This window comes from Brachybacterium squillarum M-6-3 (assembly GCF_000225825.1).
GTDB lineage: Bacteria > Actinomycetota > Actinomycetes > Actinomycetales > Dermabacteraceae > Brachybacterium > Brachybacterium squillarum.
On sequence record NZ_AGBX01000001.1, the window covers coordinates 55,706 to 111,296 of the forward strand.

Consider the following 55,591-nt stretch of genomic DNA (forward strand, 5'->3'; position numbering starts at 1 on the left):
GGCCACGGAGGCGAAGTTCTTGGCGGCGCCGCGCACCATCGAGGGGCCGCCGATGTCGATCTTCTCGATGATCTCGGCGGCGCTGCCGCCGGCGGCGACGGTGTCGGCGAAGGGGTAGAGGTTCACCACCACCAGGTCGAAGGGGGCGATGTCGTGCTGCGCGAGCTGACTGCGGTGGTCCTCGAGCCGCTGGTCGGCGAGGATCCCGCCGTGGATGCGGGGGTGGAGGGTCTTCACCCGGCCGTCGAGCATCTCCGGGAAGCCGGTGACCTCCTCGACGGGGGTGACGGGCACCCCGGCCTCGCGCACGGTGGCGGCGGTGGAGCCGGTGGAGACGATCTCGGCGCCGGCGTCGTGGAGGGCCCGGGCCAGCTCCACCACCCCGGTCTTGTCGAAGACGGAGAGCAGGGCACGGCGGAGGGGGCGGCGGGTGTCGGTCACGGAGGGGCTCCTCGGGTCTCGGGGCGGCGGACGGACCCGGTGGTCACCGGATCCCCGCGGCGGGCACCCAGGCGGTCGATACCCCCACGCTGCTCACTCCCCGGTGATCACCCACCCGCGCCAGTCGTGTGCCCCCATCGTAGCGGGCGCACCGCGACGACCGTGCGGCTCAGCCGAGGCAGCGGCGGCGGACGACCTCGACCAGCAGCGGCTGCTCGACCTGCTTGATGCGGGCGTGCAGGGTCTCCTCGGTGTCGTCCTCGGCGACCGCCACGGCCGCCTGGGCGAGGATCCGGCCCGTGTCCACGCCGGCGTCGACGTCGATCACGGTGGCACCGGTGATCTTCACCCCGTGGGCGAGGGCGTCGCGCACGCCGTGGGCGCCGGGGAAGGAGGGCAGTAGCGCGGGGTGGGTGTTCAGGATGCGCCCGCCGTAGGTCTCGAGCAGGGGCGCGCCGAGCAGCTTCATGAAGCCGGCCAGCACCACCAGCTCCGGGTCGTGGGCGGCGACGGCCGCGGCCAGGGCGCGGTCCCAGGTCTCCCGGTCGGGGTGGTCGCGCAGGCGCACGATCTCGGTGGGGATGCCCTCGGCGCGGGCGAAGCCGAGCCCCGCGGCGTCCCGGTCGGCGATCACCGCGGCCACGTGGAAGGGGGCGCGGGGCTCGCGGGCGGCCGCGAGCAGGGCCTGCAGGGTGGAGCCGGTGCCGGAGATGAGGACGACGAGGGGGGTGGTCACCGGATCAGGCTAGCGCGGCCAGGACGCGGTCCGCCTCGTCGCCCGGGGCCCGCGGGGCCGGGCACAATGGTGCCGATGAGCGAGAACCCGCGGTCCCGATCCGGCGAGCACGGCCCCGTGCCGGCGGTGTCCCCGCGTCTGCTGGGCGCCCTGACCGTGCTGATGCTGGCCTCCTGGCTGCTGTCGATGGCCCCGCTGCCCTACTCCCTGTTCTCGGGGCTGACGGCACTGGGCGCCCTGGGGGTTCTGGTGCCGGTGGTGCTGCAGGCCTTCCGCCGCGGTCGCCGCGGGATGGCCGTGTTCGCGGCGGTGATCGGGGTGCCCGCCACCCTGATGATCGTCACCGGCGCGGTGGTCTCGCTGCTGTTCTACGGACCGATGGCCGAGCTGCAGGAGTGCCGGGCCGCCGCGATCACCGAACGGGCGCAGGCGCAGTGCGACGCCCAGGTGCAGGAGTCCGTGGCCGGCTGGCTGGCCGGCTGATCAGCGCGGCGCGTCCCCGTCGGACGTCTGCTCCGCGGAGGCGTCCCGATCGGTATCGGAGCCGGTGCCGCGCTCGGCGCGCTCGGTGTCCTCGGCGCGCTCCACCCGCTCCCGCAGGCGTCCGGGGGCCTCGCGCAGCCAGGCCCCGGCGCCGGTGCCCAGCAGGGCCACCACCGTCGCGGTGGAACCCACGGTGATACCGAGCAGCGGCAGCACCAGGCCGGGCAGCCGCGGACCCAGCTCCATCAGCCGCCCCTCGCCGATGCCGCCGGTGGCGAGCCCCGCGATCAGCAGCATCACCAGGGACACCGCGAGCGGGTAGGCCACCCAGGCGGTGATCCGCTCCCGCGTCCCCAGCGCGGCGGTGTCCCGCACCAGGCGCACGGCACCGAGGGCGACCACGGCCACCGGCACCGCCGGCAGGCCCCAGGACCACCAGGGCAGCTCGCCCGGGGCGGGCAGGGCCGCGAGGACCGGCAGCGCCGGCAGCACCCCGGTGGTGATCGAGCCCAGCGACAGCCCGGTCGCGGTGCCGACGGAGACCGTGCCCCCCACCAGCACGCAGGTCCCCCACACGGCGAACAGCGGCAGCAGGGCCAGCTGCAGCAGGGTCAGGACGAGGCCGCCGACGACGCCCGGGCCGAGCTGTTGGTGCAGGGCGGCCTCGGCGGGCAGGTGGGTGAGCATCAGCACCAGCACCAGGGCCATCCCGGCGCCCAGCAGGCCCAGCACGGCGATCGCGGTGCTGCGGGCGACCGCGTCGGCGGGGCTCGGCAGCAGGTCCAGCACCCGCACCCCGGGCACCGTGGAGGTGCCCTCGCGGCGCAGCGACCACAGCAGGCCGGTGAGGCCGCCGACGAGGGAGACCAGCGCCGCGGAGACCACCGCGGAGATCACCACCGGGGCGACCTCGCCGCCGCGGGAGGCGGCCGCCACCAGGCCCATCCCGGCGGCATACACGCCGGCGTAGGCGCCGAGCGCCCCGCCGGCGTCGCGCAGGGCGCGTTCGCGCAGCAGGCCGTCGGGCTCGACCAGCTCCAGGGCGGTGCCGACCCGGCGCATGCCGAGCGCGGCCACCAGGGCCAGCAGCAGGGTCAGGCCGAGCGGCGGCAGGGTGGCGCTGCCGGCGATCACCCCGGTGTCCAGCACCACCCCGCCGCCGTGGCCGAGGACCAGGAGGTTCAGGGCGATGAGGATCGCGTCCAGCACGCTCGCGGAGGACTCGGTGCCGGCCACCTGGGCGGTGAGGGCTGGCACCACGGCGATCGCCAGCGCCGTGCCCAGGGACACGGCGGCGGCGAGGATGCCCCGCACCAGGGGGGTCGCGATGCTCTCGCCGCTGTTGCTCACCAGCTGCTCCGTCCGGGGCTCGGGGAAGGTCGGGCCGTGCGTGGCGGACCGGGCACGGCGTGGTCCATGCTCGCACCCGCGGGGGTCCGCGGCGGGGATCCGCGCCGCCGGGGAGCGGACCCGGAGGTGGATCACGGTGACGCATAATGACACGGATGTCAGACGCTCCCCTGCACCCCGAGAACCCGGAGCTGTTCGTGCGCACCGTGCGCATCGAGGAGCCCGTGGAGCTGGCCGCGCACGTCCCCGCGGCGGTCAGCGCCGCCTGGATGCGGCACGGCCGCGGCCTGGTGGCCCTGGGCCGCGCCTGGGAGGTCCGCCCGAGCGGTGCGGAGCGCTTCGCGCAGGCCTCGACGGCCTACCGGGAGCTCGCCGCCCGGGCGCGGGTGGACGACGAGGTGCGCACCGCCGCCAGCGGCCTGGTGGCCCTCGGCTCCTTCTCCTACGCCGATTCCTCCCCGCGGCGATCGACGCTGCTGGTCCCGGAGGCGGTGCTCGGCGTCGACGACGGCGAGGCGTTCCTCACGGTGATCGGCCGCGGCAGGGAGCCGGAGCTGCCCGCCTCCTGGCGCGATCTGTTCCCCTCCACCCCGCCGTCGCCCGCGCGCGCCCCGGAGCTGGAGATCGATCCGGACCACACCCCCGAGGAGTACCAGGAGCTGGTGCGCCGCGCCGTGGCGGGGATCCGCGAGGGCGAGGCCCAGAAGGTGGTGCTCTCGGAGACCACCACGGTGCGCAGCGACGCGCCGGTGGTGCGGGCCAGGCTGCTGGCGGCCCTGGCCCGCGCCTACCCCAGCACCTGGGTCTACCTGGTGGACGACGTGATCGGCGCCAGCCCCGAGATGCTCGCCCAGACCGAGGACGGGCGGCTGTTCTCCCGGGTGCTGGCCGGCACCCGCTCGGTCGCCGACGACGGGGAGCTGGACGCCGAGGACCGCCGCGCCTTCCTGGCCGATCCCAAGGAGCGCTCCGAGCACGACTTCGCCCGCGACTCGGTGACCGGGCGCCTGGACACCGTGGCCGCCGAGGTGCACGCCTCCCCCGAGCCCTTCGTGCTGCGCCTGCCGGGCGTCGAGCACCTCGCCTCGGACGTCACCGCGACCCTGCTGCCGGGCGTGACGAGCCTGGACGTGGCCGCCCGGCTGCACCCCTCGGCGGCGGTCTCCGGCACCCCGCGGGAGGCCGCGGACGCGGTGATCGCGCGGCTCGAGGCCCGGGACCGCGGGGGCTACGCCTCCCCCGTCGGCTGGATGGACGCCCGCGGCGACGGCCAGTGGGCGATCGCCCTGCGGATGGCGCACCTGCTGGACGAGCGCGAGGTGCGGCTGCAGGCCGGCGGCGGACTGGTCGCGGCCTCCGACCCGGTCTCCGAGCACGCGGAGGCGCTGGCCAAGTGCCGCCCGATGCTGAGGGCGCTGCGCGGCGCGAGCGGCTGACCGCCCTGCCGCCCGTCGCTCAGGAGGACGCGGTGGTGGGGGTGATGGAGACGGTGCGCTCGCCGTCCTCGGCCATCACGGTGAGCTCGTGCTCGCTGCCGACCTCGAGGCCGCGCACCACCCCGGTGAGGGCGGCGGCGGAGCCGACGGGGGTGTCGTCCACGGCCACGATCACGTCACCCTCGCGCAGCCCGGCCTCGGCGGCCGGGGTGCCGCCCTCCACGGAGACGACGGCGGCGCCGGCGTGGGAGACCCCGCCGGAGGACACCTCGCCGTCCTGGGTGGTGACCCCGAAGTAGGCGAGGTCGGCGGTGCCGTCCTCGGCGAGCTGCTCGCCGATCATCCAGGCCGTGGAGGCAGGGATCGCGAAGCCGAGCCCGATGCTGCCGCTGGTCTCGCTGCTGCCGGGGATCCCGGCGATCGCGGTGTTGATGCCGACGACCTCCCCGGCGGCGTTGACCAGCGGGCCGCCGGAGTTGCCGGGGTTGATCGCGGCGTCGGTCTGGATGGCGGAGGTGTACGTGTCCTCGGAGCCGTCCTCCTCCTCGCCGGCGGTGGTGACGGGCCGGTTCAGCGCGGAGACGATGCCGGTGGTGACGGTGTTCTCCAGGCCGAGCGGGGTGCCGATGGCCATCACCTCCTCGCCGACGGCGAGCGCCTCGCTGTCGCCGACGGTGGCGGGCTGCAGGTCCTCCGGCGGGTCGGTGAGGCGCACCACGGCGAGGTCGGTGGTGTCGTCGGTGCCGACCACCTCGGCGGTGAAGCTGCGGCCGTCCGAGAGGGTCACCTCGACCTCGGTGGCACCGGTGACGACGTGGTTGTTGGTGAGGATGTTCCCGGCGGCGTCCATGATCACGCCGGTGCCGGTGGAGCTGCTCATGCCGCTGACGGTCTCGATCGCGACGGAGCTCGGGGAGACCTCCGCGGCGACGGCGCTCCAGTCGGGGTCGTCGATGCTGGTGGAGGCGGTGGCGGCCTCGTCCTCGTCCTCGGCGGTGCTGCTGGACGCGCTGGAGGTGCCGCGATCGGTGATCTGGTCCACGGCGACGGCGCCGCCCAGGGCGACACTCCCGCTGAGCAGCATGCCGGCGCCGACCAGCAGGACGGTGCCGCCCCAGCCGGGTCCGCGGCGCCGGGTGGCCGCGGCGGGGGTCGGAACGGCGGCCGGGGCGGCGGCGGAGGTGTGGGTGTCCTCGGGCGGCGGACCCCAGGGCTCGGCGGGTGCCGGGCCGGCCGAGGCCGCGGACCACGGGGCGGGGTCCGGCTGCCAGGCGTTGTGCGGGGCGGGCGCGTAAGGGGCCGGCTCCGGGGCGGCGGGGGCTGCCTCGGCGGGCGCCGGACGGGAGGCCTCGTACGGCGTCGGCGCGGCGGCGTAGGGCGTGGCGGCGCCGGGAGCCGGCGTGCCCTGCCCGTACCAGTCCGCGCCCGTGGTGCCGAGAGGCTCGGTGACGGGCTCCGGGTGCGGTCCCGGGGAGGTCGGCGGGGTGGGCGCGCCCTGCGGGTCGTGCGGCTGCTGAGGGGGATGGTTCTCGCTCACGGCGTCAGTGAATCCGTTCTTCCGTCACGTTCCCGGGCAGTGCGCTGGGGGCTTCCTGGACGAGGAGCACCCTGATCCCGGCGGCGGAGGCGGGCTCCTCCAGCAGCGCGGGCAGCCGCGCGGCGGTGGTGCGTTCGGCGCTGGCACCGAGCGCGGCGGCGACCGCGGCGATGTCGGCGCCGTGGGGGGTGGTGAAGAAGCGCCGCAGCAGCGGGGCGGGGGCGGCCGCGTGCTCGAGTCCGGCGAAGATGCGGCCGCCGTCGTCGTCGACCACGACCACGTCCAGCGCGGGCTGCTCCTCCGCGGGGCCGACCAGCAGCCCGGTGAGGTCGTGCAGGGCGGTGAGGTCGCCGCACAGCAGCCGCACCCGCCGCGGACCGTCCCCCGACGCGGCCCGGGCGAGAGCCACGCCGCCGGCCATCGAGGTGGTGCCGTCGATGCCGGCGAGGCCGCGGTTGGCGATCACCCGGGCCGCGGTGGGGCCGGCGTGGCGGTCGAGGTCGCGGACCAGCGAGGAGGAGCCGAGCACGAGCACATCCCCCTCCCCCGCGGCCTCCCAGACGGCGAGCGCGGCTTGGGCCTGCCAGGGCAGATCCTCCCGGGCGGTGGCGGCCTCGGCGCCCGCCTCGCGCCAGGCGGCGAGGTGCTCCTCGCGGGCGGCCGCCCCCGCGGCGTCGGGGCCGGGGGCGGTCAGGGCGGGCACGACCAGCCGGGCGCGGCGGGCGGCGTCGGGGTAGTCGGGCTGCGGGTCCACGACGATCACCTCGACGTCCTCGGCACCCAGCAGGCCGGAGACGACGGCACGCTGCAGGGTGGGGTGGCCGTGGACGACGGCGCGACGGGGGCGCAGGGGGTGGCTCGGATCGGCCATCACGGCGGCCAGCAGCTGCGGGGCGGCGGGGACCAGGGTGTCGCCGTCGCGGGCGCCCGAGGAGGGTTCGGCCAGCAGCGGCAGGCGATGGGCGGCGGCGAGCTCGCGGGCGGCGGGGCCGGCGCCGTCCCCGGCGACGATCACCGTGCGGGCGTCCAGGGGCAGGGAGACGGGGGTGGGGGCGGGGGGCGCGACCCGGTGGGTGAGCACGATCCGCTCCCCCGTCCCCTGGTCCCGGCCGTGCTCGGCGGGCACGAGCGGGTCGCGGAAACCGAGGTTCAGGTGGACCGGGCCGGGGTGGTCCCCGCGGGCGGCGGCCACGGCGCGGGCAGCGGTGGAGACCATCGTGCGCAGCTCGGCGGGGCTCGCGGCGCCGCCCCCGGGGGCGGGGAGGTCGACGGCGAGGCGGACGGCCCCGCCGAACAGCCCGACCTGGTCGGTGGTCTGGTTGGCACCGGTGCCGCGCAGCTCGGCGGGACGGTCGGCGGTGAGCACGAGCAGCGGCACCCGGGCGTGGTGGGCCTCCATCACCGCGGCGTGCAGGTGCGCGGTGGCGGTGCCGGAGGTGGTGGCGACGGCGGCGGGTCGGGACGGGTCCCAGCGGGAGATGCCGAGGGCAGTGAAGGCGGCGGAGCGTTCGTCGATCCGCACGTGCGCGCGCAGGCCCGTCGCGACCTGTTCGTCCTCGAGCGCGTAGACCAGCGGGGCGGAGCGGGAGCCGGGGGCGAGCACGAGGTCGCCGACGCCGAGTCCGGACAGCGCCCGCAGCAGGGCCGTGGCCGCCTGCACGGCGCCCGAGCCGCGGGACGGGGGGACCGTGATGTGGGCGGGCGCGGGGAGGCTGGACGGGTCAGCGGGCATGGGGGCAGTCTGTCATTCTCGGGGCATGGAGCCCTCTCCCGCCCCCGCTGCGTCCCGGCACGGCACGGTGCGTCTGCACGGTGTGCTGCGCTGCGCCGACGCCGAGGAGGCGCGGACCGTGACCCGCCACCTGCCTCAGCATCTGACCCTCACCCGGGCCGAGCCCGGCTGCCTGTCCTTGCGGGTCGAGCCGAGCGCGGAGCCCCTGGTCTGGGAGGTCGCCGAGGAGTTCGCGGACGCCGGGGCCTTCCGCGCCCACCAGCAGCGGGTGGCGGCCTCCGCCTGGGGCCGGGCCACCGCCGACATCGCCCGGGAGTACACGGTCGACGGGCTGCCCGAGGAGGGCGAGGAGGGCTGAGCGCGCCCGCCTCAGATCAGCGCGGCCACCTCGGCCAGGCGCCACTCCCACCGTTCCTCCGTCGCATCCGGGGCGGCGTGCCGTGCAAGCATCCCGGGGCTCGGCGCGGGCCGGGCGGCGGGGATCTCCCCGTCGACGGCGTGCAGCGGCTCCTCGACCAGGTCCCCGGTGAGCAGGGTCGCGGTCGCGAGGCCGCAGGCGTGCGGCAGCTGCGGCAGGGCGGCGGCCAGGGCCAGCCCGGCCGACAGCCCCACGCTGGTCTCGAGCGCCGAGGAGACCACCACGGGCAGGCCCGCCTGCTCGGCCAGCTCCAGGCAGCGGGCCACCCCGCCGAGCGGCTGCACCTTCATCACCAGCACGTCGGCGGCCTCGGCGCGGGCCACCCGCAGCGGGTCCTCGGCGCGGCGCACGGACTCGTCGGCGGCGATCGGCACGTCCAGCTCGCGGCGCAGGGCGGCGAGGTCCTCGATCGCGGCGCAGGGCTGCTCGGCGTACTCCAGGCCCCCGGCGGCGCGGTCCAGCAGCGGCAGTGCGGCGCGGGCCTGCTCGAGGTCCCAGGCGGCGTTGGCGTCGATGCGGATGCGGGCCTCGGGACCGAGGGCGTCGCGCACCGCCTCCAGCCGGTCGGCGTCCTCGGCGAGGGTGGAGGCCGGATCGGCCACCTTCACCTTCGCGGTCCGCGCGCCGCCCACCCGGGCCAGGCGGTGGGCGAGGGCGGGCGGCACCACGGGGATGGTGGCGTTGACGGGGACGGTGCCGCGCACGGGGTCGGGCCGCCCAGTGGTGGCGTCGGCGAGCGCGGCCCACAGCCAGGCGGCGGACTCGGCGGCGTCGTAGTCCAGGAAGGGGGAGAACTCCGCCCAGCCGGCGGGGCCGCGCAGCACCACGCCCTCCCGCTCGGTGATGCCGCGGAAGCGGGTGGTCATGGGGATCGCGAAGGCGTGGGCCTCCTCGATGCCGCGGTCGCGGAGGGTATCGGGGATGCGCATGGCCCCGAGGCTATCGAGGCGGCCCCGGACCTGCGGCATCGCGACATGCGGCGAGGCGGCCGCCCTCGGGGGGAGAGCTCCCGGGGGTGACCGCCTCGCGCGGGCCTCTCAGCCCAGATCCACCTCGGCGGTGTCCCCGAACCACATCGGGGTCATCTCGAGGGTGGTGACCTCCGCGCCCTCGGGCACGTCGTACAGGAGCACCCCGGTGTAGGTGTTGCCGGGGTTGACGCTCTCGATGATCAGCGGCTCGTCGAGGTACCAGTCGTCATCGGAGGTGGAGTACTCGGTGCCGGCGTCGTCGGTGAGCACGAAGTCCTCGGACCAGACCGAGACCTCCTCGTCACCCTGGTTGCTGACGGAGACGTGCACGAGGATGTACTCGCCCTGCGCCTCGGCCCCGAAGTACTCGTCGCCGATCGAGTCGACGCCGCGCTCGACCTCGGTGACGGTCAGCTCCACGCCGTCGACCGCGACGGGCTCGCCGATGCCGGCCGCCGCCGGGACCTCCTTGGCGGGAGGTTCTTCCGCAGTCGTCTCCTCCGCCGGGGCGTCCTCGGTGGTCTCCGCCGCCGCGGCCTCCTCCTCGGCGGGGGTCTCCTCCGACACGGCCGCCTCGTCCTCGACGGCCTCGGTGGTCTCCTCGACGGAGCTCGAGGAGGTGGTGGTGACGTCGGAGGTGGCGACGCTGACGCCGAGGTTCAGCAGGCCACCGCCCACGATCACGACGGCGCTGATGATCCAGGCCATGACCTTGTAGCGGTCGCGATCGGCCAGGGGTCGGCCGTAGCGGTCGTGGGAGGCGCCGGCGAGGTGCAGGATCAGGTCGACCAGCGCCCAGATGCCGCAGCCGCCGAGGGTGAACAGCTTGCCGAGGCCCAGGCCCACCTGGCCCAGGTATAAGCGGTCGATGCCGAGTCCGCCGAGGAACAGCGAGAGCAGCCAGGTGACGAGGAAGGACTTCGGCGGGATCGGCTGCCCGGTGCGCGGGTCGATCGGGCCGGGCACCGCGACACCGGCCGGGGCAGCCGGGGACCAGGCCGGGGCTCCGGGCGCGAGGGAGGGGCTGGGCTGCGCGGGGGGCGTCTGCTGGCCGTACGGGCTGGGCTGACCGTAGGGGCTGGGCTGACCGTAGGGGCTGGGCTGACCGTAGGGGCTGGGCTGACCGTAGGGGCTCTGCGGGGCGTAGGCGCCGCCCTGCGGGGCCGACGTGCCGGCGGGGCTCCCGTCTCCGTTCGAGGAAGCGGGCGGGGGCCAGGAGCCGGTGGGCTGCTGCCCGGCGGGTGACGTCGGCTCGCTGCCCTCGGGGGCGGGGCCGTACGGGGAGGTGGGTCCGGTGGACACGCGGTCTCCTCGGGGTCGGGCGTCGCGGGGGAAGCGCGTCGGGGGACGGGGAGGGGCTGCGGCGATGACGCCGCGGGACGGTCTCGGCGGCGGTGAACCGCGATGCCGCAGGTCAGCGACACTCCCACCATTGTTATGGAAACTTTGATGATTTCTGGCCGAGTGACCCGATCGTGACCGAGGGTGAGACACGCCGCACCGGGATAGCCCCGCTCCCCCGCAGCAGGCGTCACGCACCCCCCCGCACCATGCGCCGCGCGCCCCGGCTCTCCGGTTCTCCGGCGGCCCGCGAAAATCGGGCGCTCAGTGCGGGGTCCCTCCTCCAGGACGCTGTGACCCCTCGTCAGGCGCCCGATCTTCGCAGCGCCCGACAGGAATCATGGGTGGGGGACTGGCAGCTGGGCAGGAGCGGGGCACGGGACAGGGGCGGGACGGTCGAAAACAGGTGCGGGGCCAGGCCGACCGGGGCAGGATCCCGGTATGGACCCGGCTCCCCACGCACCGTCACCAGCACCCGCACCGTCACCGTCTCCTGCACCTGCACCTGCACCTGCACCTGCACCTGCACCTGCACCTGCGAGCGATCCCCCGTTTCCTCACTCCCCCTCCCCCGCCCCACTGCACCTGCGCCCGGTGCGTGAGGGGGATGCGGCGGCCGTGGCCGAGGCCTTCGCCTCCGCGGAGGACATGGGCCGCCAGGGGGACGTGCGCGACCTGCCTTCGGGGGAGCGCTATGTGACGTGGCTGCGCCAAGAGCCCCGGGAGGCGACCGCCGTCACCGATGCCGCGGACCGGATGATCGGCCTGGTGGGGATCACGATCGATCCGGCCAACCGATCCGGCTGGTTCTTCTCCTGGCTGCACGCGGCGTACCGGGGACAGGGACTCATGGCGCGGGCGGCGGGCTTCGTGCACGAGGGGACGGAGCGGGGGAAGTTCCTCATCGCCGGGCGCCGGGTGGACGTGCTCACCTGCGGCCGCCTGCGGAGCGATCCCCCTCCGCGCTGAGAACCGGCTCCGTGTGCACCAGCAACGCCCTATGAGCGGTCCTGGTGCACCGGGAGCCCGTTCTCAGCGCACGCCGCCGGGGAGAGAGGGACAGGGGCAGGCGGGAGACAGGGCGGAGCGTGGCAGCAGGGAATGGGACGAGGCGTGGCAGCGGGAAGTAGGACAGGGGCCGGGCCGGCCGGGGATACGCTGAGCGACATGACCGATGCCGCCGCTCCCCTGCCCGATCCGGTCTCCGAGACCTTCGACCCCCGACGCTGGCGGGACGTCCCGCCCGTCGAGCACGGGGGCCCGGCCTTCACCGACATCACCTACCACCGGGCCGTGGACCGCGGCGACGACCAGGCACGCGACCTGCCCTGCGTGCGCATCGCCTTCGACCGGCCCGAGGTGCGCAACGCCTTCCGCCCCCGCACCGTGGACGAGCTGTACCGCGCCCTCGACCACGCCCGTCTGGACCCCTCGGTGGGCGTCATCCTGCTGACCGGCAACGGCCCCTCCCCCAAGGATGGCGGCCGTGCCTTCTGCTCCGGCGGTGACCAGCGCATCCGCGGCCGCTCGGGCTACGAGTACGCCGAGCAGGAGGAGCTGGGCGACACCGCCGCAGTGCGCGCCCGCTCGGCCGGCCGACTGCACATCCTCGAGGTCCAGCGCCTCATCCGCACCACGGGCAAGGTGGTGATCGCCGTGGTCAACGGCTGGGCCGCCGGCGGCGGGCACTCCCTGCACGTGGTCGCGGACCTCTCGATCGCCTCCCGCGAGCACGCCCGCTTCAAGCAGACCGACGCGGACGTCGGCTCCTTCGACGGCGGCTTCGGCTCCGCCTACCTCGCCAAGCAGGTGGGCCAGAAGCGCGCCCGGGAGATCTTCTTCCTGGCCGAGGAGTACTCCGCGCAGGAGGCCTACGACTGGGGCGGCGTGAACCGGGTGGTGGACCACGCCGAGCTGGAGGACACCGCACTGGCGATGGCCGCGACCGTCGCCGGGAAGTCCCCGCAGGCGATCCGGATGCTGAAGTTCGCCTTCAACCTGGCCGACGACGGCCTGATGGGACAGCAGGTCTTCGCCGGCGAGGCCACCCGCCTGGCGTACATGACCGACGAGGCCGCCGAGGGCCGCGACGCCTTCCTGGACAAGCGCGCCCCCGACTGGTCCGCCTTCCCCCACCCGCAGGGCTGATGACCTCCCTGAGCGTGCCGACCGGGCCGTGGCTGCGGCCGCCCCCCTTCGACGGCTCGGCCGCGTCGATGGCCGCCCACGCGGCGGCGATCGGCGCCGTGATGGCGGGCGAGGGCCGGCTCTGGCTCGGGCCCGGGGACCCGCCCGCCTCCCTGCCCGCCGGGGCGGAGGACACGGTGCTGGTGGTGCCGACCTCCGGCTCCACGGGGGAGGCGAAGTCCGTCGCCCACCCGCTGCGCACGCTGCTGACCTCACAGGACGCCACCGCAGCCCTGTTCGAGGCCGAGGGGATCCCTGCTCAAGGGCACGGCCTCTGGCTGCCGCTGCTGCCGCCCACCCACATCGCCGGGGTGCAGGTGCTGGCCCGCGCCCACCGCACCGCCCAGGTGCACGGCCTGGACGCCCCGGCCCTGCCGGCGGAGCTGCCGGCGCTGGACGCCCACTTCGACGCGGCCCGCTTCGTGGCGCTCGCCGAGCCGGCCCTGGCCGCCGCGGAGGCCGCGGGTCTGCCGGCCTTCACCTCCCTGGTGCCCACCCAGCTCGGACGCCTGCTCAGCGGGGCCACCGCCGATCACGCCCGGGCCCGCGGCCTGCTGCGGCGCTTCGCCGCGATCCTGGTGGGTGGCGCCGCCACCCCGCGGGAGACCCTCGCCGCGGCCCGCGCGCGCCGCATCCCGGTGCGCACCACCTACGGCTCCTCGGAGACCGCGGGCGGCTGCGTCTACGACGGGGTGCCGCTGCCCAGGGTGCGCCTGCAGCTGACGGATCCCGCCGCGGCCGAGGACGGCTCCCGGGAGGGCCGCCTGCAGGTCGCCTCCCCCACCCTCGCCACGGGCCTGCTCGGCCCGGACGGCTCCCTCGACAGCTCCCCCTTCGCCGCCGTCGACGGGGAGCGGGTGCTGGTCACCAGCGACCTCGCCCGGATCGACGCCGACGGGACCCTGACCGTGCTGGGCCGGGCCGACGACGTCATCGTCACCGGCGGCCTCAAGGTGCTCCCGCAGGACGTGGAGCGGGCCGTGGAGGCCTCCCTGGTGCTGCGGGACCTGGTGACCGGCTGCATCGTCGTCGGCGTGGCGGACCCTGAGTGGGGGCAGCGGGTGGAGGCCCTGGTGACGCTCGGCCCCGGTGCCCGCCCCGAGGAGGCCACGGCCCTGCTGCGGTCCGCCCTGCGGATCACGGACCTGCCCGCCGCGGCGCTCCCCCGCCGGGTGCACGTGGTCGAGCAGCTGCCGCTGCGGGGCATCGGCAAGCCGGACCGGGCCGCCGCCCGGGACCTCGCCGCCGCCCGCTGAGCCCGCACCCTTCCCGCACCGCTCGCCCCCTCGCCCGCTTCCTCCGCACCCGCCCGGCTCCGGGGCCGACACGAGGGACGCCTCACGTGGCTGCCCGGCGGGTCGCCGCGGGCGCCGACGTATCCTCGATCAGGCCGCGCGCGCGGCCTGCCTCGACCGCCCCGACTTCCCCTCCCGAGGAGCACGATGGCCAGCCTCTCCCAGTGGGTGCAGGGCGCCCGCCCCCGCACCCTGCCCGCAGCCGTCGCCCCGGTGGCCGCCGGCACCGGTGCCGCGGTGCAGCAGCTCGCCCTCGACGGCGCGGTGCCCGCCTCCGTGGTGCTGCCGCGGGCCCTGCTGGCCCTGGCCGTGGCGCTGTGCCTGCAGATCGGCGTGAACTACGCCAACGACTACTCCGACGGCATCCGCGGCACCGACGACGACCGGGTGGGGCCCTTCCGCCTCACCGGTTCCCGCGCCGCCGCCCCGCGGGCCGTCAAGCGCGCCGCCGTGGGCAGCCTGGCCCTGGGCGGCCTGTTCGGGCTGATCCTCATCGCGGCGGCCGGCATGTGGTGGGCGCTGGTGATCGGCGCGGCCGCGATCGCCGCGGCCTGGTTCTACACCGGTGGGAAGAGGCCCTACGGCTATCTGGGTCTCGGGGAGCTGTTCGTCTTCGTGTTCTTCGGGCTGGTGGCCGTCAACGGCTCCGCCTACGCGATCGCCCAGCGGCCCGGCATCGTGCCGCTGCTGGTCTCGATCGCGATCGGCCTGCTGGCGGTCGCGATCATGCTGACCAACAACCTGCGGGACATCCCCACGGACCGTCTGGCCGGGAAGCGCACCCTGGCGGTGCGGCTCGGCGACCGCGGCACCCGGATCCTGTTCGCCGTGTGCCTGCTGGCGCCCTTCGCGCTGCTGATCCCGGTGATCGCCCACCACTGGCCGGCGGCGATCGCGCTGCTGGCGCTGCCGGCGGCGCTGCGCCCGGTGCGCACGGTGCTGGGCGGAGCCACCGGCCGTGGCCTGATCCCGGTGCTGGGGGCGACGGGGAAGCTGGAGCTGCTCTACGCCGTGCTGCTGATGGTGGGTCTGGTCCTCTGACCGGTCCGCGGGGCGCTCAGCGGCGCTCGCCCTCGGGCTGCTCCGCGGCGAGGGTCTCCGCCTCCACCTCGTCATCCTCGGGGTCCTGCCCTGCCTGCTCCTCGTCCTGCCCTGCTTGTCCGGGCAGGCTCGCGGGGCCGCGGCGGTCCTCGGGATCGGCGACGGTGGCGGCGTCCAGCAGGGCGTCCTCCTCCTCGGCGTCCTCATCGACCACGGCGCCGCGGCGCTCACGGCGGCGCTCGTCGGCGTCCTGCCAGCTGCGGGCGGCGGCCTCCCGGGGGCGGCGCAGGAACAGGATCGACAGCAGCATCGCGATCAGCGCGGCCAGCAGGCCGGCGAGGATGAGCCCGATGCCGACGGCGCTCAGCACCCACCACAGCACCAGCCACAGGGCCAGGCGGATCACGGAGAACAGGAGCACGGAGCGCATGGGCCCAGCGTAGAGGCCGCGGATGGGAGCGGGATGCACACCCCGCGTGCAGGGGCCGCCCCTAGACTCGGGGCATGGCACGTGCTCTCCTCGCCATCGTCTCGGTCGGCCTGACCGTCTTCGCGCTGGCCGACTGCATTCAGACGCACGAGTCCCGCCTGCGGGGCCTGCCGCGGTGGGCGTGGATCGTGCTGATCGTGCTGATCCCCTGGGTGGGCCCGCTCACCTGGATGCTGATCGGCAAGGAGCGCGGGGAGGACGGCGGCACCGCGACGCGGCGCAGCCCCCGTCGGCAGGGCCCGCTGGCTCCCGACGACGACCCCGAGTTCCTGCGTCGCCTGGACGAGGACATCCGCCGCGAGCGCCGGGACCGGCGCCGCGAGCAGGGAGACGACGACGGCGGGGACGGCACCGCGGGTCGCGCCGGCACCGGCTGAGCGAGGCCCCGCGGGTTCGGAGGCTCCGTCGGCCGGCGCTGCTCCGGCTCAGAGCCCCGAGTAGGAGTGCAGGCCGTTGATGACGGTGTTGACGATCGTGTAGTTGAAGACCACGGCGGTGAAGCCGGCCAGGGCCAGCCAGGCGGCGCGGCTGCCGCGGAAGCCGCCGGTGGCGCGGGCGTGCAGGTAGGCGGCGTAGATCACCCAGATGATGAAGGTCCACACCTCCTTGGGGTCCCAGCCCCAGTAGCGGCCCCAGGCGTCGCGCGCCCAGATCGCCCCGAAGATGAGGGTGAAGGTCCAGCAGACGAAGGCCACGGAGTGGATGCGGAAGCTCAGCGCCTCGAGGCTGGTCGAGGAGGGCAGACGGTCCAGCACCCGGCCGAATCCGCCCCAGTGGGCGGGATCGGCCTCGCCCTCGGTGCGGCGGGCGGCCAGGGCGCGCTCGTGGCGGGCGGTGAGCAGCTGCATCGCGGCGACCACGGCGCCGAGGATCGACAGGGCGGTGGCGAGCACGGCGACGCCGATGTGGATGACCAGCCAGTGGGAGTTCTGCAGGCTGGGGGTGAGCTCCGCGGCGGGCACGATCCAGAAGGTCTGCGCGGCCAGCAGGAGCAGCAGCACGGGGCCGACGACGAAGGTGCCGAGCGAGCGCAGCTCGCGGCGGCGCAGCGAGAAGATCAGGAAGGCGAGCATCACCACGGCGGAGCTGGTGGTCGCGAACTCGTACATGTTGGCCCAGGGCACGCGGGCGGTGGCCACGGCCCGCAGCACCACGCCGAGGGCGTGCAGCACCACGGCGGCGGAGCTGAGCAGGAAGGCGAAGGTCTGCGGGGACATGGATCCCGGGGCGGCCGGCTGCTCGGCGGGGGCCTCGGGCTCGGGCCGCTCCCCCGCCGCGTCACCGGGGCCGGCGCCGACGGTGGCGGGCACGGCGGCCTCGGCGCGGTCCTTCGCCTCCAGCCGGGCGTCGCTGCGGCGCTGCGAGGTGGAGGCGAGGTCGGCGGCGAAGCCGAGCAGCGCGAGCACGTACAGCACGATCGCGATGACGATGGAGAGGTTGGCGACCTCGGCCAGCTGCTGATCGATCACGGGGTGTCCCTCCCGGGGGTGGTGTCCTCCGCCGCGGACGGGGGATCGTCCGTGGGGGTCGTCTGCTCATCCTGCCCCGCGGACAGCCGCGCGGCCAGGGCGTGCACGTCGTCCTCGAGGGACGGGTCGTCGCTGCGGGCCAGCCCGGCGACCTCCATCACGGCGCCGCCTCCCTCGCGGGGCAGCACCCGCACCCACACCCGGCGGCGGGGCACGAACAGCGAGGCGATCAGGCCGGCGACGGCGGTGAGGGCGCCGATCAGCACCCAGCGCTCGAAGGGGTCGTGGGCCACGTCGAAGGCGGCGTAGCGGCGCACCCCGTCGAAGCTGAGGGTGGAGCCGTCCGGCAGGGTGATCTCCTCGCCCTGGTAGAGCCGCACCAGGACGGGGGTGTCCTCGCCCTCCTCGGTGAGCGGCTCCAGCGTGGAGACGTCGACCTCGTAGGCGTTGGGCAGCTCGTCGCCGTCCAGGCCCAGGTCGCCCTGGTAGACGGTGACCACGACCTGCGGGTCCAGCAGATCGGGGTAGACGGAGTGGGGGCCGTTCTCGTCGATCTCGCCGGTGGGCAGGAAGTAGCCGACGACGGCGGTCTGTTCGGGCTGGGCGTCGGGGGCCTTCATCACCAGCTGCGAGGTGTAGCCGGTGTCGCCGAGCGGCACGGTGATCTGCGGACCCTCGGCGACGACGTTGCCCTCGGGGTCGGTGAGGGTGACCTCGGGGGCGTAGCCGTTGCCGAGCAGGTACATGGAGGCGCCCTCGACCCGCAGCGGCCTGTTGACCTCGACGGTCTGGGTGGTGGGCTCCCCGTCGGGGGTCACCACGGACACGTCGGCCTCGAAGCTGGTGGGCTGGCCGAAGTTCTGCGGGGTCTGGGTGGTGTTGTAGGTGGCCCGGAAGTCGTCCAGGGTGAGCTGGAAGGAGGGGAGGTCGGCGCTGTCGTACCAGGCGCCGGACTCGAAGGAGTCGTACTGGGTGAGCGAGTTGGAGAAGCCGCCGCCCTCGATCACGGTGATCTGGCCGCGGTAGGAGGTGAGCTGGCCGCCGGCGATGCAGACCAGCACCACCACCAGGGAGACGTGGAACAGCAGGTTGCCGGTCTCGCGCAGCAGGCCGCGCTCGGCGCTGACGGAGGCGGCGCCGCGGGCCTCCTCGCGCCGCTCGGTGCGGTAGCGGGAGCGGCGCAGGGACTTCTGCGCGGCCGCGAGCAGCTCCTCGGCGTCCGCCCCGGGCAGCTCCACCCGGGTGTGGCCGACGAAGCGGGTCAGCCTGGCGGGGGTGCGCGGGGGCTTCGAGCGCAGCTGACGGGCGTGGACCATCACCCGCGGGACGATGCAGCCGATCAGGGAGACGAACAGCAGCAGGTAGATGGCGGAGAACCAGGGGGAGCTGAAGACCTCGAAGAAGCCCAGGGTGTCCAGGATCTCGCCCCAGCGACCGTTCTCGGCGAGGTACTGCTCGGTCAGCGCGGGGTTCACGCTGCGCTGCGGGTAGAGGGAGCCGGGGACGGCGGCGACGGCCAGCAGCATGAGCAGCACCAGGGCGGTCTGCATGCTGGTGAGCTGGCGCCAGAGGAACAGCAGGGTGCCCCGCAGCCCGAGCGCGGGGACGCTCACGGGGGCCTGCTTGCTGGACCAGCGGCCGGAGGTCTCCCCCGAGGCGTCGGAGGCGACCTGGCTGTCCGGGGCCTGCTCACCCGCGGGCTCCTCGGCCGGGACGTTCTCAGCCGGAGCCTTGTCAGCGGGGCTGCGGTCCGTGCGGTTCTTGCGCGCCATCACACCACCGGGTCGAAGGTCGAGATCACGGTACCCAGATCATTCATCCAGGCGGTCCACTGGCCGGTCAGCAGCAGCACGCCGATCGCGATCAGCAGCGCCCCGGAGAGCAGGCCGATGGTGCGACGGTGCCGGGTGAGGGCCCGGGACAGGCCCAGCGCGCGCTCGAAGAGCAGGGCGAAGAGCACGAAGGGGATGCCGAGGCCGAGTGAGTAGGCCAGGGCGAGGATGCCGCCGCGCAGGGCGGCCCCGCCGCCCGCGCCGCCGTCCAGGGACAGCGCGACGATCGCGGCGTAGGTGGGTCCGATGCAGGGCGTCCAGCTGAGCCCGAAGACCAGGCCCATCACGGGAGCGCCCCACAGGCCCGGGTCGGGCTTGCGGCCCTGCAGCCGGGCGGTGCCGGACAGGGCCGGGAACACGCCCATGAACAGCAGGCCCATGGCGATGACGACCACCCCGGCGATGCGGGTGATCCACACCTGATGGGCCTGCAGCAGGTAGCCGAGGGTCCCGGCGAAGCCGCCGAGGATCATGAACACGACGGTGAAGCCTGCCACGAACAGGGCCGAGCCGAGCAGCATCCGGGTGCGGGAGCTGCGGCCCGCTCCCCCGCTGCCCCCGCGGGGCGCCTGCGCGCCGACGGTGCCTGCGGTGGCGCCCTGCCCGGCCAGGCCGGAGACGTAGCCGAGGTAACCGGGCACGACGGGCAGCACGCAGGGCGAGAGGAAGGCGACCAGGCCCGCGGCCGCCGCGACGGCCACCGCGAGCAGCAGGGAGCCGGAGAGCGCGGTGGCGGAGAAGGCGGAGCCGAGGTCGGAGAGGTTCACTGCTCCTCCAGCACCGCGTCGATCATGGCGCGCAGCACGGAGGGGTCGGCGGCACCGGAGATGCGTCCGGCCACCCGACCCTCGGGGTCGAGCACGAGGGTGGAGGGCACCGCATTGGGGGCCACCTCGCCGCGGAGGTCGTACATGATGCTGGCGTCGAGGTCGGGCAACGAGGGGTAGGTGATGCCGTACTGCTCCTCGAAGGCCTGGGCGGGCCCGACCTCGTCGCGCACGTTGACACCGATGAAGGAGACGCCGCGGTCGGCGTAGTCCTCGTGGATGGCCTGCAGCTCGGGGGCCTCCTTGCGACAGGGCGGGCAGGAGGCGTACCAGACGTTGACGATCAGCACCTCGCCGCGGGCGTCCGCGGCGGCGAAGTCCTCCCCCGCGTAGGTGGTGCCGGAGAACTCGAGGGCCTCGCCCCGGTCGGCGGGCTCGATCTCGGTGGTGACGCCGTCGCCGGAGACGTAGCCGGTCTCGTAGCGCTCGGAGGTGTCGGTGCCACCGCAGGCGGCCAGCAGGGCGGTCCCGGCGAGGGACCCGGCAGCGGCGAGCAGGCGGCGGCGGGAGGGGCCGCTCACGTGAGCTTCCCGCCGGTGGCGTCGACCGCGTCGGCGTAGAGCTCGGCGGCGGGCTCGGCGTAGTCGACCCCGGCCAGGTGGGGGCCGACGAAGCGGAAGCTGGTCACGGAGCACAGGCCGCACTGGCGGCGGCGGGGGTCGTGCACGAGGGGCTTGCCCTGGGCGCTGCGGCGGGTGAGCCAGATGGGCAGCTGGTGCAGCACGAGCACGGCCTCGTGACCTTCGGCCTCGGCGCGCGCGGCGTGCATGGCGGCGGTGACCCGCTCGACCTGCGCGGCGTAGGGCTCCCCCCAGGAGGGCTTCAGCGGGTTCACGAAGTGGCGCCAGTTGCGGGGATCGGTGAAGCGGGCCTCGCCGTGGCCCATGCGCTGGCCCTCGAAGTGGTTGGCGGACTCGATGAGCCGCTGGTCCGTCTCGACGGGCAGGTCGTGGGGTGCGGCGATGGGGGCCGCGGTCTGCTGGGCCCGCAGCAGCGGGGAGGCGCGCACGAGCGTCACGTCGCGATCGGCCAGGTGTCCCCCGGCCAGCTCGGCCATCGCCTCCCCGCGCTCGCTGAGGCGGTACCCGGGCAGGCGTCCGTAGAGGATCCGCTCGGGATTGTGCACCTCGCCGTGGCGGACGAGGTGGACGGTGGTGGTGGTCATCGGTGGGCTTCCTCCGTGGGGCTCGCAGCGGCCTCACGGTACCAACCGAACCTGCGGATCAGCCCGGGGCGGACTCGTCCTCGTGAGCAGGCGGACACCCCAGGTCGATGGGTGCGTCGGCGGGCAGCGTGCGCCCGAGGATGCGACCCAGCTCGAGGAAGTCGTCGTGGCCGACGACGTCCAGCAGCAGCTCGCGCACGGAGCGCACGTGGGTGGGGGCCGCGGCGTGCAGCAGCGCCCGCCCGGACTCGGTCAGCTGGGCCTGACGACCGCGGCCGTCCTCGGCGCAGCGCACCCGCTCCACCAGCCCGCGCCGTTCCATGCGGGAGACGGTGTGGGTGAGGCGGGAGCGGGAGTGGACCACCTTGTCGGCGAGGTCGGACATCCGGATGGCGCCTCCCTCGGTCTCGGACAGGCGCACCAGGATCTCGTACTCGGCCAGGGACAGGTCGATCTCGGGATCCTGCCCCAGCACCTCGGCGAGGCGCTCGGTCAGCAGGGTGGTCGCGTACAGGAACCGGCGCCAGGCCTCCTGCTCGTCACGGCTGAGCCACAGCTCCTCCGGGGTCGACGCCCCGGAATGCCCCGCGGTTGACAACGTGGCATGCATCACGTTCTCCTGTTCTCTCGGGAGCCCCATCTTGTCAGACCTCTCCAATCTAGTTTAGATTTCAAACATAAGCCAGCGGGTGGGTGAGCCCGACCTGCTGGGCATATCGTCACAAAGGAGAACCCCATGAGCGACCTCACTCCCGGAACGTGGACGCTGGACCCCGCCCACACCACCGTCGGCTTCACCGTCCGTCACGCCGGCATCTCGAAGGTGCGCGGCACCTTCGGCGACCTCGAGGGCACCCTCGTCGTGGGCCAGGGCGGCGATGACCTGCGATTCGAGGCCACCCTGCAGACCGCCTCGGTCTCCACCGGCAACGCCGACCGCGACGGTCACCTCAAGAGCGCCGACTTCTTCGACGCCGAGACCTTCCCCGAGATCCGCTTCGTCTCCACCGAGATCTCCGGCGACTCCCTCACCGGCGAGCTGACCATCCGCGACGTCACCAAGCCGGTCACCCTCGACTTCTCCTACGAGGGCGCCGCCACCGATCCCTTCGGCACCTACCGTGCGGGCTTCACCGGCGAGACCACCATCTCCCGTAAGGAGTTCGGGCTGACCTGGAACGCCGCCCTCGAGGCCGGCGGCGTGCTGGTCTCCGACGAGGTGAAGATCCAGATCGAGGCCGAGTTCACGGCTCCCGCCGCCGCCTGATCCCCCCGGGGAGCCCCGCTCCCCCACGCCCGGGCCGTCCGCTGTCGCAGCGGGCGGCCCGTCGCGCGTCACGTCCTGTCCTGTCGCGCGTCGTCCCGTCTCGTCCGGACCCCTGGATAGGCTCGGCCCCATGAGCAGCCCCCGCATCCCCTCCCCGCACGACCGGGACGCCCGCGTCCTGTACCTGACCCGGGAGGGCTGCCACCTGTGCGAGGAGGCGCTGCCCGTGGTGCGGGCCGAGGCCGACCGCGCCGGCACCGTGGTGGAGGTGCGCGACATCGACGCCGAGGGCGAGGGCTCGGCCCTGCAGCGCGACTGGGACCACGACGTCCCGGTGGTCATCGTCGACGGCGCCGTGCACGCCCGCTACCGGGTGGACGCCGCGGACCTGCGCGGAGCGCTCGCCCGCCGTCCGCTGTGGCGGCGCCTGCTGCGGCGCTGAGTCCCCACCGCTCACCCCGGGCCCCACAGGCCCCCGGGCAAGGAGAAGCCCCCGCCGTCCGGCGGGGGCTTCTCCGTGCGAGACCGGTGGTCTCAGGCGCTCACTTCTTGTTGCGGCGCTGGTGACGGGTCTTGCGAAGCAGCTTGCGGTGCTTCTTCTTGGACATGCGCTTGCGACGCTTCTTGACGACGGAACCCATGGGTACCTCGCGTTCTGCAGGCGCGTGCCTGCCTCGGGATCAGGATCAGGGTGCGGGGCTCGGCGCTGCCCACACGGGGTGCGGCCGGGGCCCACGCCACGGTCGACCGCCCATTTTACACGCGCGCGGGGGCGGTCCCACCCTCGGCCCGTGCGAGATCGCTCGCAGTGCGGGCCCCCCGCTCGAGCTCGGCCGCGACCTCCTGCACGACCAGGGCGTCGGCCACGTCGTGCACCCGGTCCCGCAGGATGCGGCGGGCCCGGCGGGCCCGGGCCGCCCCGGCGAGCGCGGCGAGGGTGCCGCCAGCGACGGCCAGCAGGATCCCGGCGCCGACGCCGAGGGCGACCAGCACCGTGGGCAGCGGGATCGGCACCCACAGCTCCTGGACCATCGGCATCGGCGGCGCGGGCACGCCGAAGAAGCCGAGCACCGCGTTCAGCGCCAGCCAGCCCAGGCCGACCACGGCCGCGAGCAGGGCGAGCCACTGCAGCAGGTTCCACAGGGGCCACCACCAGGAGGTGTCGCGGCCGCGAAGGTCGGCCTCGGCGACGGCCTGGTCCAGGCCGTCGGGCAGCTCGGCCTCGCGGGCGCGGGCGGCGCGGCGCACGGCGGCCCGCCAGGGGTCGCTGCCGCCGCGGGAGGCGGCATCGGCGAAGGTGCGCACGCCGCCGGAGGCGCGGGCGCGGGTGGCGGCGTCGGGCTCGGGCAGGGAGGTGCGCTCCAGGGTGTTGGCCTCCCGGCCCTGGGCGATGCCGAGGCGGCGCAGCGGGTCGGTCCGCAGGCGGGAGATCCAGCGCAGCGGGGGCCAGCCCACCCGGGTGGCGGCGCGGTGACGGTAGGAGCCGCCGACGGCGGTGACCACGGGCTCGATGCGGGCGGCGGCCTGCAGGTCCGCGTCGAGGGCGCGGATCGCGGCGGCGGGCACCCGCTCCGGCAGGTCCGCGGGGTCGGCGGCGGCGCGCAGGCGGCGGGCGGCGGCGGTGACGTCGGCCCGCTGGCGGGAGGCGGCGGCCTCCCGGGTGCGGGCGATGTCCACCAGGGCCTCGCGCAGCTCGGCGACGCCCTGGCCGGTCTCGGCGGAGGTGCCGAGCACGGGGGCGGACTCCAGGCCGTCGCGGCGGGCGAGGGCTGCCAGGGAGTCCAGCACCGGACCGCGCTCGGCCTCCCGGATCCGGTCGAGCTGGTTCAGCACCAGCACGGTGACGGCGTCGTGCCCGGCGAAGGGCCGCACGAAGTCCTGGTGCAGCACGGCGTCGGCGTACTTCTGGGGGTCGGTGACCCAGACGATCACGTCGACCATGCCGGTCATGTGCTCGGCGAGGGCCCGGTTGGCGGCCTCGCGGGAGTCGAGGTCGGGCAGGTCCAGCAGCACGATGCCGGGGGCCCCCTCCTCGCGGCGGCGGCGAGGGGCGGCGGCGGTCTCCAGGGCCGCGCCGGTGCCGTCCAGCAGGTGGCGCTGCTCGACCCCGAGCCAGTCCAGCAGGGGGTCGGCGCCGAGCTCGCCGAGCACCGCGGCGACCGGCTGGGAGGTGGTGGGCCGGCGCACCGCGGCGCGGGTGACCTCGGTGCCGACCAGGGCGTTGACCAGGGAGGACTTGCCGGAGCCGGTGGCGCCGAAGACGCCGATCACGGTGTGCTCGGCGGAGAGGGCGCGGCGGCGGTCGATGCGGTCCAGCACGTCCCGGGCGGCGGCGACGTCGACCGCGGGGGCGATGCCGTCCAGCAGCTCGGTCGCCTCGGCGAGGGCCTCGATCCGGGCGGCCAGGGGCACGGCGGAGCGGCGCCGGGGGCTCATGCCTGCTCCCGGATCCCGGCGGCGAGCCGTTCCAGGGCCTCGGCGTCGGCGCCGAGGGCGGCGGCGCCCTCGATCCCCTCGAGGGCGTCCAGGCGCGCGGTGAAGGGCTCGAGCCGGGAGTCGACCAGGGCGTCCAGCCGCGCGGTGAGCTGCTCGCGGGCGATCCGGGCCATCCGCCGCACGGCCTCGTCGCCGAAGATCGTCTCCAGCAGCTTCTGGCCGACGACGGCGGTGCCGGCGCCGACGCCGACCTCGAGGCCGGTGGGGATGAAGGCGGTGGAGGCGAAGACGACGATCATCAGCGCGACCCCGACGACGTTGACGCCGAGGGAGAGCACCCGCGCCCTGGTGCGGCGGTCGGCGCCCTCGGTGCGGACGATCTCCAGCACGTCGCCCTGCCAGGCGCGGATGGAGGCGGCGGCCTGCTCGGGGAAGTCCTCGGGCAGGCGGGAGAGGTCCGCCCCCTCGGCGAGGGCCTTGCCGGCGGGGCTCGCGCGCCAGGCTCCGTCGGCGCGCTCGGCGCCGCGGGCGGACTCGTCGACCACGACCTGCACGAGGCCGGTGCCGAGGGCCTGCTCGGCGGCGACGGCGGGGGCGGTGCGGCCGGTGAGGACCATGCCGATGCGGTCGCGGAGGCGGGAGATCATGCTCTCCACCCCGCGGAAGAAGTCGCCGGTGCCGACGACGTCCTGCCAGCGGGCCAGCACCTCGCCGCGCAGCAGGGTGCCGTCGCCGACGGCGGCCTCGATGCGCGACCTCGCCTCGGCGAAGGCGTCCTCGGCCTCGCCGCGCAGCCGGGCGACCTCGGTCTGCTGGGCCAGGCCGTGCTCGGCGACGGTGCGGGCGGAGCCGGCGAGGTCGGCGACGGCCCCGGCGAGGGTGCGGCGGGCGATGCGGGCGCGGGACTCCCCGTCGGCGGCGAGGGAGGCGAGGTGGCCACGCAGCTCGGCGACCACGGCGGCGGGCAGCAGCGGCTCCTCCCCCATCTCGGTCTCGGGGACCAGCAGCAGGCGCTGCACCTCGATGCCCTCGGCCTCGAGCATGGCGCGGAGGTCCGCGCCGAGCTCCTCGGCGACGCCGGGGCGGTCGGGGATCCGGTTCATCACCACGTCGACGGTGACCTCGCGGCGGGCGGCGGTGCGCAGCACCTCCCAGGGCACGGCGTCGGCGTAGCGGTTGGCGGTGGTGACGAACAGCCAGAGGTCGGCGGCGCGCAGCAGCTGGCGTGCGAGCTCCCGGTTTCCGGTGGCGACGGAGTCGATGTCGGGGGCGTCCAGCAGGGCCAGGCCGCGGGGGATGCCGTCCTGGGCGCGCAGCTCGAGGCTGGTGGCGGCGGCGTCGCCCTCCGCGGCGGGCCCGGACACGTCCGCGAGATCGCCCTCCGGGAGCGCGCCGGCGTCGCCGCCGCGCACGCGGGCCAGGCCCGGCAGGATCCGGGTGCCGGTGAACCAGGCCTCGTCCTCGGGGTGGTGCAGCAGCACGGGCCGGCGCGTGGTGGGACGGATCGCGCCGGAGCGGCTGACGACCTCGCCGACCAGGGCGTTGACCAGGGTGGACTTGCCGGCGCCGGTGGAGCCGCCGACCACCACCAGCAGCGGGGCGTCCAGGGACGCCAGGCGCGGGGCCACGTGGTCCTCGAGCTGGGCGAGGGCGGCATCGACGTCGGCGCGGGCCTGCTCGGCCCCGGCGACGGGCAGGGGCAGGCGCAGCTCCCGCAGGTGCTCGGCGAAGTCTGCGAGCACCGCGGTGGAGGCGGTCGGGCTGGTGGTCATGTCTCCTCCGGGCTCGGTGCGTGCCCCGTCCGTGCGGGGCCCCGCCATTCTGCCTGGTGGAGCATCCAGCGGCACGGTGACTCGAGAGTCACAATGTGGGCATCCGCGACGAAGACCCCGACGACCGGGGTGGAGAAGGTACTCATGGCCAGCGACCGAGGAACACACGACGACCCCGACGATTGGACGCCGGAGCATCGCACGGTCCGCGGGCACGCACGGTGGTTCGTGCCGCTGCTTCTCGCGCCGGTGTTCTACTACGGCTGCGCCGTGCTCCTCGTCCTGATCCCGTCCGACCGGGACGGGATCGGGGCGCTCGGCTTCTCGCTGCTGACGCTCGTGATCGCGGCCTGCGTGATTCTCGGCCCCGTGGTGTGTCTGGTCTTCGTCGTCCGGGGCCTCCGACGGATCTGGATCAGCTGGCGGCGGTCGCGAGGGCACTTCTCTCGCAGGGATCGTCAGCAGATCGCCGAAGCCCGGCAGGGGCACGAGGCGGTGGAGTACGCGATCCGGCTGCGCGAGGATCTGCTCCGGGGCCGTGGCGCTCCCATCCTCCGCCCCGCCGACCTCATGCCTGCTCACGGGGAGGTCTTCCATCTGCGGGGGGCCTGCCGGTACCAGCGCTTCTACGGGCAGGATGTCACCTACACCACCTCCTCCCCGATGGCCTACGGACGCCCTCTGTTCGTCGCGGCCGTCATGCTCACCTCGGCGGCCTCGAACTCCGCGGCGAGGTCGAGTGCCGCTGCCGCTGCCCGTGCCCAATGGCGCGAGCACCAGGTGCTCGACACGATCGTCACGGACCGGCGACTCTTCTGCCGCAGCGCGGCACGGGGCTGGTTGACCTTCGACTACGGGGGCATCACGGCCTTCCACCCCGACGCGCCCTCGCAGTCGATTGTCCTGGAGTTCGAGCGAGGCAATCCCCTCTACCTCAGCGGACCCATCGTGCCGGCGGCCACGATGATCATGGTCGGGCACCGGCTCGGTGCGGAGGGACTGCGCTCGCACGCCTCCGTCCAGCAGCTGCTGGCCTCCCGCGGGCCGGCCGCGGCGCGTCTGAACGCACTGGAGCAGGGGAGGTTCTGAGGGTTCCATCGCCGGGACCGCGCGCCGAGGGCGCGGGGATCAGTCCAGGAACGGGTCCAGACCCCACTCGGGGAAGGCGGCGCGGCGGGCGGCCTGCACGGCCCGGTCCAGGGGGTCCTCGGGGTCGTAGCCGGCGGCCCAGTCGGCCACCTCGAGGCCGCGGCCGTCGCCGTAGGTGAGGACCGTCGGGTCGGGCCACAGACCGTTGGCCTCGCGGGCGGCGGCCGCTGCCTCCAGGTAGTCCTCGGGCATGCGGGCCTCCGGGTCCAGGGGGTCCCCGGTGGCGACGGCGATGAGCTGCGCCCAGGAGCGCGGCACCACGTCGATCACGGCGTAGCCGCCCCCGCCGAGGGCCAGCCAGCGGCCCTCGCAGACCTCGTCGGCGACCTTCCGCAGGGTGGTCATCACGGCGCGGTGCGCCTCGAGGGTGACGCGGAAGTCGGCCAGGGGGTCGGCGCGGTGGGTGTCGGCGCCGTGCTGTGTGACCAGCAGGCCGGGGCCGATGGCGCGGGCCAGGGCGGGCACCACGGACCGGATCGCGCGCACCCAGCCGGCGGCGTCAGTGCGCGGCGGCAGCGGCACGTTGATGGCGCTGCCCGTCGCCCCGGCGCCGCCGGCGTCCTGCACGAAGCCGGTGCCGGGGAACAGCCGCTCCCCCGTCTCGTGCACGGAGAGGGTGATCGCGCCGGGCTCGTCCCAGAGGGCACGTTCGACGCCGTCGCCGTGGTGGACGTCGACGTCGATGTACAGCACCCGGCCGACGCCGGCGTCCAGGGCGTGGCGCAGGGCGATCGCGGCGTCGTTGTAGATGCAGAAGCCGGAGGCGGAGCCGGGCTTGGCGTGGTGCATGCCGCCGGCGACGTTCACGGCGCGGCGGGCCCGGCCGGCGAGGATCTCGTCCAGCCCGGCGAGCGTGCCGCCGACGATCCGGGCGGAGGCCTCGTGCATGCCGGGGAAGGTCGGCACGTCGTCGCCGCCGAGGCCGAAGGGCAGCAGCTCGGCGGCGGGCGGCGCGGTGTCGGGCTCGGAGGCGCGGCGCACGGCCTCGACGTAGGCGGGCTCGTGCACGCTGGTGAGCTGGGCGTCGGTGGCGATCGGAGCGCCGATCACCCGCACCCCGGGGCGCTCCAGCAGCCCGGCGGAGCGGGCCAGCTTCTCGGTGAGCTCGAGCCGCACCGGGGACATGGGGTGGTAGGGGCCGAAGTCGTAGGCCAGCAGCGCCGGGTCCCAGACCACGGCGCAGCCCGGCTCCTGATCCGGGTGCTGGGCGGCCGGGTCCTCGCCGGCGGTGCTGCCTCGCTGCATGTCCGAAGCGTACCGATCCCCGGCGTGGGTCGTAGACTGCGCCGCGGCAGCGAGCACGCGACGGAGGGGTGAGGACGTGGATCCACGCAATCCCTCGACGGCGCCCATCCACCCGGCCCTGCACCCCACCCGGTCCACGGTCTCCCGCTTCCGCCAGGTGATCCAGCACTTCGCCACGCCCACCCCCGCCCGGCTGGCACTGACCGCCTTCACGGGCCTGATCGCCCTGTTCACGGCGCTGCTGTCGCTGCCGGCGGCGAGCGCCGACGGGGAGCGCACCGCCCTCGTCGACGCCCTGTTCACCGCCGTCTCGGCGGTGTGCGTGACGGGCCTGGTCTCCGTGGACACCGGTGAGCACTGGTCCGACCTGGGCCTGGTGATCATCGCGGTCGCGATCAAGCTCGGCGGCCTCGGCATGCTGACCGTGTTCTCCCTGCTGAGCCTGTCGGTGATGCGGAAGATGAACCTGGCGCAGAAGCTGCTGACGGCCACCGAGACCCGTACCGAGAAGCTCGCCGAGGTGGGCAACGTGGTGCGCACCGTCGTCATCACCTCCTCGATCTTCGAGGTGGCGACGTTCATCCTGCTCACGCCCTACATGATCGTCACCGACCATCCGCCGGGCCGTTCGGTGTTCCTGGGCGCGTTCTATGCGATCAGCGCCTTCAACAATGCCGGCTTCATCCCCGAGGCGGAGGGTGTGGCCCAGTACGCCGGGGACCCGTTCTTCCTGATCCCGGTGGGGATCGCGGTGCTGGTGGGCTCGCTGGGCTTCCCGGTGATCCTGGTGATGGTGAAGAAGTGGAAGCACCCGGTGCGCTGGAGCGTGCACGTGAAGCTGACGCTCGTCACCACCGGGATGCTGTTCGGTCTCGCCTGGGTCGGGCTGCTGGCGATGGAGTGGGCGAACCCCGACACCCTCGGCGAGCACGGCATCGGCCGCAAGCTCCTCACCAGCTGGTTCACGGCGATCATGCCGCGCTCGGGCGGCTTCTCCACGCTGGACATCGGACTGATGACCGGCGAGTCGCGGCTGCTGATGGACGCGCTGATGTTCATCGGCGGCGGCTCCGGCTCCACCGCGGGCGGCATCCGGGTCACCACCTTCGCGCTGCTGATGCTGTCGATCTGGGCGGAGGTGCGCGGCAACCCGGACGTGGAGGTCTTCGGCCGTCGCATCCCCTCGGAGACCATCCGGCAGGCCATCGGCGTGCTGGTGATGGCCGTGTCCGTGGTGATGATCGGGACCTTCCTGATGCTGCGGATGACGGCCTTCACCCTGGACCAGTCGCTGTTCGAGGTGCTCTCCGCCTTCGGCACGGTGGGGCTCTCGACGGGCATCACCGGGACCCTGCCCACCGATGCGAAGCTCGTGATCATCGCGCTGATGTACATCGGCCGGCTGGGGCCGATGACGGTGGCGGCCTCCCTGGCGCTGCGCTCACGCACCCGGATGATCCGCTACCCCCTCGAACGTCCCATCGTCGGCTGAGCGCCGCAGACACCGACACACCACTCCCCCGACCGCCCTCCCGACCGCAGGAGCACCCCATGCCCCGTTCCCGTCAGAACAGCGACAGCGTGCTGGTGATCGGCCTCGGCCGCTTCGGCGCCTCCCTGGCCTACACCTTGGAGCGCCTGGGCACCCCGGTGCTCGCCATCGACACCAGCGCCGAACTGGTGCAGGAGAACGCCTCCCTGCTCACGCATGTGATCCAGGGCGACGCCACCCAGGCGGAGGTGCTCTCCGAGATCGACGCCGCCTCCTTCTCGGTGGCGGTGGTGGGCGTCGGTTCCTCGGTGGAGTCCAGCGTGCTGATCACCGCGAACCTGGTGGACCTGGGCGGTCCCGTGATCTGGGCGAAGGCGATCTCGGCCCCGCACGGGAAGATCCTGCGGCGGATCGGCGCCCACCACGTCACCTTCCCCGAGGCCGATGCCGGCAACCGGGTGGCGCACCTGGTCAACGGGCGGCTGATGGACTTCATCGAGTTCGACGACGACTTCGCGATCGTGAAGATGCGCCCGCCGAAGGAGGTGCACGGCGCGAGCCTCACCGACTCCGACATCCGCCAGCGCTTCGGGGTGACGATCGTGGGCGTGAAGTCCCCCGGCAAGGACTTCCACTACGCGGCGCCGGACACGGTGATCCAGCCGCACGACGTGGTCATCGTCGCCGGGGAGACCTCGAAGATCGAGCAGTTCTCGAAACGTCCGAAGTGACTCCGGCGGGGATCAGTCCCCCGCCATCTCCTTCGAGCGGTCGGCGGCGGCCTGCATGGCGCTGGCGATGGCGGCGCGCCCGCCGCGGCGCTCGAACTCGGCCAGGCCCTCCACGGTGGTGCCGCCGGGGCTCGTGACGGTGCCGCGGGCGACCGCCACGTGCTGGCCGCTCTCGCGCAGCAGGCCGGTGGCGCCGCGCACGGTCTGCTGCACCAGCTCGGTGGCGAGGTCGCGCTTGAGGCCCTCGCGCACGCCCTCGTCGATCATCGCCTCCATGAGGGAGAAGACGATGGCGACCAGGGAGCCGGCGGTGCCGATGAAGGCGTGCACCTGGCCCTCGGTGATGTCGACGCTGACGCCGGCGCAGGAGAACAGGGCGTGCACGAGATCGTGCTGGGCGTCGGTGACGGCGTCGCCGCGCATGAGGCCCACGGCGCCCTCCCCGACGGAGATCGGCACGGAGGGCATGGCCCGCTCGACGGCGGTGTCCGCGGGCAGCGCCTCCTGCATCTGGGCGAGGGTGGTGCCGGCGGCGAGGGAGACCACGACGGCGCCCTCGGCGAGGCCGTCGCCGATCTCGGCGAGCAGGTCGAGGATCTGGTAGGGCTTCACCCCGAGGACGACGACGTCGGCGCCGTCGACGGCGGCGGCCCGGTCAGCGGCAGCGGTCACGCCGAGCTCCGCGGCGGCGCGCTCGCTGCTGGCCGGGGAGGAGTTCACGATCCGCACGTGCTGTGGGTCGGTGCCGGCGGCGAGCATGGCGCGCACGACGGGGCCGCCCATGTTGCCGGCACCGATCACGGCGACGGTGGTGGTGGACAGGTCGGTCTGCGAGGCGTTGTCGGTCATGCTCCCCACCCTAGGGGCTCGGCCCGACACGGTGCCCGACAGGTGCCCGGCGGGAGCGGTGCCCACCAGGTGACGTGCTCAGCGACCCCAGTGGGGCGGCACGTCCCCGGCCAGCCGCGCGTCGTTTGACTCGTCGCTGCCCGGCTCGGGGGCGTCCTCCGCCACCCGGTCGGGCAGGATCTTGCCCTCCTCGCGGGGCGCGGCGGCGGGGCGCTCGGCGGGGGCGTCCCAGGCGATCGGCTTCCCGGTCATCGAGGAGATCACCACCCGCCCGCCGGGCGCCCCGGTGCTCACTGGCGCTCCTGGAAGCGGCGGATCGCGCTGGAGACGGAGACGTCCAGCAGCACGGAGCGCTGCTCGAAGCCGAGGAAGGCCCGCACCTCGGTGGCCAGGTGCTCCTCGAGGCGGGCGCGACCGTCGGAGCAGACGTACTCGACGACCGCGTCGAAGTCCTCGCTGGAGTAGAAGGACAGCGGGTGGCCGGCGGGCACCTGCGGACGGGGCAGGCGGTGGCGGATGGTGGCCACGCCCTGCGGGGAGCTGCCGGACTCCTCGGCCTGGACCAGGCGCAGGGCCCGGTCCAGGGAGCGACGGATGCGGGCGGCCTCGCCGTCGGGGTCGATGAACAGCGCCCACGACCAGACCCGCTCGGTGGCCCAGCCGGCGGCCTCGAGGCGCTCGGCGCGCAGCCGGTCGCGCTCGCGCTGGCTCGGGGTGGCGACGTAGCGGGAGCCGTCGGTGTCCACGGCCAGCAGCAGGCGGCCGGGCAGGTCGGGATGGCCGAGGGCCAGCTCGATGCGGTCCTCGGTGAGGCCGAAGTCGCGCTCGACGACCAGGCCGAGGCGCCAGAGCCGGTCGGCGAGGTCGCGCACCAGGGCATCGGTCTCCAGCTCCCGCGGCTGGTGCGCGGGGGTGGTGGGAGCGGCCGGATCCTCGGTGGAGGTGTCCTCGGACGGGTCCGCGGTGCCGTCCGGGTCCTCGGGAACATCCGAGTCCGCGACGGCCGGGGTCTCCACGGAAGCGGTCTCCGCGGGCTGCTCCGGACTCCCCGGGTCCCGGGGCTCGGCGGCGGCATCGGCCGTGTCCTCGGCCGACGAGTCCTCACCGGTCCCGGGCTCGGTCGGCGCGTCCTGGTCCTCCGTCTCGACCCCTTCGCCCTGCACGGCGTCGTCCTGCACGACGTCGTCCCGCACCGCGTCGACGGAGCCGGCGTCGTCGTGCTCCTCCTCGGCCTGCCGGGCCTCGGCGGTCTTGCGGGCCAGGGCCGCCTCGATGGCGGCGTCGAGGTCCTGCTCCTCCCGCTCCGGGGAGACGGGGGCGGCCTCGGCCGGGGGCGCGGGCACCACGGCGGGCACGGCGCCGGTGCGCGGCGGCCGGGTCTCGCGGGCGGGCTCCTCGGCCGGGGCGGGGCTCTCCCCCGCCGCGCCGGTCAGCGCCGCCACGTGGGAGAGCACGGCGACGTCACGGCCGCCGCGCAGCACCCACAGCAGGGCCCGCAGGTCGCGGGCGCCGTCGCTGCGCAGCCGGGAGGGGTCCAGGTCCTCCACGTCGATCGCGGAGACCACCAGGGTGCGGCCGCGGGCGCGGGTGACGAGGGTGGCCAGGGCCTTGCGACCGCCGTCCTCGGAGAGCGGGCCGAAGCGGTGCAGCAGCCGACCGTGGGGGGTCTTGCCGAAGCCGAGGGAGACGATCACGTCGTCCCGCACGATCCCGGCGGCGTGGGCGGCGGGCACCACGGTGAAGTACTCCCCCGCGGCGGGGTCGAAGAAGCCGCGCAGGGCGGGGATCACGGAGACCGTGTTCATCACCCGCTCCATCACCCGGCGGGCGTGCTCCGCGGTGACGGTGAGCACCGCGAGGGAGCGCTCGGGGCGGCTGCGGGCGTGCTCGATCACCAGGTCGGTCACCCGGCGCAGCTCCGCCTCGGTGGACTCGACGTACTCGGTGGCCTCGGAGACGGGGCCGGTGCCGTGCTCGACGCGCACCAGGCGGTCGTCCTCCGCGGGCACGGGGCTGGGCACGGCGACGGTCTCCCCGGCCAGGCCGCGGCGGCGGGCGAAGGCGCGCAGGCCGTCGCGGGCGGGCTGCGGGTCGCGGTGCAGCTCGGCCCAGGGGGCGATGCGCAGCATGTCGTCCAGCAGACTGGGGGCGGCGTCCCCGCCGTACTCGAGGGGGTCGCCGACCACGACGGTCTGGGCGCCGCGCACGATCGAGGGCAGGGCCGCGGCGGTGGGCAGGCGGCCGCCGTCGGCGACGATCACCACGTCGAAGTGGCGGCCGCGCGGGATCACCTGCGGCACCAGGTACGGGGAGGCCAGCCAGGTGGGCCGGGCGCGGAACAGGATGTCCTCGTACTTGGCGGCGAGGTCCCGGATGGACACGGTGGAGGAGCGGGCGAGCTCCCCGATGGCGGCGCGGGAGGTGTCCGGGTAGGCCTTCATCGTGGCCACCCGGGCCTCATCGGCAGCGGCGTGGACCCGCGCGGAGGCGGCGGCGAGGGAGGCCGCGTCCAGGCGGCGGAAACGCTCGGCGACCTGCGAGAGGGAGGTGCCGTCGTACTGGGAGATGGTGGGCTCCGCGCCCGCGATCAGCTCCAGCACGCTGCGCCACCAGGCCAGGTCCAGCTCGGAGGCGACCTGCTCGCGGGGCACGCGGCGGGTACGGAGGTCCTCGACCAGCTCTCCGAGGCCGTCGAAGGCCAGGCGGCGCAGCAGCTCGGTGCGGCGCGGCAGGGTCGCCAGATCCGCACGGTCGCGGTGGAGGGCGTCGAAGCGCTCCTGCAGCACCTCGATGTCGGTGCCGAGCAGGTCGGCGCCCGCGGGGGTACCGTCCAGCAGCACGGCCAGCTCGTCGAGCAGCTTCTGCGCCTGGGCGACGGCGCCGCGGGCGGTGTCCAGGGTGCCGGGCACGGAGGGGCTCGCGGTCTCGGAGGCGGCCACGCGACGCCAGTCCTCCCGCACCTGGGCGGCGACGGCGAGCTCCTGGTGCAGGTCCGGGGCGAGGGCGGCGGGGCGCTGCAGGGCGGCGGCCTCGCGGCGCAGGCGACGGCGCTGGCCCCAGCTCAGGGTCACCCCGTGCTCCTCGCGCCAGCGCTTGTCCCCGGTCGCGGCGACCAGGGCCGGCAGGTCCGCGGAGAACACGGCGCCCTGGAAGGTCTCCAGCACCACGGCCACCCGGTCCAGCAGGGCGATCCGCTCGGCGAGACGTCGGATGGAGGTGGCGGGCTGCAGGCCCAGGCTCTCGCCGGTGGTGGTGGCGGCTCGGCGCAGGCGCGGCAGGCTCAGCTCGCGCAGCTCCCCGATCAGGGCCTCGGCGCGCCGGGCCTGGGTGTCGGAGCTGATGGGCGCGCCGTACCAGGCGGTCTCCTCGGGACCGGTGCTGAGCACGCCCAGCTCGGCGGCCTCCTGCAGTGCCTCGGCGTAGCGCAGGCGGTCCTCGCCGATCATCTGGGTGGCGACCTCGCCGCGCAGCCGCACGGTGGTGCGGGGGGCGGGACGGCGACGGGTGAGGGCGGCGAGCGCAGAGATCGCGTCGTGGGCGGAGGCGCCCCAGGGCTGCTGCACCCGGTGCATGGCCTCGACGTGGCCGGTGAGGATCTCGCGCATCTCCCCCAGCTCGGCCGGGTCGGCGTCCTGGGCGCCGAGGCCGTGGCTGCCGGCGCGTCGGAGGCTGCGCAGCAGCGCGGCGGAGGCGTTGCGCTGCAGGGAGGGGTCCGGCGAGAGGTCGAAGACGAGCTCCTCGACGCCGCGGCCGCGGGCGATCTCGACCAGCTCGGCGAGGTGGCGGCGGCGCTGGGAGAGCACCAGCACGCTCCTGCCGCGGGCGTTGAGCTCCTCGGCGAGGTCGACCACGAGGTCCAGGGTGGGGCTGCCGGGGGCGGCGGCCACGGCGAGGTCCTGCCCGGCGAGCACCTGGGCCAGCACGGCCTGGTGGTCGGGGTCGACGGCGGCGACGAGCTCCTGCTCGGCGGGCAGCTCGGGGCGGGGCGCCGCGGCGGCGGTGCGCAGCTCCTCACGGGCGCCGCGGTCCCCGGCCAGGGCGGCGACCAGGTCGCTGCCCGCCCAGTCCTCGCGCTCGGCGGCGAGGTCCTCGGCGACGGAGCCGGCGGCGTCCATCAGGTTGCCGACGACGAGGGCGTGGGTGATGCGGAAGCCGGGCAGCGGCTCCCCGAGGGAGCGGAAGGCGTCCAGCACCGGGTTCGGGTCGAAGCCGTGGGTGGAGTCGGTGGTGGCCAGCAGCGCGCGGGCGTCGACGGCGACCCCGGCCTCGCGGAGGGCGCGCAGCAGCACGGGGTTCAGATCGGCGGTGGCGTCGATCTCGAGGTCGACGTCCTCACGGGCGTTGCCGCGCAGCCGCAGGGTGATGGGGCGGACCAGCACGGGGGCGTGCACGGGGGCGGCGCCCTCGGCGGGGATCCAGCTGGCCTCGCCGATGCCGAGGTGGCAGGTGGTCAGGCCGACCTCCTCCGCGTGCCGCTCGGCGACCTCGCGGATGGTGCGGGCGTGGGCGCGGGCGTCGGCGAGGGCGCCGACCTCGCGCACCAGGGAGGAGAGCCGGGTGGGGCCGCGGCCGGCCAGCAGCTGGGCCAGGCCCGAGGGATGGGAGTGGCTGAGGTCCAGCACCGTGTCGCCCGCGCGCATCTGGGTGAGGAAGGAGGGGGCGGTGCTGCCGCCGGTGATCTGGTGCGCCCAGCGGTCCAGGGCGTCGGCGACCACGTCCTCGCGGCTGAGGGGCTGGTGGTCGCGCGGCTGGACGGGGAGGTCGTCCTCGTCCTGCTCGGGGGCGATGCCGGCGCCGACCTCGTCGAGGCGGCGCTGGACGACCACGTCGACGCCGCCGGTGGCGGGCTTCCCGGGCGCGGGGCGGGCCGTCGTCCCGGGGCGCGGCTCGGGCTCGGCGGCGGGCTGCTCCGGCCCCTCGGAGGCGGTGCTCGCCCCCTCGGCCGGGGTGCTCGAGGAGGGGGCCGTGTCCTCGGAGCGCTTCTTACCGCGCAGGAAACTCCACATGGTGTCCCAGGCTACCGGGAGCGGCCTCCCGCACCCCCTCGACGTGCCGGGCCGGGACGGGAATCACCGCAGGTCGCCCCGGGTTTCGCAATCAGGGCGAAGCAGGCGTCCCGGACAGGGATCACACCTCGTGCAGACGCACCCCGGTCTCGCCGAGGTGGGTGCGCAGCTCCTCGGGGACGGGCCCGGCGATGACCAGGTCGGTCAGGGCGGCGACGGGGCAGATGCCGGCGAGCGCGCGGTGGCCGAGCTTGTCGGGGGTGGCCAGGCCCACGACACGGCGGGCGTGGCCGATCATCGTGCGGGTCACCCCGGCCTCGGCGTCGGAGTTGCAGGTGAGGCCGGCGTCGATGTCCAGGCCGACGGTACCCACGAACATGGTGTCCAGCCAGAGGTCGCGCATGGTCGCGGTGGCCAGCGGCCCGGTGAGCTCGAAGGAGTAGGGCTCGGCGACACCGCCGAGCACGACGGTGCGCACGGAGGGGCGCAGCACGGTCTCGATGGCGATGTTCAGGGCGGCGCAGACGACGGTGAGGCCGGGGGTGCCGTCGCGGGAGTCGACGTCGGGGCGGGCGACGGCGCGGCGGGCGGTGGAGGTGGTGGTGCGGCCGCCGTTGAAGCCGATGATCTGGCCGGGCTCGATGAGGGCGGAGGCCGTCGCGGCGACCCGTTCGCGCTGGGTGCCGTCCTGGTCGGTGGCGCGCGGGGTGGCGGCCAGGGAGTAGGCGACGTCGACGGCGACGATGCCGCCGTGGGTGCGGCGGGCGAGCTGGGCGCGCTCCATCTCCACGAAGTCGCGGCGCACGGTGGACTCGCTGATGCCGAGGTCGGCGGCGACCTGGGACACGCTCAGGCGCTTGGCCTCCGAGAGCAGGGTGAGGATGTGGTCCCAACGCCCGGACTTGTCCAGTCCCGCGGTCCCGTGCTCCGCACCGTCGCGGCCGGGCTCGGTGGCGCCGGCGGGTGAGGAAGGAGACGAGGCGGGGGATGAGTCATCGGATCTGCGCAGGTTCACGCATGCAGTATTGCGCGGATGCCGGGAGGTCTGCCGCAGATCGCTCATCTTCAATCATCTGTGGCCGGATTTTCCCGATCACGTTTGAGTCACGGGCGCCTCGTGCCTATGTTGGTCGGCGTCGCCCCGCACGGGGCGTTTCCCGACCGGAAGGATGATCGCCATGGGCTTCGATGACGCGCTGAACAAGGCCAAGGACGCCGCTGCGGACAACCCGGAGGCCGTCGACAAGGGTATCGACACCGCCTCGGAGAAGGTCCAGGAGCGCACCGGCGACGCCACGGACGAGAAGGTCCAGGGCGCCGCGGATGCCGCCAGCGAGCGCTTCGGCTCCGGTGGTGGCGAGGGCAACTGAGCCCTCCCCCTGATTCGCAGGAGACCCCGGCACCGTCACGGTGCCGGGGTCTCCTCGTGTCCGGGGGTCCCTGACCAAGCTCTCTGAGCGGGGGCTCAGTCCCGGCGGCGCAGCGCAAGCACGGCGCCGAGGGCGACGACCAGCACGGCCACGCCGATGATGGCGATCAGCAGCACCGGGGACCCGGAGTCCCCGGAATCCGCGCCCTCGGCGGGGCTCGCCTCGGCGCTCGCGGAGGCGGTCGGCTCCGCGGCCTCGGTGGTCTCCTCTGTGGCGGGATCCTGCTCGACGGTGAAGGTCTGGGTGCCCTCGATGGGGTGACCGTCGGAGGAGACGACCCGCCACTGCACGGCGTAGTCGCCGGCGGGCAGGGAGTCCTCGATCGCGGCGGTGACCTCGGGCCCGTCGACCTCGGGGGTCAGCTCGGCGACGGTCTCACCCTCGGCGTCGGCGATCTGCACGACGGGACCGACGTCGAGGATGTCGGCCGAGTAGGTGAGGGTGACCTCCTCAGGGGAGGTCTCGAAGCTCGCGCCGTCCTCGGGGTCGGCGGAGACCAGGGTGTCGTGGGCGAGCGCCGGGGCGGGGATCATCACGGCGGCCACGAGCAGGGCGGCGAGCAGGGCGAGCAGGGACGCGGGGAGGGCGCGGAGGCGCCCGGGGGCATGCGTGATCACCCGGCCAGGCTACGCCGGGGCATCCGGACCTCCCGGGCGTCGCGGACTGGATCGCCGCGACGCTGTCGGCGCCCTCACATCGGCGGGGCCGACGCGGCGAAGGGGCTCAGCGCAGCGGTCGCTCGTGCTCCAGCACGGGCACGGCGGCGCGGGCGGCGGCCACCTCGGCGAGGTCCAGGTCGACCAGCAGCATGCCCTCCTCGCGGCCGAGCTCCTGGCGCACCTGGCCGAGGGGCCCGATCACGGCGCTGTGGCCGACGCCGCGGGGGGCGCGGCCACGGTGCGCGGGCGGCGGGGCCTGGTCGGCGGCGAGCACGGCGACCGTGGCGTCGAGCGCGCGGGCGCGCAGCAGCAGGCGCAGCTGCTCGACCTTTCCCTCGCCGTCGCCCCAGGCCAGGGGGAGGAGCACGGCCTGGGCGCCGCGGCGGGCGAGCGCCGTGAACTGGGCGGGGAAGCGGACGTCGTAGCAGGTCGTGAGGCCCAGACGGGTCCCGTCGAGGTCGATCGTCACCAGGTCCTCGCCGGGGGCGACGGTGTCGGACTCGCGGGCGCCGAAGGCGTCGTAGAGGTGGATCTTGCGGTACTCGGTGGCGAGGCCGGGCCCGCGCACGACGAGGGTGTTGTGCACCCGGGCCCCGTCGGCAGGGGTGAAGGAGCCGGCGACCACGGTGATGCCGTGCCGCTGCGCGAGCTCCTCCAGCAGGGCGACCAGCTCGCCGTGATGGCGCTCGGCGGCCTCGCGCAGGTCGTGGCCGAAGGCGATCAGGCTGGCCTCGGGCAGCACCACCAGCCGGGCGCCGGCCGCGGCGGCCTGCTCGACGGCGCGGCGCACGGTGGCGAGGTTCTCGGGGACGTGCCCGGTGATACGGACCTGGGCGAGGGCGATGCGCGGCCCGGCGGCCTCGCGGACCGCCTCGACGTCGGCGGGGGTGTCGAGGTCGGTGGCCTCGCTGCCGCGGGCGGGCAGCCGCCGCAGTTCCCCCTTCCCCAGCGCGCGGTACAGGCGGTGCATGCCGAGGTCGGCCCAGCCGCCGTCGGGGTGGGCGACGGCGTCCAGGGCGGCGCGCAGGCGCGGCAGGGGCCAGGCGGCGCAGAGGTACTGCAGGTGCCCGTCGGGGGCCTCGAGCGCCACCACCTGCTCCCCCGCGGGGTCGGCGAGCAGCAGGGCGGCGAGGGTCTCGCTGCGCAGCAGCGGCATGTCCCCGGCGAGGACCAGCACGCGGGCCCGGGGGTCCTCGACCAGCGCGTCCGGGAGCGCCTCGACCCCGCGGGCCACGGCCGCGAGCGGGCCGGAGCGGGGCGGGTCCTCCCGCACGAAACGGCAGCCGTGTCGCTCGATCAGTTCGACGCCGTCGGTGCCCTCGGGGCCGACGACGATGCGGTGGGCGGCGGGGGCGACCCGCAGCACGCGGTCCAGGCTGGTGGCGCCGGCGACCTCGAGGCGGGTCTTGTCGGTGCCGCCGAGCCGGGCGGCGGTGCCGCCCGCGAGGACGATCGCGGCGGTGCGCTGCTCGGAGGCGGCGAGGGCGGAGCGGTCCGGGGGCGGGGCGTCGGCGGCCATGTCCCGATCCTGCCACGGCCGCCCCGGTCCGGAACGGTACGATGTCCGCGGTCCGCACGCGGGCCGGGCATCGGCGAGAGCCGATCAGCCCCCGTAGCTCAGGGGATAGAGCACCGCTCTCCTAAAGCGGGTGTCGGCAGTTCGAATCTGCCCGGGGGCACTGTTGAGGACGCATCACCGCCCGGTCGAGATCTCACCGGGCAGGGTCGTGATCGGTGACCGCGGCCTGCCTTCGCGCCACCGTGCGGAGGACGGCCGACCGCATCCGCGCCGCCTACGGCCCCGAGCCCCTCGGGGAGCTGATGGAGGCCGCCGTGCAGGCGTTCGAGCAGACCGCCGAGTTCCAGTTCGACGAGGTCGCCCAGGTGCGCATGGACCATTGGCACCAGGGGCCCGTGGTGGTTTTCTCGGTGACGCCGCCTGGTGCCCGACGTTCTACTCCGGGATGGGGGCGAGCACCGCGGTCGGCGCCGCGGACCTGCTCGGCACGCTCGTCGCCGAGCACCCCAAGGACCTCCACACGGCCCTGGGCACCTGGGAGCGGGTGCTGCGCCCCGAGGTCGACGCCTTCCAGAAGATCGGCGTGGTCAACCGCGTCAGCTTCACCCCGGCCACCGAGAAGGAGTCCCGGCAGCGCTACCGCCGGATGACCCTGATCCGCTCGGTCATCTCGAACCGGCTGCTCGCCCCGCTGCTGCGTCTGCGGTCCTTCCGGCAGCGCCAGCAGGACCTCACCGCCCTGGTCCGAACACCGGGCGCCGTCTCCGGGCCTCCCCGCCGCATCCGGCCGCGAGGCCCGGATCACGCCGGGGTCCCGGTGACGGGCGCGGAGGCCGCGGATACCCTGGTGGGCACGCCGATTCCCCGTCCGGCTCCCCTCTCCCCCGGCCTCCCCAGGAGCACCCTGTGTCCCCCGTGCCTGCCGCCCCCACCATCGACGTCGCCGCGCCCACTCCGCAGGAGCGCCAGCGCGTCGCCCTGACCCTGCGTCGGCCCGGCTGGCTGAAGACCGAGGTGCTGGGCGGCCTGGTGGTGGCGCTCGCGCTGATCCCGGAGGCCATCGCCTTCTCGGTGATCGCCGGGGTCGACCCCCGGGTGGGCCTGTTCGCCTCCTTCACCATGGCGGTGACCACGGCGATCCTCGGCGGGCGGCCCGCGATGATCTCCGCCGCGACCGGCGCGGTGGCCCTGGTGATCGCGCCGCTGATGGCCTCCCACGGCCTGGACCACCTGATCGCCGCCGTGGTGCTGGCGGGTGTCTTCCAGGTGGCGCTCGGCCTGGTGGGCGCGGCGCGGCTGATGCGCTTCGTGCCCCGCTCGGTGATGGTCGGCTTCGTCAACGCCCTGGCCATCCTCATCTTCACCTCGCAGCTGCCCGAGCTGATCGGGGTGCCCTGGCTGGTGTACCCGCTGACCGCGGCGGCGCTGGCCGTCGTGTTCCTGCTGCCGAAGGTCACCACCGCCGTGCCGGCCCCGCTGGTGGCGATCATCGTGCTGACCATCGTGGTGGTCGCCGGGGGCTGGCAGGTGCCGACGGTGGGCGACAAGGGCGCCCTGCCGGAGTCGCTGCCCGCCCTGATGCTGCCCGACGTGCCGCTGACCCTGGAGACCCTGCAGATCATCGCGCCCTACGCCCTGGCGATGGCCGTCGTGGGACTGCTGGAGTCGCTGATGACGGCGAAGCTGGTGGACGACATCACCGACACCCGCTCCGACAAGACCCGCGAGTCCTGGGGGCAGGGCGCCGCGAACATCGTCACCGGCCTGTTCGGCGGCATGGGCGGCTGCGCCATGATCGGCCAGACCATGATCAACGTGAAGGCATCCGGGGCCCGCACCCGCATCTCCACCTTCCTGGCCGGCGTGTTCCTGCTGATCCTGGTGGTGGCGCTCGGCGACCTGGTGGCGCTGATCCCGATGGCCGCGCTCGTCGCGGTGATGATCTTCGTGTCGTGGGCGACCTTCGACTGGCACTCGATCCGGCCCCGCACGCTGGCGCGGATGCCGCGCGCGGAGACCACCGTGATGCTGGTGACCGTGGTCGCGACCGTGTGGACGCACAACCTCGCCATCGGCGTGGTGCTCGGCGTGCTGGTGGCGATGGTCGCCTTCGCGAACCGGGTGGCGCACCTGGCCCGGGTGGACCGCGAGATCGTCGAGCTGGACGGTTTGACCACGGCCCGCTACACCGTGGAGGGCGAGCTGTTCTTCGCCTCCTCCAACGACCTGTACACGATGTTCCACTACGCGGAGGATCCGCGGCACGTGGTGATCGACATGCACCGCAGCCACCTCTGGGACGCCTCCACCGTCGCGGCGCTGGACGCGGTCACGGAGCGGTACGGTCAGCTCGACAAGCACGTGGACGTCGTGGGCCTGAACGCCGCCAGCCGCAGGATGCGGGTGCGCCTGGCCGGCCTCGCCTCCCAGGGCTGAGCCCCGTCCCCCACCCGCACACGACAGGAGCAGCCATGAGCGAGAAGGACCCCTCGGGCGGGCGGCGCACGCCGCGCCGCTCCTTCGACGCCACCTGGCTGCCCTTCGGCTTCATGATCGGCACCGCGGTGGGCATCGGCACGGGCATGGTGATCTTCGGCAGCCTGCTCGCAGGCGTCGTCGTCGGCGTGCTGCTGGGCCTCGCGATCGGGGTGGCGATGGGCCTCTCCCGGGGCCGCGGCCACCGCAGCCCCGAGGAGGTCGAGGACGCCCTCATCGAGGCCGCGGAGCGCGAGGCGGAGGCGCGGCGGCGCCGGGACTGAGGGCCGCCACGCCCCCGTCTCAGTCGGCGACGGCGACCTCGCGACCCTCCTCGGCGGAGGCGTAGCAGGCGTCCAGCACCCGCGCCCGGCGCAGGGCCAGGCGGCCGCTGTGCCCGGCCGGGTCCCCGGCGCGCACCACGGCCAGGAAGTTCGCGACGGCGGCGGCGTGCCGCCCGTCGGGACCGACCTCGGGGTGCAGCTCGGCGGGGAAGCCCTCCACATCGGTCCACACGGCGATGGTGTCCTCGTGCCCGGGCGCGTTGAAGGTGATCCGGGCGCCGCCCTCGCTGCCGTAGAGCTCGAGGATGCACTGGTCGTGCGGCACGTACTGGGCCCAGCTCGCCTCGAGGGCCAGGGCCCGTCCGTCCTCGAGCCGCAGCAGCGCGGTGGCGAGGTCCTCCACCTCGAAGGGCACATCGGCGGCGACCTCGGAGACGCCGAAGCCGGAGCCCCCGCGGCCGCGGGGGCCGAACTCGGCGAAGGTGCTGGCAGAGGCGCTCAGCACGCACGGCTCCCCCATCAGGTGCAGCGCCATGTCCAGCATGTGCACGCCGATGTCGGCGAGCGCGCCGCCGCCCGACTTCTCGGCCTGGGTGAACCAGGTGCCCAGGCCCGGAATGCCCTCGCGGCGCAGCCAGGCGGCCTTGGCGTAGGAGATGCGGCCCAGCACGCCGGCGGCGACGACCTCGGCGAGCGCGGTGACGTCGCCGCGCTGACGGTGGTTGAAGGACACCTCGAGCACACGGCCGGTGCGCTCGGCGGCCTCGACCATGCGGGCGGCGGCCTCGGCGGACTCGGCCATCGGCTTCTCGCAGAGCACGTCCACCCCGGCCTCCAGCGCGGCGATGGCGATGGGTGCGTGCAGGAAGGTGGGGGTGGCCACGGAGACCACGTCGAGCTGCTCGGCGGCGAGCATGTCGCGGTAGTCGCGGTGGCGGCCGGGCACCTCGTACTGCGCGCCGAAGCGCTCCAGCAGGTGCTCCTCCATCGCGGCGATCGCCACCAGCTCCACCCCGGGATCGGCGGCGTAGGCGTCCAAGTGCTGCTGTCCGGCCCAGCCCAGGCCGATCACCCCGGCGCGCAGCGGACGGTCGGCGGGACGGGAGGGGGTGCTGGTCACGGCGGGGGCTCCTTCGCGGGCGGGGATGGGCGGCGTCCACCCTATGTCCGGGAGCCTGCTGGCAGACTGGATGCCCCTCACCCCGTTGCCACACCCCCACCGCCACACCCCCACTGCGAAGGAGTCCCGATGCGCGCCATCGTCGCCCAGGAGAAGGGCCGGCCCGCCGAGCTGGTCCAGGTGCCCGCCCCCACCCCCGGACCGGGCGAGGTGCAGATCGCCGTCGCCTACTCCTCCCTGAACTACAAGGACGGGGCGACGGTGATGGGCCGTCCCGGCTTCGTCCGCTCCTATCCGCTGACCGTCGGCATCGACGCGGTCGGCACCGTGATCGCGACCGGCGAGGGCGTCGAGGAGCCGGCCCCCGGCACCCTGGTGGTGCTCAACGGCGCCGGCGCCGGGGAGTCCCGGCCGGGCGGCTTCGCCGAGGTCACCACCGCCGCGGCGGAGTCCGTGGTGCCGGTGCCGGAGTCGCTGACCGCGGAGCAGGCCGCCGTGATCGGCACGGCCGGCTTCACGGCCGCCCTGGCGGTGATGGCCATCGAGGACCACGGCCTGGCCCCGGGCGACGGGGAGGTGCTGGTCACGGGCGCCGCGGGCGGCGTCGGCTCGGTCGCGATCAGCCTGCTCGCCACCCGCGGCTACACGGTGGTGGCCTCCACCGGCCGCGCCGACAGCGAGGGCGCCTACCTGCGCTCCCTCGGCGCCGCCCGGGTGATCGACCGCGCCGAGCTCTCCGACGGCCCCGAGGCGCCCCTGGCCTCGCAGCGCTGGGCCGCGGTGGTCGACGGGGTCGGCTCCTCCACCCTCGCCGCCGCGCTGGCCGCCACCCGCTACGGCGGCATCGCCGTGGCCTACGGCCTCGCGCAGGGCATGGACCTTCCCACCACCGTGCTGCCCTTCATCCTGCGGGCGGTGACCCTGACCGGCGCGAACTCGGTGGATGCCCCGCAGGACGTGCGCCGCCGCGCCTGGGAGCTGCTGGGCGCCGAGCTGGACCAGGAGGCGCTGGCCGCGATGACCCGCGGCATCGGCCTGGCCGAGGTGCCGGCGGAGGCCGAGGTGATCCTCGAGGGCGCCGTGCGAGGCCGCACCGTCGTCGACGTCCATGCCTGAGACCGCGCCCACCGACACCGACCCGACGCTGGCGGAGATCCGCGCCGAGCTCGCCGGGATGGAGGACGAGGGGATGCGCGCCGTCAACGAGCGCCACGGCGACGCCCACTCGGTGAACCTCACGGCGCTGCGCCGCGCATGGATCGCGGATCCGGACCCGGTGGTGGCGAGCGCCGGCTGGGCACTGACCAGCCATGTGCTGCGCAAGGGCGAGGAGGAGCTGGACGTCCCGGCCGTGCTGGACGTGATCGAGGCGCAGATGGCCGCCGCCTCGGAGCGCCTGCAGTGGGCGATGAACGAGACCCTCGCGACCATCGGCATCGAGGTCCCGGAGCTGCGCGAGCGGGCGCTGGCCATCGGCGAGCGCCTCGGCGTGCTGCGGGATTACCCCACCCCCGCGGGCTGCACCTCCCCCTTCGCCCCGGCCTGGATCGCGGAGATGGTGCGCCGCCGCGAGGAGGGCTGATCCCGCCCCGCCCGCGATGACGGGGATGCCCGGGTAGTCTCGGCCGGACGCGGCGCCGCGCGAGGGCGGGCCGCCCGGAGCCCAGGAGGCCGCCATGACCACCCCCGACAGTCCCGACTCCCCTGAGGTCACCGTGCAGGAGGACCCGGGCCGCCACCGCTTCGAGGTGCTCTCCGGGGAGGCCCTGGCGGGCTTCTCCCAGTACCTCGAGCACGAGGAGGACGGCACCCGCCAGCGCATCTTCTTCCACACCGAGATCGACGACGCCTACAAAGGTCAGGGCCTCGCCTCGCAGCTCACCCGCACGGCGCTGACCGACTCGGTCGCCGCGGGCTTCCGCATCGTGCCGGTGTGCACCTACGTGAAGCGCTGGCTCGGCTCGCACGACGACGTCGAGGGGCACGTGGACCGCGTGCGCCCCGAGCACCTGGAGGCGCTGCGCCGATGAGGACGCCGGTCCCCGCCGACGACATCCCGGAGCTGGCCGCGGCCGACCCGGAGCGGCTCGGCGAGCACGGCAACAGCGTGCGCGGTCAGCGTGTCTTCGAGCAGCTCTCCACCGACATGGGCATGCACCTGTTCGGCGCGGAGCTGCTGGACCTGATGGAGGGCTGCCGGGAGGGCACCGGATCCTGCTGCGCGGCCCGGACGGGTGCTGCCGGAGCCGGACCTCGGCGACGGCCACCGGCCCGAGCCGGCCCCCGAGGGCTGAGGGGACCGGCCCGGACCGTGCACGACGGTCCGGGCCGGCCAGGTCCGATCAGGAGCGGATGTACCCGTTCGGGTTCAGCACGTACTTCTTGGCGGCGCCCTGGTCGAAGTCGGCGTAGCCCTGCGGGGCCTCGTCCAGGGTGATCGGGGTGGCCTGCACGGCCTTCGCGATCTGCACCTTGTCGGCCAGGATCGCCTGCATCAGCTGCCGGTGGTACATCATCACCGGGCACTGGCCGGTGGTGAAGGACAGCGACTTCGCCCAGCCCAGGCCCAGCCGGATCGACAGGGAGCCCTCCTGCGCGGCCTCGTCCACGCCGCCCGGGTCGCCGGTGACGTAGAGGCCGGGGATGCCGAGCGCGCCGCCGGCCTCGGTGAGGTCCATCAGGGAGTTCAGCACGGTGGCGGGGGCCTCGGTGGCGGCGCCGTCGCCGTGGCCGCGGGCCTCGAAGCCCACCGCGTCCACGCCGCACTCCACCTCGGGCACCCCGAGGATCTGCTCGATCTGGTCCCGCGGGTCGCCCTTCGACACGTCCACGGTCTCGCAGTCGAAGGAGCGGGCCTGCGCCAGCCGGTCCTCGTTGAGGTCGCCGACGATGACCACCCCGGCCCCCAGCAGCTGCGCGCCGACGGCGGCCGCGAGGCCCACCGGGCCGGCGCCCGCGATGTACACGGTGGAGCCGGGCTTCACCCCGGCGGTGTACGCCCCGTGGAAGCCCGTGGGGAAGATGTCCGAGAGCATCGTCAGGTCGAGGATCTTCTCCAGCGCCTGGTCGCGGTCGGGGAACTTCAGCAGGTTCCAGTCGGCGTAGGGGGTGAGCACGTACTCGGCCTGCCCGCCGACCCAGCCGCCCATGTCGACGTAGCCGTAGGCGCTGCCGGGCCGGTCGGGGTTCACGTTCAGACAGATGCCGGTCTTGCGCTCCTTGCAGTTGCGGCAGCGGCCGCAGGCGATGTTGAAGGGCACCGAGACGATGTCCCCGACCTTGATGAACTCGACGTCGGGGCCCACCTCGACCACCTCGCCGGTGATCTCGTGGCCCAGGATCAGGCCCTCGGGGGCGGTGGTGCGGCCGCGGACCATGTGCTGGTCGGAGCCGCAGATGTTCGTGGCGACGGTGCGCAGGATGGCCCCGTGGGGCACCTTGCGGCCGATGTTGGCCGGGTTCACGCCCGGCCCGTCCTTGAGCTCGAACTCGGGATAGGGGGTGTCGACCACCGCCACCTTCCCCGGTCCCTGGTATGCGACGGCGCGATTCTCAGACATCGTTGTCCTTCCCTCTCGGGTCCAGCCGACCTCGTCCTCGAGGCCGTGGGCGCCAGCCTGCACCCTCGCCCCGGGGGGAGGCAATGGGCAGGCCCCGGCGATTTCCCGGGGCGCGTCCTGCGATACGGTGGCGGCGCCCGTCGCCCGCCGGCGACGCGGATCCGCCGTGCCGGGAGTCCTCATGAGCGTCCGCCCCTCGCCGTTCGACCTCTCCGGGTGTCTGGCCCTGGTCACCGGCTCCACCCGCGGCATCGGCCGCACCCTCGCCACCGGCCTCGCCCGCGCCGGCGCCGGGGTCATCGTCCACGGCCGTGCCGCCGACACCGCCCGGGCCGTCGCCGCCGAGATCACCGCCGACACCGGCGCCGAGGTGCATGCGACGGCCTTCGACGTCACCGACACGGCCGCGATCGACGCCGCCCTCACCGATCTGGAGGCCGCGCACGGCACCCCGGACGTGCTGGTCAACAACGCGGGCGTGCAGCGCCGTGCGCCGATCAGCGAGGTCAGCGACGAGGACTGGGAGGAGCTGCTGGCCACCAACCTCGGCAGCGCCCTCAAGTGCGCGCGCCGCGTCGCCCCGGGGATGATCGCCCGCGGCAGCGGCAAGATCATCCAGATCGGCTCGGTGCAGTCGCAGCTCGCCCGCCCCTCCATCGCGGCCTACAGCGCCACCAAGGGCGGGGTCGTCATGCTCACCAAGGGCCTCACCGCCGACCTCGCCCCGCACGGCATCCAGGTCAACGCCGTCGCCCCCGGCTACTTCGCCACCGAGCTCACCGCCGCCCTGGTCGAGGACGAGGAGTTCTCGGCCTGGGTCACCTCGCGCACGCCCGCCGGACGCTGGGGCGAGACCGAGGACCTCGTCGGTCCCCTCGTCTTCCTCGCCTCCGCCGCCTCCGACTTCGTCACCGGGCAGGTGCTCTACGTCGACGGCGGCATGACCTCCGTCGTCTAGCCTGCCCGATGTCGCCGCATCACCGTTTCCCCCACCCCCTCAGCAAGGAGGCTGATCCCCCATGGAAGACCTCGTCCTGACCTGGGAACTCGGCACGGCAGGCCTGCTCATCCTGGCCGCCTCCGCCGTCGCGTTCCTGCTCGTGCTCATCATGGCGTTCAAGATCCACGCCTTCCTGGCCCTGATGATCACCTCGATCGGCACGGCCCTGGCCGCCGGCATCCCGCCGGACCGCCTCGTCGAGGCCCTCGGCGTCGGCTTCTACCCCACCCTCGGCCAGGTGATGATGCTGGTCGCCCTCGGCGCGATGCTGGGGCGGATGATCGAGGCCTCCGGCGGCGCCCAGGTCCTCGCCGACAGGATGATGGACATCTTCGGCGAGAAGCACGCCGGCGTCGCCCTGTCCGTGGCCAGCCTGCTGATGGGCTTCCCGATCTTCTTCGACGCCGGTCTCGTGGTGATGATGCCGATCATCTACGCGGTCGCCCGCCGCACCGGCGCCTCGTTCCTCTCGATCGCCCTGCCCAGCGCCGTCGCCTTCAGCGCGATGCACATCTTCTCCCCGCCCCACCCGGGCCCGGTCGCGGCCACCGCCACCCTCGGCGCCGACGTCGGCCAGGTGCTCATCGTCGGCCTCGTCTTCGCCGTCATCATCTGGACGATCGTCGCCCCGCTGTCCGGCAAGGTCCTCGGCGCCCGCCTGCAGCTGCCCGTGCCCGACCTGCTGGACTCGGCCAGCGGCGAGGAGACCGGCTTCGAGTCCTCCCCCAAGGTCGGCACCATCATCGGGCTGCTCGCCCTGCCGCTGGTGCTGATCCTGCTCAACACCGGCCTGAACACCGTGGCCGCCACCACCGATGATCCCGAGGGCTTCCTCGGCCAGCCCGTGGTCGCCGCCCTGCGCATGCTCGGCGAGACCCCGGTGGCGCTGCTGATCACCGTGATCGTGTCGATGTTCGTGCTCGGTTGGGGTGCCGGGAAGTCCGGGACCCTGATCGAGAAGATCGAGGACTCCGCCCTCGGCCCGATCTGCTCCGTGGTGCTCGTGACCGGCGCCGGCGGCATGTTCGGCGGCGTACTGCGCACCACCGGCATCGGCGAGGCCGTGGCCGACTCCCTGAACCAGGTGGGGCTGCCCGTCATCGTCGCCGCCTACCTGATCGCGCAGATCGTGCGCCTGGCGCAGGGGTCGGCGACCGTCGCCCTGACCACCGCCGCCTCCCTGATGGCCGCCGTGGTCGCCGCCGGCGACTTCTCCACCTTCCAGGTGATCGCCCTGGTGATGGCGATGTCCGCGGGCTCCGTCGGCTTCGCGCACGTCAACGACTCCGGCTTCTGGCTGGTCAGCCGCTTCTTCGGGATGAGCATGAAGCAGACCCTGGGCACCTGGACCCTGATCCAGGGCGCGATGGGCCTGATCGGCTTCGCCCTGTCGCTGGTGCTGTACGGCATCGCGGGTGCGATCGGCATCTGACCCGGACCGTTCGCCCTCACGACGGGAGGCACGCCTATCCTCGGACGGGCGTGCCTCCTCCACGTCCCGCCCTTCCACGATCCGAGAGAGAGTCCCCGATGACCCAGCAGTCCTACCCCGGTTCCCCCTCCCCGCAGCCCGAGCAGCCGGGGCAGCAGCCCGGCGGCCCGGCCTCCGGTGACCAGCAGGCCCCGACCCCGGCCTACAGCTCCCCCGCGCCGGCCCCGCAGTCCTGGGGCTCGCCCTACGACGCCCCCGCCGCCGGCTACGGCAGTGCCGCGCCTGCGCCGGAGGGGCACCAGATCCCCACCTCGAGCCCCGGCTTCGCCCCCGTCGCGGACTCCTCCGGCGGCCGCTCGCGGGACGTCGGCTTCTTCGCGGCGATGTTCGACTTCGGCTTCCAGCACTTCATCACCGTGAAGTTCTCCTCGTTCCTGTACGTGCTGGCCTGGGTCGTGGCGGTGCTGGTGTGGGTGCTGAACATCCTGTTCGGCATCATCTGGGGCTTCGTCCTGGCCGGCGGCGGCATGTACTACGACGGCCCCTCCTTCACCCCGTGGCCGCTGATCATCGGGATCGTGCTGGGCTGGATCCCTTCGGTGATCGCCATCGTCGCGATGCGCCTCGGCCTCGAGTTCTCGGTGGCCACCATCCGCACCGCCCAGAACACGGAGGACCTGGTCTCGCTGCAGAAGGGCTCCCGATGAGGCTCGCCGTCGTCGGCAACGGGAAGATCGTCCAGGAGTTCCTGCCGCAGGCCGCGCAGGTGCCCGGCCTGGAGCTGGCCGCGATCGTCGGACGCGAGTCGGCCCGCGCCACCCTGGAGGACCTCCGGGAGCGCCACGGCATCGGCGCCGTGTACACCGACTACGCCGCCGCCCTCGCCTACCCGGGCATCGACGCCGTGTGGATCGCCCTGCCGAACTCTCTCCATCACGCCCACGCGAAGCAGGCCCTCGAGGCCGGCGTCCACGTGATCTGCGAGAAGCCTTTCGTGCTGGCGGAGGAGCAGCTCGCCGAGCTGCGGACCCTCGCCGAGGAGCGCGGGCTGATCCTGGTCGAGGCCATCACCACGGTGGACCTGCCCGCCTACCGCTGGCTGCAGGAGAACCTCGGCCGGGTCGGCGACCTGCGGATGATCCAGTGCGAGTACTCGCAGTACTCCTCCCGCTTCGACGCCTTCCGCGAGGGCACCATCGCCCCCGCCTTCGACCCGGCGCAGGGTGGCGGTGCCCTGATGGACCTCGGTGTCTACACCGTGCACTTCGTGCTGGGCCTGCTCGGCGCCCCGTCGACCGTGCAGTACACGCCGACCATCGAACGGGGCGTGGACACGTCGGGCGTGCTGACCCTCGGCTACGAGGGCGCGCTCGCGGCGTGCGTGACGGCGAAGGACTCGGGCGGCCCGGCGCGCACGAAGATCCAGGGCACGGCCGGGGCGCTCGTCGTCGAGGGGCCGCCGAACGTGGTGCCGGGCGTCGACTGGTACCCGAACGGGGCGGAGCCGGAGCGGATCGAGCTGCCGGTCCCCGCGCATCGCATGATCGAGGAGTTCCGGGCCTTCGTCGCGATCGTCGACGGGGTGGACCTCGCCGAGCGCGATCGGCGCCTGGACCACAGCCAGCGGGTGCTCGCGACCACCCTCGCGGCGGCGCGCTCGGCGGGGCTGCGGCTCGGGGAGGGCTGAGCACCGTCGTCGACCCCGTCGGCGGCGGTCAGTCCCGGGCGGGGTGACGGCGTCGGCGTCGGCGCTCGGCCCGGGTGTCGTCGTTGGCGTAGGCGTAGTAGATGCCGATCAGCACGCCGCCGCCGATGAAGTTGCCGACCAGCGCGATCGCGACGTTCCCGGTGGCGGCGGCGACATCGAGCCCGCCCTGCAGGCCGACGATGAGGAACAGCACCGTGTTCGCCACCGAGTGCTCGAAGCCGAGGAAGGCGAAGACGAACACCGAGGCGACCATGACCAGGCACTTCGCCAGGTCCTCCTTCACGAAGCCGTTGTAGACCACGAGCATCGCGATGTTGATCATGAAGTTGCAGAAGATCGCCCGGACCAGCAGGTCGCCCCAGCCGGTCACGCCCTCGCCGATGTACGCGAGCTTGTGTTCGACGGCCAGGTCCACCTGCTCCCCCACGGCCCCGTCGATGAGGGTCGAGAAGCGCACCAGCACCGCGATGAGCAGACCGCCCAGGGCGTTGCCGAGGTAGCAGAGCCCCAGCACCCGCAGGGAGTTGCCGAGGCCGGTGCGGTGGTAGTACGCACCGATCGACACGATCATCATGTTGCTGGTGAGCAGCTCGGACTTCGAGTAGTAGATGAGGACCAGGGCCGCCCCGAAGACCGCCGCGCCGACCATCGCGCCGACGCGGGCCAGGTCCCCGTTCCCGACCTCGGCGAAGCCCGCGATGATCGCGTAGTTCGTGAGGTACATGGTGCCGATGATGATCCCGGCCATCGCCGCCCGCATCAGGTAGACACGGATCAGGGCGCCGCTCATCTGGGTCTTCGTGTCCAGAGCCTCCAGCGCCGTGGAGATGAAGACCTTGCCCGGGAACAGGGTGCTCGGATCCGCCATGGTCCATAGAGTCCCACGGCGCCGCGGCCGCGTCCCGGCCAAAGGGCCCCTTGTGGGAGGCGGGCGTCAGGGACATAGGGTCGGGTCATGGCACGGGCACTGCTGATCGTGGACATCCAGAACGACTTCACCGAGGGCGGGGCGCTCGGCGTCGAGGGCGGCGGGGACGTCGCCCGAGGCGTGAGCGCCCACCTCGCCGCGCGGGTCGCGGACTACAGGGCGATCGTCGCCTCCCGTGACTGGCACGAGGCCGAGGGTGACAACGGCGGCCACTTCGCCGCCGGGGAGCCGGATTTCCGCACCACCTGGCCGGTGCACTGCGTGCAGGGCACGCCGGGCGCCGAGTACCACCCGGACCTGGACCTCGCCGCCGTGACCCATCACGTCCGCAAGGGACAGGGAGTGCCGGCGTACTCGCTGTTCGAGGGCACCGCGGAGGACGGCTCCTCCCCCGGGCAACTGCTGCGGGGGCTCGGCGTGCTGGAGGTCGACGTGGTCGGCATCGCGACCGATCACTGCGTGCGGGCGACGGTGATGGATGCCGCCGAGCTCGGCTTCCGGGTGCGCGTGCTGACCGACCTGGTGGCCGGCGTGGCCCCGGGGACGACGGATGCCGCGCTCGCGGAGATGGCCCACGCCGGGGCGGAGCTGGTGGCCTCGGAATAGGGACTGCTCGGGGACCTCGGCAGCAGCGATCCTTCCACCCTTGGAGGCCGATCCCCGCGCACAGGCCCTCCCCGTTCGTCCTCCCAGCTCGTGCCGTCGCCAGGCCGCCGCGTGCTGCGGACCTCGACTCCGTGGCACACCCGCCGCCCCCTTCCTGTTGCCACGCGACCGGACGTCACCGCCGGGGGTTCGCAACGCCCGTCTCTCTCTCTCCGTGACCCACCCTGCTCCGGCGCGACTCTGCGTCGCGCGCCCGATCGCACTCCCGGGAACCCCGGATACGCACCGTCGAGCTGAGCCCTGCCCCCGACCCTGTGTGCCCCACCCGAGATCTGGCGCCACGTCTTGCCCGAGTTGTCCCCAAGAGGTGCCGGGGGTGTTGTTTGTCTGATCCGTTCCGTAGACTCGATGCATCGAACACGTGTTCGATGTATGAATGGTCCGCGCAGGCCACAGGCTCGGGAAGGGGGCGAGGTTCATGGGTGACGACGATCTGGAGACGCGCGGCACCGGGATGCTGTTCGCGATGCCCGAGATGGCCGCTCGCGATTCCCCTCCCTCGATCGTCGACCCGTCCCCGCACCAATCCCTTCTACCTCAACCATCGTCCCCGTCCCCGTCCCCACCCCCTGCCCCGTCCACGGCGCTCGCCTCCCACGCCTCTGCCCTGCCTTCTGGCGCGGGCTCCGGCTGCCCGGCGCTGTCGCGGCGGTTGCGGGGTCGTGGTGGGAGTCGTGCGCCGGTGGGGTCGGTGGCGGGTCCGCGGGTGCGGGAGTCGCTCCCGGCGCGGGTGGAGGTCGAGGAGGACTCCCGGGCAGCACGGCTGCTGGGGGAGGTGTGGGACCACGCCGCGATGGAGTCCCGCGCCCATGCCCGGCAGCTCCGCCGGGTGATCGCCCTGTCCGAGGACCTGTGTGAGGGTCCCGTCGGGGAGGGCCGGGAGTCGTTCGACCGCGAGGCGTGCGAGTACGCGCTCGCGCAGGCCCTGCGCTCCACCATCGGCCATGCCGGCTACCTCCTGGAAGAAGCCCTCCGCACCACCCAGTGCTTCCCTGCCTGCCTGGGCCTGATGGAGACCGGGGAGCTTCCCCTGCGGTGGATGCGCCGCGTCCTCCGCGTCTCCGGCGCCCTGTCCGAGACCACCCAGCAGGCCCTCGACAAGACCGTCGGAGGGTGGGATCTGCGCATCGGGGAGGACTCCTTCCGCCGTCGCCTGTCCCTGACCATCCGCCACCTCCGCGACCTCGACGACCAGGCAGAACCCCCTGCCGTCCCGGAGCGGTCGGTCACGATCGGCACCCCGGACCAGGACGACGGCACCGCCTGCCTGTTCGTCCAAGGACCAGCCCCGGAGATCCTCGCCCTCGGCCACCGCCTGGACGCCGCGGCCCGCGCGATCCGCACCCGGCAACGCGAGCACCTCGCCCACCCCGACCAGGGCCCGGTGCCCTTCGACGACGGCACCATCGAGACCAGCGGGGAGGTGATGACGCTGGGCCGGTTGCGCTACGAGGTCCTCACCCGCAGCATGCTCGACACCGGTGGCATCGAGGTGCCCGCGGAGCGGTTCCGGCTGAACGTCACCGTCCCCGCCCTCACCCTGCTCGGTCTCTCCGAGGCGCCGGGGATGCTGGATGGCATCATCCCGATCCCCGCGGCGATGGCTCGTGATCTCGCGGCCGGGGAACCGACCTGGTACCGGGTCCTGACCGACCCGGCGGAGGGGACGTTCCTGCCGTTGCCCGCGCAGCGATACCAGCCCACAGCGCGGATGCTGGAGCACCTCCGCCTGCGCAACCCGGTGTGCGCGGTGCCCGGCTGCACCAGGGGTGTGCGGCATGGTGCGGAGGCCGACCACATCACGGAGTACGACCACGAGCATCCCGAGCTGGGTGGACTCACCGAGGTGGAGAACCTCCACCTGCTGTGCACCCGCCACCACCAGATGAAGACCGCCGGGACACTCCGCCCCCACCGCGACACCCCCACCAGCCCCCGCGAGACCGGCACCACGACCTGGTGGATCCCCCGCCCCACCGGGACATGCAGCCCGAGCAGCCCCGTCACCCCGGCCACGGTCCGCGACGACACCGACCTCATGACCCCGGACACCATCCGTGACCTCGAGACCCCATGGGGCACCTACCTCCACCGCACCACCCGGCCAGACGC

At 74.3% G+C, this 55,591-nt stretch carries 53 protein-coding genes, 1 tRNA gene and 1 riboswitch (2 of these 55 cut by a window edge); of the genes, 27 read left to right on the forward strand and 27 right to left on the reverse strand.

The window, feature by feature from the left end; translation table 11 throughout:
• Both purH and purN read right to left on the reverse strand, forming a co-directional pair.
• Positions 1-441, reverse strand: partial view of a bifunctional phosphoribosylaminoimidazolecarboxamide formyltransferase/IMP cyclohydrolase gene (gene purH, locus OM98_RS00300; RefSeq protein ID WP_010532558.1) — the 5' portion only. The gene continues 1,215 nt to the left of window position 1, outside the view; 441 of the gene's 1,656 nt are visible here — the first part of the coding sequence; the start codon lies at positions 439-441; its stop codon lies beyond the left edge, outside the window.
• Between the two features lie 58 nt (positions 442-499).
• A riboswitch (ZMP/ZTP riboswitch) is annotated at positions 500-579 on the reverse strand.
• A 31-nt stretch (positions 580-610) separates the two neighbouring features.
• On the reverse strand, positions 611-1,177 hold the full coding sequence (purN, locus tag OM98_RS00305; RefSeq protein WP_010532559.1) for a phosphoribosylglycinamide formyltransferase: 567 nt from the start codon (positions 1,175-1,177) through the stop codon (positions 611-613).
• A 75-nt stretch (positions 1,178-1,252) separates the two neighbouring features.
• On the opposite strand from purN, the gene OM98_RS00310 reads away from it, so the two are divergent.
• Positions 1,253-1,660: a hypothetical protein gene (locus tag OM98_RS00310; RefSeq protein WP_010532560.1), complete on the forward strand. Its 408-nt coding sequence runs from the start codon at positions 1,253-1,255 to the stop codon at positions 1,658-1,660.
• On the opposite strand, the gene OM98_RS00315 is transcribed toward OM98_RS00310, so the two are convergent.
• A complete protein-coding gene (locus OM98_RS00315; RefSeq protein ID WP_010532561.1) occupies positions 1,661-3,010 on the reverse strand; it encodes a cell division protein PerM in 1,350 nt (449 codons plus the stop codon).
• A gap of 155 nt (positions 3,011-3,165) precedes the next feature.
• Between OM98_RS00315 and OM98_RS00320 the strand changes: the two genes are divergently transcribed.
• Entirely contained in the window at positions 3,166-4,446 is a 1,281-nt protein-coding gene (locus OM98_RS00320) for an isochorismate synthase (protein ID WP_010532562.1), read from the forward strand.
• 19 nt (positions 4,447-4,465) lie between these two features.
• On the opposite strand, the gene OM98_RS00325 is transcribed toward OM98_RS00320, so the two are convergent.
• Both OM98_RS00325 and menD read right to left on the reverse strand, forming a co-directional pair.
• Positions 4,466-5,983, reverse strand: a complete 1,518-nt coding sequence (locus OM98_RS00325; RefSeq protein ID WP_010532563.1) for a S1C family serine protease — start codon at positions 5,981-5,983, stop codon at positions 4,466-4,468.
• A gap of 4 nt (positions 5,984-5,987) precedes the next feature.
• Complete coding sequence (menD, locus tag OM98_RS00330; protein WP_010532564.1) at positions 5,988-7,715, reverse strand: 2-succinyl-5-enolpyruvyl-6-hydroxy-3-cyclohexene-1-carboxylic-acid synthase; 1,728 nt, start codon at positions 7,713-7,715, stop codon at positions 5,988-5,990.
• A gap of 25 nt (positions 7,716-7,740) precedes the next feature.
• Between menD and OM98_RS00335 the strand changes: the two genes are divergently transcribed.
• A complete protein-coding gene (locus tag OM98_RS00335) occupies positions 7,741-8,073 on the forward strand; it encodes a putative quinol monooxygenase (protein WP_010532565.1) in 333 nt (110 codons plus the stop codon).
• Between the two features lie 11 nt (positions 8,074-8,084).
• On the opposite strand, the gene OM98_RS00340 is transcribed toward OM98_RS00335, so the two are convergent.
• Together OM98_RS00340 and OM98_RS14920 are read right to left on the reverse strand one after the other, a co-directional pair.
• Complete coding sequence (locus OM98_RS00340) at positions 8,085-9,062, reverse strand: o-succinylbenzoate synthase (RefSeq protein ID WP_010532566.1); 978 nt, start codon at positions 9,060-9,062, stop codon at positions 8,085-8,087.
• 108 nt (positions 9,063-9,170) lie between these two features.
• Positions 9,171-10,406: a DUF4352 domain-containing protein gene (locus tag OM98_RS14920; RefSeq protein WP_010532567.1), complete on the reverse strand. Its 1,236-nt coding sequence runs from the start codon at positions 10,404-10,406 to the stop codon at positions 9,171-9,173.
• Positions 10,407-10,886: 480 nt separating this feature from the next.
• Between OM98_RS14920 and OM98_RS00355 the strand changes: the two genes are divergently transcribed.
• The 4 genes from OM98_RS00355 to OM98_RS00370 all read left to right on the forward strand — a co-directional run bounded on the left by OM98_RS00355 (position 10,887) and on the right by OM98_RS00370 (position 14,968).
• Complete coding sequence (locus tag OM98_RS00355; protein WP_083837653.1) at positions 10,887-11,414, forward strand: GNAT family N-acetyltransferase; 528 nt, start codon at positions 10,887-10,889, stop codon at positions 11,412-11,414.
• Positions 11,415-11,612: 198 nt separating this feature from the next.
• Entirely contained in the window at positions 11,613-12,593 is a 981-nt protein-coding gene (locus OM98_RS00360; protein ID WP_010532570.1) for a 1,4-dihydroxy-2-naphthoyl-CoA synthase, read from the forward strand.
• A complete protein-coding gene (locus tag OM98_RS00365; protein WP_010532571.1) occupies positions 12,593-13,888 on the forward strand; it encodes an AMP-binding protein in 1,296 nt (431 codons plus the stop codon). The genes OM98_RS00360 and OM98_RS00365 overlap by 1 nt, the downstream gene beginning before the upstream one ends.
• Before the next feature lie 186 nt (positions 13,889-14,074).
• Positions 14,075-14,968, forward strand: coding sequence for a 1,4-dihydroxy-2-naphthoate polyprenyltransferase (locus OM98_RS00370; RefSeq protein ID WP_010532572.1), 894 nt, complete (start codon positions 14,075-14,077; stop codon positions 14,966-14,968).
• 16 nt (positions 14,969-14,984) lie between these two features.
• On the opposite strand, the gene OM98_RS00375 is transcribed toward OM98_RS00370, so the two are convergent.
• Entirely contained in the window at positions 14,985-15,398 is a 414-nt protein-coding gene (locus tag OM98_RS00375) for a DUF4229 domain-containing protein (RefSeq protein ID WP_010532573.1), read from the reverse strand.
• Between the two features lie 74 nt (positions 15,399-15,472).
• Between OM98_RS00375 and OM98_RS00380 the strand changes: the two genes are divergently transcribed.
• Positions 15,473-15,835, forward strand: coding sequence for a PLD nuclease N-terminal domain-containing protein (locus OM98_RS00380; protein WP_010532574.1), 363 nt, complete (start codon positions 15,473-15,475; stop codon positions 15,833-15,835).
• A gap of 48 nt (positions 15,836-15,883) precedes the next feature.
• Here the strand turns inward: OM98_RS00380 and ccsB are convergent, their stop codons facing one another.
• From ccsB to OM98_RS00410, 6 genes are read right to left on the reverse strand one after another with little or no spacing between them, the layout of a single operon-like run.
• Positions 15,884-16,927, reverse strand: a complete 1,044-nt coding sequence (gene ccsB, locus OM98_RS00385; protein ID WP_010532575.1) for a c-type cytochrome biogenesis protein CcsB — start codon at positions 16,925-16,927, stop codon at positions 15,884-15,886.
• Positions 16,924-18,699, reverse strand: coding sequence for a cytochrome c biogenesis protein ResB (gene resB / locus OM98_RS00390; protein WP_010532576.1), 1,776 nt, complete (start codon positions 18,697-18,699; stop codon positions 16,924-16,926). Before resB ends, ccsB begins: the two co-directional genes overlap by 4 nt.
• The gene (locus tag OM98_RS00395; RefSeq protein WP_010532577.1) at positions 18,699-19,526 is read right to left on the reverse strand and encodes a cytochrome c biogenesis CcdA family protein; all 828 of its coding nucleotides are present in this window, start codon (positions 19,524-19,526) and stop codon (positions 18,699-18,701) included. The genes resB and OM98_RS00395 overlap by 1 nt, the downstream gene beginning before the upstream one ends.
• Positions 19,523-20,107: a TlpA family protein disulfide reductase gene (locus OM98_RS00400; protein ID WP_010532578.1), complete on the reverse strand. Its 585-nt coding sequence runs from the start codon at positions 20,105-20,107 to the stop codon at positions 19,523-19,525. The genes OM98_RS00395 and OM98_RS00400 overlap by 4 nt, the downstream gene beginning before the upstream one ends.
• Positions 20,104-20,751, reverse strand: coding sequence for a histidine phosphatase family protein (locus OM98_RS00405; protein WP_010532579.1), 648 nt, complete (start codon positions 20,749-20,751; stop codon positions 20,104-20,106). Before OM98_RS00405 ends, OM98_RS00400 begins: the two co-directional genes overlap by 4 nt.
• A gap of 58 nt (positions 20,752-20,809) precedes the next feature.
• Positions 20,810-21,361, reverse strand: a complete 552-nt coding sequence (locus OM98_RS00410; protein ID WP_010532580.1) for a MarR family winged helix-turn-helix transcriptional regulator — start codon at positions 21,359-21,361, stop codon at positions 20,810-20,812.
• 126 nt (positions 21,362-21,487) lie between these two features.
• Here OM98_RS00410 and OM98_RS00415 point away from each other — a divergent pair, with 126 nt between their 5' ends.
• Together OM98_RS00415 and OM98_RS00420 are read left to right on the forward strand one after the other, a co-directional pair.
• A complete protein-coding gene (locus tag OM98_RS00415; RefSeq protein ID WP_010532581.1) occupies positions 21,488-22,018 on the forward strand; it encodes a YceI family protein in 531 nt (176 codons plus the stop codon).
• A 130-nt stretch (positions 22,019-22,148) separates the two neighbouring features.
• Entirely contained in the window at positions 22,149-22,460 is a 312-nt protein-coding gene (locus tag OM98_RS00420; protein WP_010532582.1) for a glutaredoxin family protein, read from the forward strand.
• Between the two features lie 100 nt (positions 22,461-22,560).
• Here the strand turns inward: OM98_RS00420 and OM98_RS14925 are convergent, their stop codons facing one another.
• From OM98_RS14925 to OM98_RS00430, 3 genes are all read right to left on the reverse strand, one after another.
• Complete coding sequence (locus OM98_RS14925) at positions 22,561-22,659, reverse strand: 30S ribosomal protein bS22 (RefSeq protein ID WP_019174583.1); 99 nt, start codon at positions 22,657-22,659, stop codon at positions 22,561-22,563.
• 115 nt (positions 22,660-22,774) lie between these two features.
• Positions 22,775-24,454 carry a GTPase gene (locus OM98_RS00425; RefSeq protein ID WP_010532583.1) on the reverse strand — a complete coding sequence of 560 codons (1,680 nt, stop codon included), beginning with the start codon at positions 24,452-24,454 and terminating at the stop codon, positions 22,775-22,777.
• A complete protein-coding gene (locus OM98_RS00430; protein WP_010532584.1) occupies positions 24,451-26,226 on the reverse strand; it encodes a dynamin family protein in 1,776 nt (591 codons plus the stop codon). Before OM98_RS00430 ends, OM98_RS00425 begins: the two co-directional genes overlap by 4 nt.
• A gap of 228 nt (positions 26,227-26,454) precedes the next feature.
• Between OM98_RS00430 and OM98_RS14595 the strand changes: the two genes are divergently transcribed.
• Positions 26,455-27,315: a hypothetical protein gene (locus OM98_RS14595; protein ID WP_139017530.1), complete on the forward strand. Its 861-nt coding sequence runs from the start codon at positions 26,455-26,457 to the stop codon at positions 27,313-27,315.
• Positions 27,316-27,354: 39 nt separating this feature from the next.
• Here the strand turns inward: OM98_RS14595 and OM98_RS00440 are convergent, their stop codons facing one another.
• Complete coding sequence (locus OM98_RS00440) at positions 27,355-28,620, reverse strand: acetoin utilization protein AcuC (RefSeq protein WP_010532586.1); 1,266 nt, start codon at positions 28,618-28,620, stop codon at positions 27,355-27,357.
• A 76-nt stretch (positions 28,621-28,696) separates the two neighbouring features.
• Between OM98_RS00440 and OM98_RS00445 the strand changes: the two genes are divergently transcribed.
• Both OM98_RS00445 and OM98_RS00450 read left to right on the forward strand, forming a co-directional pair.
• Positions 28,697-30,112: a TrkH family potassium uptake protein gene (locus OM98_RS00445; protein ID WP_010532587.1), complete on the forward strand. Its 1,416-nt coding sequence runs from the start codon at positions 28,697-28,699 to the stop codon at positions 30,110-30,112.
• Positions 30,113-30,171: 59 nt separating this feature from the next.
• Entirely contained in the window at positions 30,172-30,843 is a 672-nt protein-coding gene (locus tag OM98_RS00450; protein WP_010532588.1) for a potassium channel family protein, read from the forward strand.
• Between the two features lie 12 nt (positions 30,844-30,855).
• Here the strand turns inward: OM98_RS00450 and proC are convergent, their stop codons facing one another.
• From proC to OM98_RS00470, 4 genes are all read right to left on the reverse strand, one after another.
• Positions 30,856-31,692, reverse strand: a complete 837-nt coding sequence (proC, locus tag OM98_RS00455; RefSeq protein ID WP_010532589.1) for a pyrroline-5-carboxylate reductase — start codon at positions 31,690-31,692, stop codon at positions 30,856-30,858.
• A 78-nt stretch (positions 31,693-31,770) separates the two neighbouring features.
• Positions 31,771-31,986: a hypothetical protein gene (locus OM98_RS00460; RefSeq protein ID WP_010532590.1), complete on the reverse strand. Its 216-nt coding sequence runs from the start codon at positions 31,984-31,986 to the stop codon at positions 31,771-31,773.
• Positions 31,983-36,698, reverse strand: a complete 4,716-nt coding sequence (locus tag OM98_RS00465) for a hypothetical protein (protein WP_010532591.1) — start codon at positions 36,696-36,698, stop codon at positions 31,983-31,985. The genes OM98_RS00460 and OM98_RS00465 overlap by 4 nt, the downstream gene beginning before the upstream one ends.
• Before the next feature lie 121 nt (positions 36,699-36,819).
• Positions 36,820-37,713, reverse strand: coding sequence for a DeoR/GlpR family DNA-binding transcription regulator (locus OM98_RS00470; protein ID WP_010532592.1), 894 nt, complete (start codon positions 37,711-37,713; stop codon positions 36,820-36,822).
• A 163-nt stretch (positions 37,714-37,876) separates the two neighbouring features.
• Here OM98_RS00470 and OM98_RS00475 point away from each other — a divergent pair, with 163 nt between their 5' ends.
• On the forward strand, positions 37,877-38,068 hold the full coding sequence (locus OM98_RS00475) for an antitoxin (RefSeq protein ID WP_010532593.1): 192 nt from the start codon (positions 37,877-37,879) through the stop codon (positions 38,066-38,068).
• 95 nt (positions 38,069-38,163) lie between these two features.
• Here the strand turns inward: OM98_RS00475 and OM98_RS00480 are convergent, their stop codons facing one another.
• Positions 38,164-38,745, reverse strand: coding sequence for a copper resistance CopC family protein (locus OM98_RS00480; protein ID WP_010532594.1), 582 nt, complete (start codon positions 38,743-38,745; stop codon positions 38,164-38,166).
• A gap of 106 nt (positions 38,746-38,851) precedes the next feature.
• Positions 38,852-40,306, reverse strand: coding sequence for a nitrilase-related carbon-nitrogen hydrolase (locus OM98_RS14600; protein WP_010532595.1), 1,455 nt, complete (start codon positions 40,304-40,306; stop codon positions 38,852-38,854).
• An 87-nt stretch (positions 40,307-40,393) separates the two neighbouring features.
• Between OM98_RS14600 and OM98_RS00490 the strand changes: the two genes are divergently transcribed.
• From OM98_RS00490 to OM98_RS00505, 4 genes are all read left to right on the forward strand, one after another.
• Positions 40,394-40,466, forward strand: a tRNA-Arg gene (locus OM98_RS00490).
• 285 nt (positions 40,467-40,751) lie between these two features.
• Complete coding sequence (locus OM98_RS14605; RefSeq protein ID WP_010532596.1) at positions 40,752-41,288, forward strand: hypothetical protein; 537 nt, start codon at positions 40,752-40,754, stop codon at positions 41,286-41,288.
• On the forward strand, positions 41,213-42,742 hold the full coding sequence (locus OM98_RS00500) for a SulP family inorganic anion transporter (protein WP_010532597.1): 1,530 nt from the start codon (positions 41,213-41,215) through the stop codon (positions 42,740-42,742). Before OM98_RS14605 ends, OM98_RS00500 begins: the two co-directional genes overlap by 76 nt.
• Before the next feature lie 35 nt (positions 42,743-42,777).
• Complete coding sequence (locus tag OM98_RS00505; protein WP_010532598.1) at positions 42,778-43,065, forward strand: hypothetical protein; 288 nt, start codon at positions 42,778-42,780, stop codon at positions 43,063-43,065.
• A gap of 19 nt (positions 43,066-43,084) precedes the next feature.
• Here the strand turns inward: OM98_RS00505 and OM98_RS00510 are convergent, their stop codons facing one another.
• Positions 43,085-44,185 (reverse strand): Gfo/Idh/MocA family protein, encoded by a 1,101-nt coding sequence (locus OM98_RS00510; protein ID WP_010532599.1) that lies wholly within the window; start codon positions 44,183-44,185, stop codon positions 43,085-43,087.
• Between the two features lie 129 nt (positions 44,186-44,314).
• Here OM98_RS00510 and OM98_RS00515 point away from each other — a divergent pair, with 129 nt between their 5' ends.
• The 3 genes from OM98_RS00515 to OM98_RS00525 all read left to right on the forward strand — a co-directional run bounded on the left by OM98_RS00515 (position 44,315) and on the right by OM98_RS00525 (position 46,215).
• Positions 44,315-45,301, forward strand: a complete 987-nt coding sequence (locus OM98_RS00515; RefSeq protein WP_010532600.1) for an acrylyl-CoA reductase family protein — start codon at positions 44,315-44,317, stop codon at positions 45,299-45,301.
• The gene (locus OM98_RS00520) at positions 45,294-45,767 is read left to right on the forward strand and encodes a DNA alkylation repair protein (protein ID WP_010532601.1); all 474 of its coding nucleotides are present in this window, start codon (positions 45,294-45,296) and stop codon (positions 45,765-45,767) included. Before OM98_RS00515 ends, OM98_RS00520 begins: the two co-directional genes overlap by 8 nt.
• A 94-nt stretch (positions 45,768-45,861) precedes the next feature.
• Positions 45,862-46,215 (forward strand): GNAT family N-acetyltransferase, encoded by a 354-nt coding sequence (locus OM98_RS00525; protein ID WP_010532602.1) that lies wholly within the window; start codon positions 45,862-45,864, stop codon positions 46,213-46,215.
• Positions 46,216-46,527: 312 nt separating this feature from the next.
• Here OM98_RS00525 and fdhA read toward each other — a convergent pair whose 3' ends face one another.
• Positions 46,528-47,745, reverse strand: coding sequence for a formaldehyde dehydrogenase, glutathione-independent (gene fdhA / locus OM98_RS00530; RefSeq protein WP_010532603.1), 1,218 nt, complete (start codon positions 47,743-47,745; stop codon positions 46,528-46,530).
• 181 nt (positions 47,746-47,926) lie between these two features.
• Here fdhA and OM98_RS00535 point away from each other — a divergent pair, with 181 nt between their 5' ends.
• From OM98_RS00535 to OM98_RS00550, 4 genes are all read left to right on the forward strand, one after another.
• The gene (locus OM98_RS00535) at positions 47,927-48,703 is read left to right on the forward strand and encodes an SDR family oxidoreductase (protein ID WP_010532604.1); all 777 of its coding nucleotides are present in this window, start codon (positions 47,927-47,929) and stop codon (positions 48,701-48,703) included.
• Positions 48,704-48,764: 61 nt separating this feature from the next.
• Positions 48,765-50,177 (forward strand): GntP family permease, encoded by a 1,413-nt coding sequence (locus OM98_RS00540; RefSeq protein WP_010532605.1) that lies wholly within the window; start codon positions 48,765-48,767, stop codon positions 50,175-50,177.
• A gap of 98 nt (positions 50,178-50,275) precedes the next feature.
• A complete protein-coding gene (locus OM98_RS16315) occupies positions 50,276-50,884 on the forward strand; it encodes a DUF4282 domain-containing protein (RefSeq protein ID WP_010532606.1) in 609 nt (202 codons plus the stop codon).
• Entirely contained in the window at positions 50,881-51,864 is a 984-nt protein-coding gene (locus OM98_RS00550) for a Gfo/Idh/MocA family protein (RefSeq protein ID WP_010532607.1), read from the forward strand. Before OM98_RS16315 ends, OM98_RS00550 begins: the two co-directional genes overlap by 4 nt.
• Positions 51,865-51,892: 28 nt before the next feature.
• Here OM98_RS00550 and OM98_RS00555 read toward each other — a convergent pair whose 3' ends face one another.
• Complete coding sequence (locus OM98_RS00555; RefSeq protein WP_010532608.1) at positions 51,893-52,753, reverse strand: formate/nitrite transporter family protein; 861 nt, start codon at positions 52,751-52,753, stop codon at positions 51,893-51,895.
• 87 nt (positions 52,754-52,840) lie between these two features.
• On the opposite strand from OM98_RS00555, the gene OM98_RS00560 reads away from it, so the two are divergent.
• Both OM98_RS00560 and OM98_RS14610 read left to right on the forward strand, forming a co-directional pair.
• Entirely contained in the window at positions 52,841-53,419 is a 579-nt protein-coding gene (locus OM98_RS00560) for an isochorismatase family protein (RefSeq protein ID WP_010532609.1), read from the forward strand.
• A 766-nt stretch (positions 53,420-54,185) separates the two neighbouring features.
• Positions 54,186-55,591: the 5' portion of an HNH endonuclease signature motif containing protein gene (locus OM98_RS14610; protein WP_245528694.1), read on the forward strand. Its footprint extends 226 nt past the window's final position; only the first 1,406 of its 1,632 coding nucleotides appear in the window; its start codon is at positions 54,186-54,188; the stop codon falls past the right edge of the window.

Excerpts from the sequence above, each read along its gene's own strand:
- OM98_RS00310 (WP_010532560.1), top strand. The coding sequence starts at position 1,253 with ATGAGCGAGAACCCGCGGTCCCGATCCGGCGAGCACGGCCCCGTGCCG.
- OM98_RS00320 (WP_010532562.1), top strand. The coding sequence starts at position 3,166 with ATGTCAGACGCTCCCCTGCACCCCGAGAACCCGGAGCTGTTCGTGCGC.
- menD (WP_010532564.1), bottom strand. The coding sequence starts at position 7,715 with ATGCCCGCTGACCCGTCCAGCCTCCCCGCGCCCGCCCACATCACGGTC.
- OM98_RS00335 (WP_010532565.1), top strand. The coding sequence starts at position 7,741 with ATGGAGCCCTCTCCCGCCCCCGCTGCGTCCCGGCACGGCACGGTGCGT.
- OM98_RS00340 (WP_010532566.1), bottom strand. The coding sequence starts at position 9,062 with ATGCGCATCCCCGATACCCTCCGCGACCGCGGCATCGAGGAGGCCCAC.
- OM98_RS00355 (WP_083837653.1), top strand. The coding sequence starts at position 10,887 with ATGGACCCGGCTCCCCACGCACCGTCACCAGCACCCGCACCGTCACCG.
- OM98_RS00360 (WP_010532570.1), top strand. The coding sequence starts at position 11,613 with ATGACCGATGCCGCCGCTCCCCTGCCCGATCCGGTCTCCGAGACCTTC.
- OM98_RS00365 (WP_010532571.1), top strand. The coding sequence starts at position 12,593 with ATGACCTCCCTGAGCGTGCCGACCGGGCCGTGGCTGCGGCCGCCCCCC.
- OM98_RS00370 (WP_010532572.1), top strand. The coding sequence starts at position 14,075 with ATGGCCAGCCTCTCCCAGTGGGTGCAGGGCGCCCGCCCCCGCACCCTG.
- OM98_RS00375 (WP_010532573.1), bottom strand. The coding sequence starts at position 15,398 with ATGCGCTCCGTGCTCCTGTTCTCCGTGATCCGCCTGGCCCTGTGGCTG.
- OM98_RS00380 (WP_010532574.1), top strand. The coding sequence starts at position 15,473 with ATGGCACGTGCTCTCCTCGCCATCGTCTCGGTCGGCCTGACCGTCTTC.
- resB (WP_010532576.1), bottom strand. The coding sequence starts at position 18,699 with ATGGCGCGCAAGAACCGCACGGACCGCAGCCCCGCTGACAAGGCTCCG.
- OM98_RS00405 (WP_010532579.1), bottom strand. The coding sequence starts at position 20,751 with ATGACCACCACCACCGTCCACCTCGTCCGCCACGGCGAGGTGCACAAT.
- OM98_RS00410 (WP_010532580.1), bottom strand. The coding sequence starts at position 21,361 with ATGCATGCCACGTTGTCAACCGCGGGGCATTCCGGGGCGTCGACCCCG.
- OM98_RS00415 (WP_010532581.1), top strand. The coding sequence starts at position 21,488 with ATGAGCGACCTCACTCCCGGAACGTGGACGCTGGACCCCGCCCACACC.
- OM98_RS00420 (WP_010532582.1), top strand. The coding sequence starts at position 22,149 with ATGAGCAGCCCCCGCATCCCCTCCCCGCACGACCGGGACGCCCGCGTC.
- OM98_RS14925 (WP_019174583.1), bottom strand. The coding sequence starts at position 22,659 with ATGGGTTCCGTCGTCAAGAAGCGTCGCAAGCGCATGTCCAAGAAGAAG.
- OM98_RS00425 (WP_010532583.1), bottom strand. The coding sequence starts at position 24,454 with ATGAGCCCCCGGCGCCGCTCCGCCGTGCCCCTGGCCGCCCGGATCGAG.
- OM98_RS00430 (WP_010532584.1), bottom strand. The coding sequence starts at position 26,226 with ATGACCACCAGCCCGACCGCCTCCACCGCGGTGCTCGCAGACTTCGCC.
- OM98_RS00440 (WP_010532586.1), bottom strand. The coding sequence starts at position 28,620 with ATGCAGCGAGGCAGCACCGCCGGCGAGGACCCGGCCGCCCAGCACCCG.
- OM98_RS00450 (WP_010532588.1), top strand. The coding sequence starts at position 30,172 with ATGCCCCGTTCCCGTCAGAACAGCGACAGCGTGCTGGTGATCGGCCTC.
- proC (WP_010532589.1), bottom strand. The coding sequence starts at position 31,692 with ATGACCGACAACGCCTCGCAGACCGACCTGTCCACCACCACCGTCGCC.
- OM98_RS00465 (WP_010532591.1), bottom strand. The coding sequence starts at position 36,698 with ATGTGGAGTTTCCTGCGCGGTAAGAAGCGCTCCGAGGACACGGCCCCC.
- OM98_RS00475 (WP_010532593.1), top strand. The coding sequence starts at position 37,877 with ATGGGCTTCGATGACGCGCTGAACAAGGCCAAGGACGCCGCTGCGGAC.
- OM98_RS14600 (WP_010532595.1), bottom strand. The coding sequence starts at position 40,306 with ATGGCCGCCGACGCCCCGCCCCCGGACCGCTCCGCCCTCGCCGCCTCC.
- OM98_RS14605 (WP_010532596.1), top strand. The coding sequence starts at position 40,752 with ATGGGGGCGAGCACCGCGGTCGGCGCCGCGGACCTGCTCGGCACGCTC.
- OM98_RS00505 (WP_010532598.1), top strand. The coding sequence starts at position 42,778 with ATGAGCGAGAAGGACCCCTCGGGCGGGCGGCGCACGCCGCGCCGCTCC.
- OM98_RS00515 (WP_010532600.1), top strand. The coding sequence starts at position 44,315 with ATGCGCGCCATCGTCGCCCAGGAGAAGGGCCGGCCCGCCGAGCTGGTC.
- OM98_RS00520 (WP_010532601.1), top strand. The coding sequence starts at position 45,294 with ATGCCTGAGACCGCGCCCACCGACACCGACCCGACGCTGGCGGAGATC.
- OM98_RS00525 (WP_010532602.1), top strand. The coding sequence starts at position 45,862 with ATGACCACCCCCGACAGTCCCGACTCCCCTGAGGTCACCGTGCAGGAG.
- fdhA (WP_010532603.1), bottom strand. The coding sequence starts at position 47,745 with ATGTCTGAGAATCGCGCCGTCGCATACCAGGGACCGGGGAAGGTGGCG.
- OM98_RS00535 (WP_010532604.1), top strand. The coding sequence starts at position 47,927 with ATGAGCGTCCGCCCCTCGCCGTTCGACCTCTCCGGGTGTCTGGCCCTG.
- OM98_RS00540 (WP_010532605.1), top strand. The coding sequence starts at position 48,765 with ATGGAAGACCTCGTCCTGACCTGGGAACTCGGCACGGCAGGCCTGCTC.
- OM98_RS16315 (WP_010532606.1), top strand. The coding sequence starts at position 50,276 with ATGACCCAGCAGTCCTACCCCGGTTCCCCCTCCCCGCAGCCCGAGCAG.
- OM98_RS00550 (WP_010532607.1), top strand. The coding sequence starts at position 50,881 with ATGAGGCTCGCCGTCGTCGGCAACGGGAAGATCGTCCAGGAGTTCCTG.
- OM98_RS00555 (WP_010532608.1), bottom strand. The coding sequence starts at position 52,753 with ATGGCGGATCCGAGCACCCTGTTCCCGGGCAAGGTCTTCATCTCCACG.
- OM98_RS00560 (WP_010532609.1), top strand. The coding sequence starts at position 52,841 with ATGGCACGGGCACTGCTGATCGTGGACATCCAGAACGACTTCACCGAG.